Raw genomic sequence first — 55001 nt, forward strand, 5'->3', positions numbered from 1 at the left:
TACCGCGCCTTCCATCGCGCGGACGCGGCCGGCGACCAGTCCGTCCGCCGGGTCTACCGGCGCGCCCTGGCCGCGCAGGAGCAGCAGATCCTGGCCGCCCTCGGTGCCGACCCGGAGTTCGGCCCCCTCTTCGAGGAGCGCCCCGACGTACGGCTTGCGGTGCGCGGCTGGCTGGCGTTCACCACGGCCGTCTGCCTGGAGTGGCTGCGCGGCTCGGACCTGACGCGGGAGCAGGTGCGGGATCTGTGCGCACGGGCGTTGCTCGGGGTCATCGCACACTGACAGATGTCACAAAAGATCACCTGCCCCGGTTGGCGTGCGCCCCGAACTCCGCTAGGTTAGGCAAGGCTTACCTAAGGAGGTCTGGGATGGGTGACAGTGACAGCCACAGCTGGACGGCGGAGCCCGGTGCGGCCGAGCGGGCCCGGTCGGTGCTGGCCGCCGCGTGGTCCTGCGCGGTCACCGCGGACGGCGGACGCGAGGAGTTCGTCGGCGCGCACACCGTCGACGAGGACGGCCGGGTGCATGTACACGTGCCCGAGGACAGCTCCCTGCTCACGGCGGCGATCTGCGCTCCCCGCGGCGAGCCGTCCGCCGTGCTGGAGTTCGCCGACGTGGCGCCCGTCCCCGTCCGCAACCGCATCCGCGCCCGGCTCTGGCTCGCCGGCTGGTTCGCCCCCGAGGACGACCACCTCGTCTTCCACGCCACCCGGGTCGTCCTGAAACAGCCCTCCGGCGCGGTCGTCGTCGCCCTCGACGAGTTCGCCGAGGCCGCGCCCGACCCCCTCGCCATCGCCGAGGCCCACCTGCTGACGCACCTCGCCGACGCCCACCCCGACGCCGTCGAGCGGCTCACCCGGCTGGTCCGGCGCGACAGCCTGCACGGCGCCGTACGGGTCCAGCCGCTCGCCGTCGACCGGCACGGACTGACCCTGCGCATCGAACGCGCCCGCGCCCACGGCGACGTACGCCTGCCCTTCCACGCGCCCGCCGACGACGTCGGACAGCTCACCGAGCGCATGCACGTCCTGCTCACCCAGGCGAGCGCCGCGTCCTGCCCGCGCGCCCTACAGCGGCAGCGCACAGACGGCGACGGGTGACGCGAACGGCTCGCCCGCGAGCCGCAGTTCGCCGCTCCCGCCGTCTACCTCGAAAACGCTGACCGTGCCGGAGCGCTGGTTCGCCGCGAACAGCAGACCGCCGTCCGGCGAAAGGGCGATCTGCCGGGGGAAGTCCCCTTCCACCGCGACCGTGCCGAGCAGCCGCAGCCGGGCCCCGTCCGCCTCCACCGCGTACCGCGCGAGGGTGTTGTCGCCGCGGTTGGCCAGGAACGCGTACGCGCCGTCCGGCGTGACCGCGAACTGCGCCGGATAGTTGGGGTCCGCCTTCGCGCCCGTGGACTGCGGCGCGCCGATCGTCAGACGGCCGGTGCCGGCCTCGTAGGCGCAGACCGCGACCGTGTCGTCGGCCTCGTTGGCGAGGTAGGCGTACCGGCCCCCGGGGTGGAACGTCAGCTGGCGCGGCCCCGCGCCCGGCCGGGTGTGCGCCTGCGCGACCTCCGTGAGCGTGCCCTTCCGCTCGTCCAGGCGGTAGCTGTACACCGTGTCCGTACCGAGGTCGACGGCCAGGACGTGCCCGCCGTCCGGCGCGGTGACGAACTGGTGGGCGTGCGGTCCCTGTTGCCCCGGGCCCGGCGAGGGACGGGTGTGCCGGACCGTGGCGGTGCGCTCGCCCAGCGCCCCCGAGGCAGCGATCGGGTGCACGGCCACCGTGCCCGAGCCGTAGTCGGCGCTCAGCAGCCAGCGCCCGCCCGGATGCACGGACAGATGACAGGGATGGGCCCCGCCCGTCGCCCGGCTCCCGAGGACCTTCCGGTCCGACAGCCGTACGGCGGTCACCGTCCCCTTAGCGCGCTCGTTCACCGCGTACAGCGTTGCGCCGTCCGGGTGCACCGCGAGGTACGAGGGGTCCGGGACGCCGGTGATCGTGCCCCGGCCGGTGATCCGCCCCGACGCGGGGTCGTACGACGCGACGCCGACGCCCTTCCCGCCGCCCTCGGCGGAGGTGTAGGTGCCCAGGTAGAGGGGCCGGGGGCCGGAGGGGCTCGGTGAGGGGCTCGACGAGACGGACGACGAGGCCTGCCCGGACGGCGAGCCCTGCCCGGGCGACGCGGCCTCCTGCGGCTCCTGAGCCTCCGGTGCCGCGCCGGAGTCGCCGTCGCCGCCGCACCCGGCGACGGCCGGTGCCACCGCCGCCCCGCCGAGCACCGCGACGAAACGGCGCCTGCTCCAGCCCTCCGCGGCCGCTCCCGTCCGCCTACCCATGTACGCACCTCATGACGGCCACCCTTTCCCGGAACGGCCGTCGAACGCAAAAGCGGGAGCCCGCGGCGCCCGGGAGCGGCTACCAGTCGCCGTCCTCCACCGGCTTCCCCGGCGCGTCCTTGAGCTGGTGCACCTGACCGGGCGCGGGCTCCTGCCACGGGTCCAGGTCGTCGCCCAGCCACTCGCCCACCGGCTTCACCTCGGCCAGGGCGTCGCTCGGGGCGACGTCCTGGGCGTCCTGGTCGTAGTAGTCGAACCAGGGCAGCCCGGCCTTCGTGTACGCGGCGCGGTCCACGGGGGACGGCGGGGGCTCCTCGCCGGTGATGCGACGCCACTCCGGGGGCGTCACCAGGTGTACGAAGACGCGGGCGGCGGGCCGCCGCGTGTAGTCCGTGACCGGGCGGACGTCCCGGTAGACCTCCTGCCGCATCGAACCGCCCACGCCCAGGCCCATCGCGGCGGCGGCCCGGGCCCGGGGCGCGCCTCCCGGAGCGGGGGCCGCGGCGGGCATCATCGGGGCCGCGCCCGGCGACCGGCCCACCGACTTCACGCTCCGCGTCTCCAGGGACAGGCGGCGCTCCGCCTCCCGCCACGCCGCGCGCTTCTCCTCGGTCAGCGGGAAGGACTGCAGCTGGACCCCGCCCCACACCTCCTCGCCGGTGACCTGGCCCTCCACGGTCGCGCCCAGGCCGAGCGGCACCGCCACGAACTGGCGCACGGTGCCCTTCCCGCTGTTGATGCCGTCCAGCCAGGGCTGACGCGGCAGCGCGACGTAGTTCTGCGGATCGGGGGAGAGCCGGTCGCTCCAGGGCTTTCCGGAGACCGCGCACACCTTGCCCGCCCCGATCTGCAGCGCGGCCGGCTCCGCCGAGCCCCCGAAGCTCAGCCACATCGCCTCACGCAGATACATCGGCAGCATCACGCCACCGCGCGCCAGCCAGTCGGCGGGCACGGTGTCCGGGTGGTCGGCGACCCGGCGGACGGGGAACGCGCCCAGCCCGGGCGGCAGGTCGTGCGTGCCGCTCTCCGGCAGCCGCAGCGTCCGCATGAAGCGCACCGCCACCCCGCCCGGCAGCCTCAGCGTGTCCCCGTCGATCCGTACGGCGGTGTCGGTCATCGGCCCGCTCCCTCGCCTCTCACGCCGGCCCCGTCCCGGCGCTCCCTCAGAAGGAACGCCGGCCGAACCCCGTACGGTTCCGCCACAACTGGTCCTGAACGCCCAGCCGCTCGCGCAGCCGGGTCAGCCGCGGCATCCGTTCGCGCTGCTGCGCCGACGCGCGGTCCAGTTCCTCCAGGAGCCGGTGGGAGCGGTGCTCGGTGTCGAGCTCGTCGATGATGCGGTTGACCTCGGTCAGCACCGCGCCGTGCAGCTGCCACTGCCGGGCGTCGTGCTGGAGCTGCTCCAGCAGCAGCTGGGCCAGCTTGTCGCGGGTGGCGGCGGCCTGCCGCAGCTCCGCGGTGAGCCGGGACTCGGCGGCGTCCGCGTTGAGGCTGACGTGCGTGGTGACCAGCACCGCGAAGCTGACCACGGCGTCGGCGATCTCCGACAGCAGCCGCTCCACGACCTCGCCGGTCTCGGCCGTGAACAGCGGCTGCGGCTCGCGCTCCTTGGCGAGATCGGTCAGGGTACGCGCCAGCACCCGCAGGACGACCGTGCAGATCTCCAGGGTGTCCAGACCGGTGCGCAGCACCACCCGGTGCAGCAGGCCCTCCCGTACGCGCGGATTGAGCCGCAGACTGTCCTCGGCCTGCCGCAGCGCCGCGTCCACGTCCACGATGTCGTGGTCGAGCCGGCGCGCCTCGTGCAGCCGGGCGGCCGCCACCTCGACGGGAGTGCGGCCGGCGGCCTCCTCCCCGATGCGCAGCATCAGCTGCCGCAGCCGGCGGGCCAGCCCCTCGATCGACTCGCCCGCCTCCTCGATCCACACCGGAGGCGGCAGCAGCAGATTGATGCCGAGCCCGACGACCGCGCCGATCAGGGTCTCCACGATCCGCGCCCACGCCGTGTCCCCGACGGTGGTCACGCCGAGCACCAGCATGGCGCTGATCGCCACTTCGGGCACGTACTCGTCGACCCGCACCAGATGCCCGACGGCCAGCGCGGCCAGGATCAGCAGCGCGAGGCTCCACCAGGTCAGGCCCACCAGCTGGCTGAAGGCGATGGCGACCAGCACGCCGGCCACCACCGAGTTCACCCGGCGGATGCCGTTGGTGAGGGTGGCGAACAGGGTGACCTGGACGACCAGCAGCGCGGTCAGCGGCGCGGTGAGGGGGGCGGCCTCGGGACTGAGCCGCAGCGCGACGACGTACGCGATCGTCGCCGCCGCGGTGGAGCGGAAGGCCTGGACGACAACGGGTTCCTTGTGGCGCCGCACGAACCGTGCGAGCGGCGCCGCTCGCTCATGTACCTCTCCCATCCCCATTCCCGTTCCCGTTTCCCACCCTGCTCGAACGTTTCTTCCGTCCTCAGGGTGCCTGTGCCGCGCCGTGGAGGAAATCCCCTCTCACCGGTTGGACGCGGCCCTGCCGCGGGACCGGTAGCCGGCCACCTTCGCATGGTTGCCGCACCGGTCCATGGAGCACCAACGGCGGCGGCGGGCCTGCGAGTCGTCGAGGAACAGCAGGGAACAGTCGGGGCTCTCGCACTTCTTCACCCGTTCGACGAGTGGGCCGCGCACCAGCAGGACGGCGTCCCGCGCGACCGTGGCCAGCGCGGCCCGGGCCGGCTGCCGCGCCGTCCAGGGGCGCGGGCCGAGCTGGGGCGCGAGGTCGGGGCGGGCGGCCGCCTCGTTGACCCGAGTGACGTCGGCCGGGTCCGGCTCCCGTCCGTCCATCGCGGCGCGGACGAGCCGGTGAACGGCCTCGCGCAGGCCGCGGGCATCCGTGAGGTCCCTCGCCGTGACCTGTGGCGGCCCGGTCTCCGCCGCCAGCCCGGCCTCCTCGATCCAGCGGCCCAGCGCGGCGGGGTCGGGCAGCCGCTCCACGGGGTCGGCGTGCCGTCGGCCGAGCGTGGCGACGAAGTCCAGGCAGGGGCGCCCGCCGAGGAAGGGGAAGGCGAGCACGGGGTCGCGGTCGGTCATGCGGCCGAGCTTATCGCTCACGACACCGGTTCATGAGGTGTCCCGCCGGATCCGCTTCCGCGGCTTGACACCGGTTGAGGGGGTGTCGCAAGGTGACACCGGTTCAACCGGTGTCGGTCATCTCCTCGGACGGGGTGACCGCTGTGCGAGAGCGGGTGGGGTATGCGTGCGGTGCGGATCGAGGAGTTCGGCGGGCCCGAGGTGCTGGTGCCGGTCGAGGTGCCCGACGCGGTGGCGGGACCCGGTGAGGTGCTGGTGCGGATCGAGGCCGCGGGGGTGAACCGTGCGGACGCCCTGCTCAGGTCGGGCCGCTACCACCGGGCCGGACGCCCGCCCCTCGTCCCCGGCGCGGAGGCGGCCGGCACGGTGGCCGCCGTGGGGGAGGGGGTGACGGGGTTCGCGGTCGGGCAGCGGGTGGTCGCCCTCGACGGCGGCCGGGCACCCGGCTTCTATGCCGAGCTGGCCGCCGTACCGGCCACTCAGGTCGTCGCCCTGCCCGACGGAGTGGATCCGGTCGCGGCGGCCGCGCTCCCCGTGGCCTGGCTCTCCGCCTGGTACTGCCTGCGCCGGCTCGCCCGGGTCACCGCGGACGAGACGGTGGTGGTGAAGGCGGCGGCCAGTGGGGTGGGCAGCGCGGCCGTCCAGATCGCCGCGGAGGCCGGTGCCCGGGTGATCGCCCTCGCCGGCTCCCCCGAGAAGGCGGCCTGGGCGGCCGAGTTCGGTGCCCACGCCGCCGTCGACACTTCCGCGCACCCGGACGACGCCGAGGTCGAGGAGGTGCTGCGGCTGACCGGCGGACGCGGCGCCGACGTCGTCCTCGACACCGTCGGAGGCCGTGCCTTCGGACGGAGCCTGCGCGCGGTGGCGCCGGGCGGCCGGGTCGTCGCCCTCGCCAACGTCGCTCTCGAGCCGAGCATCGTCGACACCCGCGACTTCTATCCCAAGAACGCGTCGATCCTCGGCTTCCAGCTCACCAACCTCCAGCTGAGCGGCTGGGACCCGCGTCCGGACCTGCGTGAACTGGCCGAACGGGTGGCCGCGGGCACCTACCGCGTGCCCGTCGAGACGGTCCTGCCCCTGAGCGAGGCGCGCACCGCGCACGAGCGGCTGGAGCGACGGGAGAACCGGGGGAAGATCGTGCTCACCCCCGCGTGAGGTCAGACGTACAGCTTGTCCAGGAAGGCGGACAGATGGCCCGCGGTGCGGGCGATCTGCTCGTCGAGCGTGAGGCTCTCCTCGAACCGGCCGCCCGCCTCGGGCACCTTCCGGCCGCGCACGTAGAGGGAGCAGGCGAGGTCGGTGCACATGTACAGGCCGACCGAGTTGCCCTCCCGTCCCGCCGGGCCCGCCTTGCGGGCCGTCATCAGCGAGACCCCGCCGCCGGGGTGGGTGGTCAGACACAGCGAGCACATGCTGCGGTGCTGGAAGCCGCGCTGCGAGGACGGGAAGCGCAGGGTCACGCCGACGAGCCGGCCCTCCCGCTCGGCGACCAGGTAACTGCGGTCCGGCGCACCCGGATCGCGCCAGCCCAGGAAGTCCAGATCCGCCCAAGGCAGTCGGTCGAGTTCCCGGGGCACCGAGAGCCGCTTGGCCTCCCCCTTCGAACAGTTGATGAACGAGTCGCGGATGTCGCTCTCGGTGAGTGGCTTCATGGGGGAGTCTCCTGATCGGTACTGCCTTGGGAAAACCTAGGACCACTAGGTTGGTTCCTAGACTAGATAGCAGGAGTGAGGGGAGCCAGTGAATTTCCCGGAGGACGCCCCGCCGTCGTCACGCGTACGGGCGGCCCTGCGTCACGTCGCCGCCCGTGCCACCGGCCCGGCCCTCGGCCCCGACCTGCACATCACGCTCAACTTCCACCCGGACCGGGAAGCCGGGGGCCTGCCGATCCTCAGAGCGCTCGGCCGGGACGGCGCCTACCACTCGCAGTTCGTCACCGGCACCGGCAACGGCGGCCTCACCGCGCATCCCGGCGGCGACCGGTGGCGCTGGGAGAGCCGGATCTTCGGCGGGGCGTACGACGACGCCGACCCGCGCGAGCGGCCGGTGTACGGCGCACTGGACTTCCGCCGCCAAGTCGTGGGCGCCGCGCCACGGTTCGGCTCCTCCCACTTCCGGCTGGCCCGGGGCACGCTCGCCCGCGCCACCTTCTGCTACCCCGACAGCGCGGCCGAGCCCGCCGACTTCGGCGTCGCCCGTGCCATGTCCCTGCTCGCCCTGGCCGAGGCGGACGAGCGCGACGCCCTCAACGACTACGTCGAGGCCCACGTCCACGGCGGCGTCGACCTCGCCCGGGACGTGGAGGCCCTGGTCCTCGATCCGAGCTACCGCGGCACCCCCGTGGAGGAAGCGGCCCGCGCGCTGCCCTGCCGCCTCGAGTGGCACCCCGGGTACCGCATCACCGTCGCGCGACTGCACCGGTACGCCGGCTACCGGGGCCGGGAGTACGCCGAGCTGGGCGCCCGGATCGCCGAGGCCGGGGTCGTCGACCCGCGCGTGATCGGCGACGCGGCCCGCAGCGGACGGCACGCGCTCCAGGACCTGAAGATGGTGTGGCACACCCTCGCCCGCTTCGGGGCACCGGAGGGCGCCGGTACGGCGGAGTCGACCGAGGACGCGCTCGCCCGCTCCCTGGCCGACACCACCCGCCTCTACTCGCCTCCCGGGACGGGGGCCGGCGCCGGGGGCCACACCCCGGCCGCCGGCACCCCCTCCGCATAGGCCCGGGCGACCGGTTCCGTACGGTTCGCCGCGCCCCAGCGGGCCGCAAGGCGCCGCAGGCGGTAGGTCACCCCGTCCCGGCCGAGTCCGGTCCCGCGGGCGGCGTGGCCCGTCGTCGCGCCGCCCGCGAGCAGGGCGAGGACGCGGGACTCGACCGGGGAGACCCGGACCGGGGGCGGCTGGGCGACGGGGCTCGCGTGCGCGTTCACCGAGGAGGCGCGGCATCACCAGCAGCGCCGAAGTCTCTCCACGGTGTCGCTCAACGGGTCCGCGGTGAGCTCCCCGTACCGCTCCGCCCCGCCGGGCGTCCGCAGGCTCACCGACACCTGGTAGCGCGAGCGGTGCCGCAGCCGCAGCGCCTGGGCGATCCGCTCCACCCGCGTGGCCTCCCGCGGCCGGAACGACTCCAGCACGTCCCGCCCGCGCAGGCGCCCCGGCGCGGTCCCGCACTCCGCGGCCATCGCCGGATCGGCCAGCAGACGGCGCCGTGCAGGTCGCACACCGCGACCGGCCCGCCTACCGGTCGAAGAGGGTCAGCGCGCGGTTGCGCCACATCACGGCGGCCCGCCCGGTGTCCTCACGCATGGACGGGATGCGCAGCCTGCCAGGCCAGGCGCAGGTCCGCGCCCTCCCCGACGGCGGTCAGGAACTCGTCCAGCGCCAGGAACTCCTCCCAGACCGGTCGGCCGCCCGCGCGTGACAGCTCGGCCACGACCAGGTCCTCGAGATCGGCCACCCGCTTGTTCTTCCACACCTTGTCGGCCAGGCTCACCAGCAGATCCTCGACACCGGCGCCCGGCGCGTGCCAGGACGCGTGACTCCCCGCGAAGCGGGCCAGCTCCGGAGCCGTCCCCCGCGCCAGCAGCAGCTCCCGCCCGGCCTCCTCGTGCCGGGAGCCCGGACCGGAGAGCTCCTCGCGGTGCAGGACCTTGCCCACGTCGTGCGTGGCCGCACCGAACAGCACCGCCTCCCGGTCCACGGCCAGTTCGGGACGGTGCCGCGCGAGCCAGTCCACGAGCTGCGCGGCGACCTCGTGCACCGCCCGCAGATGGGCGACCAGCCGGGGCGGCGCCCCCAGCTCGGCGAGCAGTCCGGCCACGCTCACGGGCAGCGGCCGCAGCGGGGGATCCGACGTCTCGTCCAGGGCGATCGACAGCGCGTCCGGGGTGGAGGTCATCGGGCCAGCGTAATAACCCGCGTCCCGGCAAGCCCCCGCGCCCGTTTTCCCCTGCACGATCGTGCAGTGCCACGGCAGGGCCCGCACACCCGAGTGGATCACGCTGGAATCCGGGACGTCCCCCACCGCGTCCCTACGTCCGTACAGCGAAAGGCAGTTGTCGCGCCATGCCCCGCACCGCGCTGCACCCGCACCCCACCGAAGCCCTCGCCGGAGTCCCCCTCGTCGACCTCACCGCCACCGGCCCCGGCCCGACCCGCGGCCGGGCGCCGTGTGCTTAGCTCACATCGTGAACTAAGGGTTGGAGGAATGTCGCGCCGGGCCCGTCCCTGAGGGTATGTTGCAGGTCGGGCTCGGTGCGAGGGGAGCGTCATGGCGGAGCGGAACGGGCGTACGGTACGCGATCTCAGGCGGGCCAACCGCACGGCCGTCCTGCAACGGCTCTACTTCGACGGCCCCCTCAGCCGCTTCGAGCTGGGCCCGGCCACCGGCCTGAGCTCCGGCTCGATCAGCAATGTCGTCGGCGACCTGGTCGCCGACGGACTGGTCGAGGAGGCCGGCAGCGTCGACTCCGACGGCGGCCGCCCCCGCATCCTGCTGCGCGTTGCTCCCACCAGCGGCCACATGATCGGCGTGGACGTCGGCGAGACCCGGGTGCGGATCGAGCTGTTCGACCTCACCCTCACCGAACTCGCCCGCACGGAACGCCCCTTGGAGCAGCAGCGGTACGAGGTCGAGGGGATCGTCGGGCACATCCGCGACGGCGTCGCCGAGGTGCTCGCGGCGGCGGACCTCGCCCCCGAGCAACTCCTCGGCGTCGGCATCGGCGTCCCCGGCATCGTCGAGCACACCCCCGAGAGCGGTGCCGTCGTGCACGGCCAGACGATCGGCTGGGACGCCGTCCCGCTGGAGGCGTTGCTCCGCGAGGGCTCCCCGCTGCCCGCGACCGTCCCGTACTTCATCGACAACGGCGCCAGGACCCTCGGCCAGGCCGAGATGTGGTTCGGGGCCGGACGCGGCGCCCGCAACGCCGTCGTGGTCCTCTTCGGCTCCGGTGTCGGCGCCAGCCTCGTCACCCCCGAGGCGGAACAGGGCCGGGCCCTCGAATGGGGGCATCTGACGGTACGGGTCCGGGGCCGCCGCTGCCGGTGCGGCGCCCTCGGTTGTCTGGAGGCGTACGCGGGAGCCGAGGCGCTCCTCGACCGCTGGCGCGAGGAGGGGGGACGGCCGCCCGCGGACGCCGACGAGGAGAGCGCGCTCACCGCGATGCTCGCCGCCGCCCACCCGGAGGACGGCACGGAGGCCGACCCCGCCGCCCGCGCGGTCCTGGAGGAGACCGCCGAGTACCTGGGCGCCGGGCTCGCCGACCTGATCAACCTCTTCCAGCCCGAGCGCATCCTCTTCGGCGGCTGGGCGGGCCTCCAGCTCGGCGCCCGCTTCCTGCCCGCCGTACGCCGCCACGCCACCGCCTACGCGCTGCGCCACCCCGCCCGGAAGGTCACCGTCGAACTCGGCCGGCTCGGCCCCGACGCGGTCACCGTCGGAGCGGCGATCCTCCCGCTCGCCGACTTCTTCGCCCGCGGCGGCAGGCGCCCCGAGCCCCTGCCCAGCGGCCCGCAGCCCGCCTGGCGCACGGCACTGGAGGAGCGCGCCCCGCACTGAGGTTTCGCCGGTCGCGGCGGAGGTACTCGCGCCTCCCACGCACGACACCTCGAAGGGAGCACGCCGTGGCCGACCACCGCGACGAGGGCTCCGGCGAGAGCGGCACGCCGATCCCCCGGGACCTGCCGGACCAGCAGGCCGACACAGGCGAGGACCCCTGGGACGTCGAGCAGCCCCAGGAGCCCGAGGACACCGACGTCCCCGACACCGACGAGGCGGGCACCGGCCGCCGGGGCGCCCCCCACACGGCCGGCGTCCACCCCGACCAGCCGGTACCGGACGAGCCCTCCGACTGAGCCACCGCAACAGGCCGCCCGAGGGAGCCGGCGGGCGGCCGGTCAAGCGGCCCTCCGACGCCGCGGGCCGGAGCGGGCGGCCGGTGAACCGGTGCCTCAGCCCACCTTCCGCCCCCGCATCGGGGCCGTGGCCTCGCCGTCTCCGGTGCGCAGGCCCCGCAGGAACTCCTGGAGCACCTCCGTCGCCGTGCGCTCCGGGCGCCAGCCCAGTTCGGTACGGGCGCGGGTGCAGTCCATCAGGGGCAGGCGCAGGACCGCGTCGAAGAGGTGCGGCGAGGCCGGGAGGAGACGCAGACCCCAGGCCGCGGCGATCGCCGAGCGGGCCGCCGTACGCGGCAGCCGCACCGGGCGGGCGTCGAACATCTCACCCAGCAGCTCCGCGTCCACGGCGGGCTCGGCCGCGAGGTTGAACGCGCCGCGCGCCTCACCGCGCAGGGCGAGCCGGTACGCCTCGGCGGCGTCGTCGGTGTGCAGTGCCTGGACGCGCAGCCCCGGGATGTCGGGGAGGAACGGCAGCAGGTCGGGACGGGCGGCGGGGCCGGGCAGGAACCTGCCGCCGAAGATGCGCCGCTGCTCGCTCGCCGACTCCCGCTTGAACAGGAACGCCGGCCGCATCCGCACCACCCGCACCGCCGGATGGTCCCGCTCGAAGGTGTCCAGGGCCCGCTCCAGGTAGGCCTTCTCCCGGCAGTACGCGGCGTCCGGCCAGCCGTGGGTCGGCCACGACTCGTCCACCGCGCGTTCCTTCGGACCCGGCGAGTACGCGCCCACCGACGACGCGTGCACCAGGACGGGCACCTTCGCCGCGGCCACCGCCTCGAACACCCGGATGCTCCCCAGCACATTGGTGCGCCAGGTCACCGCCGGATCGTGGGTCGGCTGGAACGCCCAGGCCAGGTGCACCACCGCGTCGACGCCCTCGAACAGTCCGGTCAGACTGACGTCCTCGGACGCCAGGTCCAGCCCGGTCCACTCGGTCTTCGGCGGCGCCCAGTCCGGGACCCGCCGGGCCAGGCCCCGCACCGAGGCGATGCCCGGATCCTCCGACAGCAGACGCACCAGACTCGTTCCGACGTTGCCGGTGGCCCCCGTGACGACGATGTCGCTGCCCGTTGAGCTGGTCACCTTCGGCTCCTCTCGACGGTCCCGACCGCGGACCCACCGAGTACCCGCGTCACGGGCATCCGGCACGTGCCGGGAGGCCCTACGCGGCGAACGCGTTCACTCCCGTGAGCTCCGCCGACAGCTCCCACAGCCGCGCCGCCTGCGCGCGGTCCGTCGCCCAGGCCTTCACCCCGACCCGCTCGCCGTCCTCGGGGGCGGGCCCGGCGATGTCGCAGTCCTCCAGGTAGACCCCGCCCATGCCGTCCAGCTGCGGCGAGGTCGCCGCCCACACCTGGGTGGCCGCGCCCTGCTCCGGGGTCTTGAAGCCCGGCTGCGGGATCGGGTTGCCGTCCTCGTCGATCCAGCCGTTCGCGATCATCTCCTCCTTGGGCAGATGCCGCTGGAGGGGCGTGAGGATGCCGCCGGGGTGGAGCGAGAAGGCCCGCACGCCGCGGTCCCGGGCGAGCGCGTCGAGATGCACGGCGAACAGCACGTTCGCCGTCTTCGCCTGCCCGTACGCCTGCCACTTGTCGTAGCCGTGCCGCCAGTGGACGTCGTCCCAGCGCATCCCGGAGAAGTGGTGGCCGCGCGAGGACACCGACACGACCCGGGCCCCGCCGGGCTCGATCGCCGGCCACAGCCGGTTGACGAGCGCGAAGTGACCGAGGTGGTTCGTGGCGAACTGGGCCTCCCAGCCCGGCCCGACCCGGGTCTCCGGGCAGGCCATGATCCCGGCGTTGTCGATGACGAGGTCGACCGTGCGGTCCGTGGCGAGGAAACGGTCGGCGAAGGCGCGGACGCTGTCCAGGTCGCCGAGGTCGAGCGCGTCCACCTCGACGTTCCCGACGCCGACGAGGTTCTCGCGGGCCGTCTCGGGGCGCCGCGCGGGGACGACGACCCGGGCGCCCGCCCTGACGAGCGCACGGGTCGTCTCCAGGCCCAGGCCGGAGTAGCCGCCCGTGACGATCGCCAGCTTCCCGGTCAGATCGATGCCCCGCAGGACGTCGTCGGCGGTGCTCGTGGCGCCGAAACCCGAGCCGATCTTGTGCTGTGCGGTGTCGCTGTAGCTCATGCTCGGAACGCTACGAATTGGAGTGCGCTCGAAGTCAAGCGCCGATCCGCGGACTCACCCTCGCACCGGCGGACTCATCACTCTCGCGCCACGGGACCCGCCCTCCGCCGGCGGACTCACCCTCCCGCCAGCGGACTCTCCTTCAGTGACGCCAGAAGGCCGGCCGGATCGTCGTAGACCGCCTCCGCGCCCGCCGCCACCAGGTCGGCGCGCGGGATGCCCCCGCACAGCACACCCACGCAGCGCACCCCGGCCCGGCGGCCGGCCCGCATGTCCCACACCGTGTCGCCCACGAACACCGCCCGCTCGGCGGGCACCCCGGCCAGCTCCAGGGCGTGCTCCACGGGCTCCGGCGCGGGCTTGCCCTCCGTCACGTCGTCCGCGCTCGCGGTCGCTGTGATGGCCTCGTCGGCGTCGATGGCGCGGCGCAGCGCCGACAGCTCGGCCCCGCTCGCCGAAGTGGCGAGGACGACCGTCCAGCCGTCGTCGTGCAGGCGCCTCAGCAGGGCCGCGGCGTCCGCCATCGGGGGCAGCCGGCCGAAGTACTGCCCGTACAGCGCCTTGTGGGCGGCGCTCAGGCCGGCGTCCTCGTCCTTGTCGCGGTCCTCGCCCAGCAGATGGGCGATCAGGTCGTCGGAGCCGAGGCCCACGGCCCGGTGCACGGCGTGCATCGGGACCCGGTGGCCCGCCTGCCGGAAGGCCTCCCACCACGTGGTCACATGCAGATGGTTGGTGTCGACGAGGGTGCCGTCGACATCGAAGACGGCGGCGCGTTCCATGACAGGTCTCTTTTCTCTCGCGGCCCCTCGCGGGCGGACGAGTACCACGTCAGGCGCCTCCCACGCCCGCCGGGACCCGCCCCTCCCGGGTCCACGCCAGCAGCCGGTCCCTCGGCCAGGTGGTCACCACCCGCTCCGGAGGCACCCCGCACTCCTCGGCCCGCGCGCAGCCGAGGATCTGCCAGTCCAGCTGGCCGGGTGCGTGCGCGTCGGTGTCGACCGAGAACAGCACGCCCGCCTCGACGGCCCGGCGCAGCAGCCGCCGGGGCGGGTCCAGCCGCTCGGGTCTGCTGTTGATCTCCACGGCCGTACCGGACTCGGCGCACGCCGCGAACACCTCGTCCGCGTCGAACCGCGACTCCGGGCGCCCCCGTCCCTGCACCAGGCGTCCGGTGCAGTGCCCGAGGATGTCGGCGTGCGGATCGCGCACCGCGTTCACCATGCGCCGGGTCATCGCACGTTCCTCCATGCGCAGTTTGGAGTGCACGGACACCACGACCACGTCGAGCCGTTCGAGCAGCTCGGGGTCCTGGTCGAGGGAGCCGTCGTCGAGGATGTCGCACTCGATGCCGGTCAGCAGCCGGAACGGCGCCCAGAGCGCGTTCAGCTCCTCGACCACCTCCAGCTGCCGGCGCAGCCGCTCCGGCGACAGCCCCCGGGCCACGGTCAGGCGCGGCGAGTGGTCGGTCAGTACGGCCCACTCGTGGCCGAGGGCGGCCGCCGCCCGGCCCATCTCCTCGATCGGGCTGCCGCCGTCCGACCAGTCGGAGTGCAGATGACAGTCGCCGCGCACCAGCGCCCGCAGCCGCCCGCCGGCCCCGTCGGTGAGCGGCCGCCCCACCTCGTCCTCCAGTTTCCGCAGGTAGGAGGGCGTCTCCCCGGCGAGCGCCTCGCGCACCACCTGGGCCGTCTTCGGGCCCACCCCCTTCAGCGACTCCAGTGTCCCGGCCTCCGCCCGCTCGGCCACCTCGCCCTCGGGCAGCCGCGTCAGCACCCGGGCCGCCGTACGGAACGCCTTCACCCGGTACGTCGGCGCCAGGGACCGCTCCAGCAGGAACGCGATCCGGTCCAGGGCCTCGACGGGATCCATCGCCACCTCCTGGCTCCAGAGTTCCCCAGGGCGGTGCCTTCCGCACGACGGGCGGCACGGTTTCGTCCACGCCGCCGCGTATCCGGTGGGATTCCGGCGATTCGTACCGGCCGGTTGCGATTTACGCTCTATTACATGACCGAAGTCGCTAGCCCCTACATCTCCCATCCGCGGATCATGGTGCTCGGCGTACAGCCGGGCACGCCCCCGTTCCGGATCGTGGAAATCGACGGCGAAGTGGTCGGTGAGGCGCATGCCGTCACCGACGTCCTGGAGACGGCCGCCGCGTTCGGCATCACCGTCCACGACCTCGACGATCCCGACGTCGTGCGCTGGGTGGGCGGCGACCGGTACACCTGGAAGCCGCGCGCCGGCGGGCGCTAGCGGCGCCGGGGAGCGTGCACCGCGCGGCTCACGCGCCGTCCCAGCAGCAGGTAACCGATCAGCGCGCCCGCCGTGTTGAGGATGACGTCGTCGATGTCGAAGGCACGCCCGGTCACCAGCGCGCCCTGCGCGAACTCCACCAGCAGCATCACGGACGCGGTCAGCAGCAGCACCCGCAGCACCCCGCGCGCCTGCGGCGCGAGCACCGGCACCAGGATGCCGAACGGCACCCCGAGCAGCAGGTTCCCGCCGATCTGCTTGACCGCGTCGCGCAGCGCCGGCTGGTCCAGATAGGCCCGCAGCGAGCGCCCCGGGCGCAGGTTCGAGTGCACGAGCGCCTCGGAGGCGGGCGACGGCTCCAGCGTGAGCCGTGCCAGTACGACGGCGAACCCCACCATGAAGGCGAACGCGAACAGCATCGCCAGCAGGCGGAGGGGGAAGGGCAGCGGCCGGGGGCCGGACGGCGCCGGTCGTTCCTTCTCGTTCTTCGGTTGTTCGGGCTTCTTGGTGGCGCGCAGGCGGAATCCGGTGAGCGGGCGTAAGGCTGCTCGGGCCATGCGGTCCTCCAGTCTTCAACTTACCTGCGTCGTAAGGCGGTTACCCGAATCCGGCCGGAGGATGCGGCCGAGGGCGGCGGGCGACGGAGCGTTTCGGGCTCCTCACCGCCCTCGACCGGGCGCGGCCGCTGGTCAGCTTCCGTAGGTGACCTTGACCTCCTCGAAGCCCAGGGAGTGCAGCAGTCCCTCCAGCATGTCGGTGGTGTTGGTCTCGGCGCGCGCGGTCAGCTCGCTGTCCTTCGCCGCCTCCGAGATGTGCTTCACGGCGAGCTTCTGCACGGCCTGCTCGCCGTTGGGGTTGTCCGAGAAGATGTCGCCGAGGCGGTCGAGGAGACCGCGCTGCTTGGAGACCGCGTAGGAGCGGTCGGGGTCGAGCGCCGGCTTGCCGAGCCGCGCGTGCGGCAGCCGGAGCGTGGCGGACGTACGGTCCTCGTCGACCGTCACGTCCTCGTCGCCGACCTGGCCGAGGTCGACGTAGGCGTCCACGGTGCCCGCTCCCACGTACAGGGTGCGGGTGCCGCGGATCGCGTCCGGGAGGTACTTGGCGTCCTTCTCCAGGTCCACGACGACCTGGAAGTTGCCGGAGGCGGCGTCGTAACGGCTCATGTCCTGGATGGACTTGAGCAGGGCGGGGCCCGAGCGGTCCTTGGTCTCGGTGCCGAAGAAGTCACGCAGTCCCGGCAGCAGACTGAGCCGGATCCCGGCGAACATCACGACGAGCACGACCACGACCGCGGTGAGCACCTTGGCCCAGCCGGGCATGCGCCTCGGGAGGCGCTTGACGGGAGTCGTCATGGCGACGGCCCTCCTTCCTACCTGACCGGATTCCCGCCAATCCCCGTGACAGACCGCGTTGTTGACGACCTGTGACAGACCGTCCGCCCCTCTGTCACTCGCCACCAGGCCGCACCAGCCCGTGGTCGAAGGCGAAGACGACGGCGTGCACGCGGTCGCGCAGCCCCAGTTTCTCCAGGACGCGTCCCACATGGGTCCTCACCGTGGCCTCGCCGATGTGCAGCCGCCCGGCGATCTCCGCGTTCGACAGGCCCCGGCCCAGCAGGAGCAGCACGGCCTGCTCGCGCCCGGTCAGCCGGGCCAGCCGGAGAGCGGTCTCGGGCGTGGGCGGCGGGGCCGTGGAGCGGGCGAACTCGGCGAGCAGCCGCCGGGTGACGGACGGCCCGAGCAGCGCGTCGCCCGCCGCGAGGGTGCGCACCCCCTCGATCAGCACCTCCGGGGGACTGCGCTTGAGCAGGAACCCCGCCGCCCCCGCCCGCACCGCCGCGAAGACGTACTCGTCCAGTTCGAACATGGTCAGGACCAGCACCTTGGGCGTGCCGGCCCCGGCGGCCGTGATCTCCCGGGTGGCCGCCACACCGTCCAGGACGGGCATCCGTACGTCCATCAGGACCACGTCGGGCTTGAGGGCGCCGGCCAGCCGCACCGCCTCCCGGCCGTCCGCCGCCTCCCCGACGACCGTCAGGTCCGGCTGGGTCCCGAGCGTCATCCGCAGCCCGGCCCGCATCAGCTCCTCGTCGTCGGCGAGCAGAACCCGGATCACGCGGTCCCCCGCCAGGGAATCGTGGCCGTGACGAGCCAACCCCCGTCGGCCGCGGGCTCCTTCATGGTGGCCAACCCCCTTCCGCCGCCGGGCCGTTGACGACCTTGTTGCCCGTCGTCGGCCACTTTCAACCGGATCTCCCCGTCCACCTCCACCTCGATCACCGCGAGCGCCGGCCGGGCGTGCCGCACGACATTGGTCAGCGCCTCCTGCACCACCCGCCCCACCGCCCGCGTGACCGGCGCCGGCAGCCGGGTGACGAGCGCGCGCGGGGCGGCCTCGACGTCGTAGGAGTCGGTGAGCAGACCGAGGACCGGTCGAGGTCGGACATGGCGGTGCGGGTTGCGCCGCACACCCGCGTGCAAGGCCCGCCGACCGCGCCATCGCCCCGGCCCACCGGCTACTGGAACCTGTCGACCGGCTCCCGCCTCGCCTACACGCATCTGCCGGCCGAGGGGGCCGGGCGGCGGACCCCGGTGATCGTGCTGCACGGCGGCCCCGGCACGCCCGGCGACGGCCCCGACGCCCTCGACGCGCACCCTGGCCGCCGAGTACCTCGCCGCCCACCCCGACCGCGTCGAGCGCATGGTCCTGATCTCGCCCGGGGTCCTGTGGGCCCCGGCCTGGCAGGGACGCGACGACGGGGCTGGGACCGGCTCACCCGCGCGCAGCAGCGCCGCATCGACGCGCTGGAGGCCAGTCCCCGGCCGCCTGGTCCCTGCTGATGGAGGCCCACCCGCGCGCCGCCCACGCCCTGGTTCCGGACGCCGAGATCGACCCCGTCTTCGCCCGGCTCCTCCTCACGATCGCGGCCCCGGCGGCCACCTGCCACCCGGACCGCCCGCTGCCCGGCCTGTCCACCTCCCTGCCCGGCTTCTACGCCAACCAGCTCACCACCGCCGACCAGCCCACCGATTCCTGAAAACCGGATTCCTGGATTCCTGAAATCTGCGTTCCCCCGATACTCGAGGGACTCCTGAGGGTGGGCAAAACGGACGAGGTCCGTAGCATGAGAGATCCCGTCTCCAGCCGGACATGGTCAGCGAGGAGCCGATCGTGCGAGACATCTCCGTGTTCAGCGGCAGTGCCCACCCCGAGCTGGCCGCCGAGGTCTGTGCCCACCTCGGGGTCCCCCTCAGCCCCACCCGCGTCAGCCGGTTCGCCAACGACTGCCTGGAGGTCCAGCTCCAGGCCAACTGCCGGGAAAGGGACGTCTTCCTGGTCCAGCCCCTGGTCCGGCCCGTGCAGGAGCATCTCGTCGAGCTGCTGATGATGTGCGACGCGGCCCGCGGGGCGTCCGCCGGCCGGATCACCGTCGTCATGCCGCACTATTCCTACGCCCGCTCCGACAAGAAGGACGCGCCCCGCATCTCCCTGGGCGGGCGGCTGGTCGCCGACCTGATGGAGGCGGCGGGCGTGCACCGGGTCCTCGCCATGACCCTGCACTCACCGCAGGTGCACGGCTTCTTCTCGATGCCCGTCGACCATCTGCACGCCCGCCGTGAGCTGGCCGCCCACTTCCGCCGCTACGACCTCACCTCCACCACCGTCGTCTCGCCCGACCTCGGCAACGCCAAGGAGGCCGCCGCCTTCGCCCGGATGATCGGCGCCCAGGTGGCGGCCGGCGCCAAGCAGCGCTACGCCGACGACCGGGTGAGCATCAGCTCCGTCATCGGCGAGGTCACCGGGCGGGACGTCATCGTCCTGGACGACGAGATCGCCAAGGGTAGTACCGTCCTCGAACTCCTCGATCGGCTGCGGGAGTTGGGGCCGCGCTCGATACGGGTGGCGTGCACCCACGGCCTGTTCGCGGCCGGTGCCCTGAAGCGGCTCAGCGAGCAGCCCGACGTCCTGGAGATCGTCTGCACCAACACCGTCCCGGTGCCCGTCGAGGACCACACCGACAAGTTGCGGATCCTGTCCATCGCCCCCGCCCTGGCCGAGGCCGTGCGCCGCATTCACAACGGTGAGTCCGTCAGCGCCCTGTTCGACGCGGCCCGCAGCGAATAGACAGGAAGGAGTGGAAACGCGCACGTCGTCACCCATGTGACCAGGGAGGGCTCGCAGTGGCGAAGGCGAAGTTCGAGCGGACCAAACCACACGTCAACATCGGCACCATCGGGCACATCGACCACGGCAAGACGACCCTCACGGCAGCCATCACGAGGGTGCTGCACGACAAGTTCCCCCAGCTGAACCCCTTCACCCCGTTCGACCAGATCGACAAGGCGCCCGAGGAACGGCAGCGCGGCATCACCATCTCCATCGCCCATGTGGAGTACCAGACCGAACGCCGGCACTACGCGCACGTGGACTGCCCCGGCCACGCCGACTACATCAAGAACATGATCACCGGCGCGGCCCAGATGGACGGCGCGATCCTGGTCGTCGCCGGCACGGACGGGCCGATGCCGCAGACCAAGGAGCATGTGCTGCTCGCCCGGCAGGTGGGTGTGCCGTACATCGTCGTCGCCCTGAACAAGACGGACATGGTCGACGACGAGGAGATCCTGGAGCTGGTCGAGCTGGAGGTGCGGGAACTGCTCAGCGAGTACGAGTTCCCCGGCGACGAGGTCCCGGTGGTGCGGGTCTCCGCGCTGAGGGCGCTGGAGGGCGACCCGCAGTGGACGCAGTCGGTGCTGGACCTGCTGGACGCGGTCGACGAGGCGGTGCCGGAGCCGCAGCGGGACGTGGACAGGCCGTTCCTGATGCCCATCGAGGACGTGTTCACCATCACCGGGCGCGGAACCGTCGTCACCGGCCGCATCGAGCGCGGCACGCTGCGGGTCAACAGCGAGGTGGAGATCATCGGCATCCACCGGCAGAAGACGAGGACGACGGTCACGGGCGTCGAGATGTTCCGCAAGCTCCTCGACGAGGGCCGGGCCGGGGAGAACGTCGGTCTGCTGCTGCGCGGGATCAAGCGGGAGGAGGTGGAGCGCGGCCAGGTGGTGATCAAGCCGGGCTCGGTGACCCCGCACACGCGGTTCGAGGCGCGGGCGTACATCCTGTCCAAGGACGAGGGCGGCCGGCACACGCCGTTCTTCCAGAACTACCGCCCGCAGTTCTACTTCCGTACGACGGACGTCACGGGCGTGGTGACCCTGCCGGAGGGCACCGAGATGGTCATGCCGGGCGACAACACCACCATGCTCGTGGAGCTGATCCAGCCGATCGCGATGGAGGAGGGGCTGAAGTTCGCCATCCGTGAGGGAGGGCGGACGGTGGGGGCCGGGCAGGTCACGAAGATCGTCGCGTAGCGCCGCTGTGGGTGTGGCGGCGCGGTCATAACGAGCCGGACGTGGCCTCGGGCTGTCCCAGGGCCGCGTCCAGGCTCGCCGCGGGCGGCAGCAGCTTGTGCAGTCCGGTGGCCCGCAGGACGCGCAGGGTCAGCGGGTGGGTGCAGACGACGTGGAGATCGCCGCCCTGGCCGAGGACACGGGCCCGGGCCCGGTACAGCAGGCGCAGCCCGGAGCAGTCGAAGAACTCGATCCGCGACAGGTCGATGACCACGCGCGGCGCGGGCCCGGTGGTCGCCTCGTCGAGGTGCGGGCCGATCTCCGTCGCCGCGACGATGTCGATCTCGCCGTGGAACTCCAGCACCGTGTACCCCCGCTCCTGCCGGACGCGCAGATGCGGCATGTCCGCGGCGGGTTCCTGCTGCACGACGACATCGCCTCCAACCCGCTCCACCGGTCGGGAGCCTCCAACGGCGGGGGAGTGCGCACCAGTTCCCCGCCCCAGCAAGGTACCCCCGATGGAGTGAATTTCAGCATGTTCGATTGACATATGTCTTCGAAACGCGGGCGTGTCTCGACCGAGTTTCTTCGCGTCGTGAGCGAAGGGGGAGCGAAGGGTCCGCGACGGATGGGTGAAGGGCGCTCGAAGGGGTTCCAGGGGCGTTACGACAGCGCCTGCCACGCCGTGGAGAGGGCCGCGCGGAACTGCTCCGTCTGGTGTGCCGTGAGCTCCCGCACCATCCGCTCCTCCAGCTCCCGCACCGGCCCCGCGCACTGCTCCAGCAGCGCGCGCGCCTCGTCGGTGAGCAGGATCAGCAGCTCGCGCCGGTTGCGCGGATTGCGTTCGCGGCGGATCAGGCCGCGGCCCTCCAGGGAGCGCACCAGATCGGCGATGGACTGGGCGGTCACGAAGGAGTCCCGGGCCAGCTGGGCGGCGGACAGCCCGTCGTGCCGCTCCAGGACGGTCAGCGCCGTGTACTGCAGGGCGGTGATTCCGGACGGCTTGACGAGTTCGTCCAGGCGGGATCGCACGACGAGCTCCACCTGCTTCACCATGTAGAGCAGGGACGGGGGTGCCTTGTGGGGCGGACGCGCGGGTGTCGCCGCCTGTGTCGTCTGGGTGCCGGCCATGAGTCCGAGCGTAGACCATTGACAGGAAACCTGTCTGTAAAGAGACTGCGCATCAACAGGAATCCTGTTGGTTGAAATCTTGGCGACGATGCTGAGGAGTGGCGATGACCACCTTCGAGATCGACCCCGGTCGACTCTTCATCGGGGGACAGTGGCGCGAGGCCGCGGACGGAGCGCGGACCGAGGTGGTCGACCCGTCCCGGGGCGCGGTCGTCACCACCGTCGCGGAGGCGGGCGCCGCCGACGTGGACGCGGCGGTACGGGCCGCCCGTGAGGCCTTCGACTCCGGCAAGTGGTCCGGGCTCAGCGGCCGGGAGCGCGGCCGCGTCCTGCTGCGCGTGGCACAGCTGATCCGTGAGGAGGCCGACGAGATCGCCCGGCTCGAGAGCCTGGACGTCGGCAAGCCGATCACCCTGGCCCACGCGGTGGACGTCACCAACGCGGCCAACGACTACGAGTACTACGCCACCCTCGCCTTCTCCCTGGAGGGCGGCAACCGCGACACCCCGATGAACGCCCTCGCCTACACCAAGCGCGGTCCGATCGGCGTCGTCGCCGCGATCACCCCGTTCAACTTCCCGCTGATCCTGGCCGGTTCGAAGATCGCCCCGGCCCTCGCCGCCGGCAACACGGTCGTGCACAAGCCGGCCGACGAGACCCCGCTGAGCGCCCTGTACATGGCGGGCCTGCTCCAGCGCGCCGGAGTCCCCGACGGCGTCGTCAACGTCGTCACCGGCTCCGGCCCGGTCGCCGGCGAGGCACTCCTGCGCCACCCCGGCGTCGACAAGATCGCCTTCACCGGCTCCACCGCGATCGGCCGGCACGCCGCGAGCATCGCCGGTGAGAACCTCAAGCAGGTCACCATGGAGCTCGGCGGCAACGCCGCGCACATCGTCTTCGAGGACGCCGACCTGGAGAAGGCCGTCGGCGCGGTCATCAAGGGCTTCGTCTTCAACACCGGCCAGTTCTGCATGGGCGGACCGCGCCTCCTGGTGGCCCGCCCGGTCTACAGCACCCTCCTCAACATCCTCGCCGAGGCCGTCCCCGGCGTCCCCGTGGGCGACCCGCGCGCCGTGGAGACCGTCGTCGGCCCGATGGCGGGGGAGAAGCACCTGCGCAAGGTCGAGGAGTACGTCGACCTCGCCCGCAAGGAGGGCGCCCGTATCGTCTGCGGCGGTGAGCGCCTCGACCTCGACGGCGGCTACTACTACAAGCCCACCGTCATCGCCGACCTCCCCAACGACTCCCGTGTCATCCAGGAGGAGATCTTCGGCCCGGTCCTCACCGTCCAGCCCTTCGACACCGAGGACGAGGCGATCGCCCTCGCCAACTCCACCCCGTACGGCCTGGCCTCGGGCGTGCAGACCGGCAACCTCGCGCGTGCCCACCGCGTCGCCGACCGCCTCCAGGCCGGCATCGTCTGGGTCAACGACTGGGCGATGCTCGACCCGGCCGTCCCCTTCGGCGGGGTGAAGGACTCCGGATTCGGCCGCGAGTACGGCCCCGAGGCGCTCGCCTCGTACACCAAGGTCAAGTCCGTCGTCGTCTCGCTCGACTGAACGCGCCGTACAGCAAAGGGAGTTCAACCGATGTCCATCACCACCCGCGCCGCCGTCGTCGAGTCCGCCGGAGCGCCCTTCACCCTCTCCGAGGTCGTCCTGGACGAGCCCGGACCGCACGAGGCGGTCGTCCGGCTGGCGGCGGCCGGCCTGTGCCACACCGACCTCGGCGTGGCGAGCGGCGGACTGCCCTTCCCGCTGCCCGGCGTCCTCGGCCACGAGGGCGCGGGCGTCGTGGAGGCGGTCGGCCCGGCCGTCACCGGTGTGGCCCCCGGCGACCACGTCGTGCTGTCCTTCACCTCCTGCGGCGAGTGCCGCAACTGCCACGGCGGCCACCCCGCCTACTGCGCCGGCTGGCTGCCGCTGAACCTCCTCGGCGGCCGCCGCGCCGACGGCACCGCCACGATCAGCCGGGACGGCGAGGCCCTCGGCGGTCACTTCTTCGGCCAGTCCTCCTTCGCCGAGCGGGCCCTGGTCGACGAGCGCAGCCTCGTCAAGGTCGACCCCGACGTGCCGCTGGCGTCGATCGCCCCGCTGGGCTGCGGTGTGCAGACGGGCGTCGGCGCGGTGTGGAACGTACTGAAGCCCACGACGGGCAGCACGATCGTCGTCCTCGGCGCCGGAGCCGTCGGCCTGTCGGCGGTCATGGCCGCCGCCCTCTCCCCGGCCACCACGATCATCGCCGTCGACCGGGTCGCCGAACGCCTCCAACTGGCCAAGGAGCTGGGCGCCACCCACACCGTCGACGCCGGGCAGACCGCGCTCGGCGAGGCCATCGCCGAGATCACCGGCGGCCGGGGCGCCGACGGCATCGTGGAGACCACCGGCAGCACCGCCGTCCTGCGCCAGGGCGTCGACGCGCTCGCCGCCCGCGGCACCCTGGTCGTCGTCGGGGCACCGCCGTTCGGCAGTGAAGTCGCGCTGGACGTCAACGGGCTGCTCGGCGGCAAGCAGGTCGTCGGTCTCACCCTCGGCGACAGCGAGACCCAGACCTTCATCCCGGCCCTGGTCGAGCTGGTCAAGGAGGGCCGGCTCCCGCTGGACCGGCTGATCGGCACCTACGCCTTCGAGGACATCGGCCAGGCGGTCCAGGACATGACCTCGGGCAAGACCATCAAGCCGGTTCTCACCTTCTGACGGCTCGGGCCCCGCGAAGGTCCGTCAGTCCACCGTCAGGACCAGCTTCCCGGTGGTCCGGCCGGTGTCGCCGAGCCTGTGTGCCTCGGCGGCATCGGCCAGCGGGAAGGTCCCGGCGATCGTCGCGCGCAGCTTCCCCGCCTCCACCAGCGCGGCGATCGCCCGCATCCCGGCCCGGTCGGCGTCCACCAGCATCCGCACGGTCCGCACACCGAGCCGTTCGGCCTCCTCGTAGAGCTCCCGCGAACCCACCGGCAGGATCGACACCACGATCCCGCCCGGCCGCAGCACGCGCAGCGAGCGCACCGAGGTGTCGCCGCCGAGGGTGTCGAGGACGACGTCGACGTCCTTCACCGCCTCGGTGAAGTCGGTCTCCCGGTAGTCGATCACCTCGTCGGCGCCCAGCCCGCGCAGGAAGTCGTGCTTGCCGGCGCTGGCCGTCCCGATCACGTACGCGCCGCGCGCCTTGGCGATCTGTACGGCGACATGCCCGACCCCGCCGGCCGCGGCATGGATCAACACCCGCTGTCCCTCGCCGAGTTCGGCGGTCTCCACCAGCGCCTGCCAGGCGGTCAGGGAGACCAGCGGCAGCGCGCCCGCCTGCACGTGGTCGACGCCGGCGGGCTTGTGCCACAGGGCGCGGACCGGGGCGACGACGTACTCGGCGTGCGTGCCGTGGCCCCACGGGTACGGCACCATCCCGAAGACCTCGTCGCCCGGCGCGAAGGTCGCGACGCCGATGCCGACGGCCTCGACGGTACCGGAGACGTCCCAGCCCAGGACGAAGGGCGGCTCGCCCAGGAAGACGCCCAGGGCGCGGTGCTTCCAGTCGGTCGGGTTGAGGCCGGCGGCGCGCACCCGGACCAGCACCTGGTTCGGACGCGGCGCGGGCCGCTCCACTTCCTTCTCCTTCAGGACCTCGGGGCCGCCGAGGACGTCCTGGCTGATGACACGCATGGTGTGCACAGTGCTCATGGTGAACCAGCGTGCCGGGCCCCATCCCACCGGGAAATGGCATGATTGCCAACCTTCGATAGAATCGTGCCATGGCTGTCCCGGAGAAGAAGCACCGTGTCGTCGTCCTCGCCCTCGACGGCGTCTACCCTTTCGAGCTCGGCATCCCGAGCCGCATCTTCTGCGCCGTCGACGGCCACTACGAGGTGCTGACCTGCACGGTCGACGGCGGCCCGGTGCGGACGAACGCCGACTTCACCGTCGGCGTCGAACACGGCCCCGAGGTGCTGGAGACGGCCGACACGGTCGTGATCGCGCCCGTCGCGACCGACCGGATCACGGAGGACCTCCCGGAGGCGGTCGCCGCCGCCCTCGCCCGGATCCGCCCCGACGCGCGCACCGTCTCCATCTGCACGGGCGCCTTCGTCCTCGCCGCGGCCGGACTGCTCGACGGCCGCCGGGCCACCACCCACTGGGGTCTGGCCGACCGCTTCCGCCGCATGTACCCGTCGGTCGACCTCGATCCGGACGTCCTCTTCGTCGATGACGACCGGGTGCTCACCTCGGCCGGCGCCGCCTCCGGCGTCGACGTCTGCCTGCACCTCGTACGCAAGGACCACGGCAGCGAGTTCGCCAACAACGTGGCCCGCCGCTGTGTGGTCCCGCCGTTCCGTGACGGCGGCCAGGCGCAGTACATCGAGCAGCCGGTGCCCGAGACCGGCGCGGCGAGCACGGCGGCGACCCGCGCCTGGGCGCTGGAGCGCCTGGCCGAGCCCCTCACCCTCGCCGACCTCGCCGCGCACGCCCGGATGAGCCTGCGCACCTTCGCCCGCCGCTTCCACGACGAGGTCGGCGTCAGCCCCGGCCGCTGGCTGATCCAGCAGCGCGTCGCGCACGCCCGACAGTTGCTGGAGGCCAGCGACCTCCCCGTGGACCAGATCGCCGGCCGCGTCGGCTTCGCCACCGGCGCCTCTTTGCGCCAGCATCTGCACGCGGCGATCGGGGTCTCGCCGCAGGCGTACCGCAGGACCTTCCAGACGGCCCGGTGAACGTTCCGGACGGTCGCGGCGTCGAAGACGCGTAGGGACAGTCGGTGGAACGGGGGGCGGTACATGCGCAGAGGGCTCGTGGCGACGGCAGCGGTACTGATGGCCGTCGTGGGATGCGGCGCCGAGGACGACGAGGACCTGATCATCGACTACGGCCCCGCGGTGTCCCCGTACAGCGGCCCGCTCCACATCCCCGTCCAGGAGGTGGACGAGAGCACCCCTGAGGCGATGCTCCTCTCCTCGGGTGCCGCGGGCCGTGCCCTGGAGTGCGACGGCGAGATCGCCTGGGGTGGTGGGCCCGATGGCTGGAGCGAGTCCGACGGCGGTGACTCTCCGGAGGACGGACTGCGGCTCTACTTCGACATGTTCGAGCCGACGGGGCCGCGCTCCGGCTTCCGGGTGGAGCGTGAGGAGGCCGACCGCGTCCTGTACTCCTACGACGTCGACGGCCGGACGAAGGTGGCCGTCGTCGTCGCCAAGGACCAGAAGGACAGGCCGGGTTGGGGTCCGGAGACCAACGCCTCCTGCGATCCGGCCGAACTCCCCGCGAGCGTCACCGACTCCGGCGACCAGGAGATCTGGACCGACGGGAACGGCAGGCGGGTGCCGACCACGACGCTCAGCAGCTACGCCGGCGCGGAGCACTGCGACTGGCAGAAAGTGCACTTCCTGGGGATGGGCCGGGCCGAGGACCACCGGCAGTACGTCCGCGACCCCGGCGGCGCGCTCCCGGCCGAGCTGCTCACCGCCCCGTACGACGGTGACGTCCCGATGCCCGCAAACGCCCACGACACCGGATACCGCTACCAGGACTGGCGGTTGTGGCTGACGGAGGACCGTAGGACGGCGTACGTCCGCACATCCGACGGCGTGGAGGCATGGCCGCTGGCGAAGGAGATGGTGGCCTGCAAGTGACCGTCGTCAGCGGCTGGCGTGCAGCGCGACCAGCAACTGCCAGACCTGATCGGCGATCTCGGCGGGCGTGCCGCCGAGATCGCCGTGCAGCCAGTCGGCCAGCACGCCCGCGAAGGTCGCGGCGACGGCGGAGGCGACGAGGGGGGCGTCCGCCGCGCCCGCCCGCTCGCGCTCGCGCAGGCTGTAGGCCCGCAGGTCCCGGTGCAGCACCCGGCCGAGCGGGCCGCCGCCGCCCGGGGCCAGCAGGGTGCGGTAGAGCTGGGTGTGCGGGGTGAGCGAGGCGAAGAACCCGGCGAGCGCCGCCGGCGCCCGCACCGGGTCCGGCCGCCCCTGCCAGGCGTGCAGCGCCTCCACGGCCTCGCGTACGACATCGGCGCAGGCGTCGACGGCGAGGGCCTCCAGGTCGGGATAGTGCACGTAGAAGGTGGCCCGCCCGACCCCGGCCCGCCGTACCAGCGCGGCCACGCCGACCTCCTCCAGCGGCCGCTCGGCACACTCCTCGAGCAGCGCGGCCCGCAGCCTCGCCCGGGTGCGGGCCGCCCGCGGGTCCTCCGGCTCGGCGCGGCTCACTGTGCGATCAGGACGGCGGCCAGTGCGAGCGCGCCGGGCAGCGCCTGCGCGACCAGGATCCGGCGGTTCGCGGTGACGGCGCCGTACACCCCCGCGACGATCACACACGACAGGAAGAACACCTGCGCCCGGAAGCCGGTCGGATCCCCGGCCACGAGCCCCCACACCAGGCCCGCCGCCAGGAACCCGTTGTAGAGCCCCTGGTTGGCGGCCATCGCCGCGGTCCGCCGCGCCAGCTCCGCGTCGAACCCGTGGAAGCGCATCCCCGGCTTCTTCTGCCACAGGAACATCTCCATCACCAGGATGTAGACGTGCAAGGCGGCCACGAGCACGACGAGCACATTCGCCAGGACTTCCATGATCTCCCTCAACTTCTTGGACAGGTGTCCACTGTAATGGACACCTGTCCAAGAAGTCCAGCGGGCGAGGACGCCGCCGGGGTGCGGCCGGGCAGACGGTGGCGACACTGGAGGCATGACCCGAGCACCGGCACGCACCCCGAAGCAGCGCAAGCACGACACGCTTCACCGGCTGGAACACGACGTCGACGTATGGGTCGCCACGGCCGCCGAGGACGGCTCGGCCCCTCATCTGGTCCCGCTCTCCTTCGTCTGGGACGGCGCCGTCCTGCTGATCGCCACCCGGGCCACCACTCCCACCGGCCGCCACCTCCGTGCGGGCGGCGTCGCACGCCTCGCCCTCGGCCCGCCCGACGACGTCGTCGTGATCGAGGGCACCGCCGTGCCCGTACCGCCCGCCGAGCTGCCGGAGGAGGACGCCGAGATCTTCGCGGGCAAGACCGGCTTCGACCCCCGCGAACTGGCCGCGCCCTGCCTCTACTTCCGCATCCTCCCGCAGCGGGTCCAGGCCTGGCGGGCGCGCGAGGAGGACGAGGGGGTCGAGGTGATGCGGGACGGGACGTGGCTGGTGCCCGACTGAAACGGGGGTATCCGCAAGGTTCGGGACGGGAGCGGCCCGTACCCGGACCTCGCGGAGGAGATGACATGGCACTGGTGAAAGCGGGCGTCGTGGTGCTCGACTGCGCCGAGCCCGAGAAGCTCGCCGAGTTCTACAAGGGGCTCCTGGACGCCGAGGAGACCGACGCGACCGCCAACCGCGTCGAGATCAGGGGCGCCGACGGCACCCGTCTGGCCTTCCGGCGCGACGCCAACGCGACCCCGCCGAGCTGGCCCCGCCCCGAGAACTCCCTCCAGGCCCACCTCGACTTCCTCGTCGACGACCTCGACGAGGCCGAACGCGGGGTCGTCGGTCTGGGCGGCCGTCCCCTGGACACGAAGGGCGCCGCCGGCCCGTACGAGGAACGCGGCTACGCCGACCCGTCGGGCCACTCCTTCACCCTGCGCCGCACCCCGTCCACAGCGCCGAAACAGGGGTGAACCGGCGGCCCGCACCGGCGCCCGTGCCGAAGCAGGGGTGATACGGCGGCATGCACCGGCGCCCGTGCCGAAACAGGGGTGAACCGGCGGCCCGCACCGGCGCCCGTGCCGAAACAGGGGTGAACCGGCGGCCCGCACCGGCGCCCGTGCCGAAGCAGGGGTGATACGGCGGCATGCACCGGCGCCCGTGCCGAAGCAGGGGTGATACGGCGGCATGCACCGTCGCCCGTGCGGAAGCAGCGGTCACCCTGCCGGAGCTGGGGCGATGCGGCGGCGCACACCGTCCACCGCGCTGAAGTAGGGCCGAACCGGCACCGCACACCGGTCTCCCCTGCCGGAGCAGGTCGCAGCAGGGGTGACCGGCCGGGGGAGGGGCCGCCGAGGCGGCCGGCGCTCAGTCCCTGCCCCCCTTCTCCTTCGCCGGCCACACCCCCGTCGACCGTTCGATGGCCTTCGCGCCCGTGCGGTCGGCGGCGCTGCGGACCGCGGCGAAGATGGCCCCCTGGAGGGCCGCTGCCAGCAGGATCTCCGCCCAGCCGCGATCACGGTCGAGGGCGTCCGGGGCGTCGTCCTCGTGGCGAATCGCCTGCCACGCCTTGCGGAAGGCGAGTCCCGCCAGCGCGCCGCCCGCCCAGCCGAAGACGAAACCGACGGGCTGGTACACCAGCGGGAGTTTCCTCTTCTTGCTCCTGGCCACCACGTTCTCCTTCACTCGACGTGTCCTGCCGGACCGGGCGGTCACGGCCGTCCCCGCGGCGGGACCTCCTCGCCGGCGTGGACCGGCCCCGGCGGCGAACCGTCCCCGAACGGCCGGCCGCCGAGCCGCTCGCGCTCGTGCGGGGTGAGCCAGCCGGCCAGGTCCGGGCCCAGTGGGACGATCCTCGTCGGATTGATCCCGTTGTGCACCTGGTAGTAGTGCCGTTTGATGTGGTCGAAGTCGACGGTGTCACCGAAACCCGGCGTCTGGTAGAGGTCCCGGGCGTACGCCCACAGCACCTGGTTCTCCGTCAGCTTCCAGCGATTGCACTTGAAGTGCCCGTGATACACGGCGTCGAAGCGGACCAGCGTGGTGAACAGCCGGACGTCGGCCTCGGTGATCGTGTCGCCGACCAGGTACCGCTGCCCGGCCAGCCGGGGCGTCAGCAGCTCCAGCCGCCGGAAGACGGCCGCGCAGGCCTCCTCGTACTCCTCCTGCTCAGTGGCGAAGCCGGCCCGGTACACCCCGTTGTTCACGTCCGTGTACACCTCGCCCATCACCGTGTCGATCTCGTCCCGCAGCTCCTTCGGATAGAGGTCGGGCGCCCCGGCGCGGTGCAGGGACCGCCACTCGGTGGCCAGGTCGAGGGTGATCCGCTGGTAGTCGTTGGTCACCAGCCTGCCGCTGGGCACGTCCACGACCGCCGGCACGCTGACCCCGCCCGGATAGCCGGTCTCCCGCTTGTCGTAGGCCTCGCTGAGGTAACGGATGCCGAGGACCGGGTCACGGTCGCCCGGGTCGAGGGTGAAGCGCCAGCTGCGGTCGTCCTGGACCGGGTCCGCGATCGCCATGGACAGCGCGTCCTCCAGACCGAGCAGCCGCCGGGAGATCACCGCCCGGCTCGCCCACGGGCAGGCACGGCTGACCACCAGACGGTAGAGGCCCGCCTCCACCGGCCAGCCGTCCCTGCCGTCCGCGGTGATCCGGTCCGCGAAGTGGCTCTTGGACCTCCGGAATCGCTGGTGCCCGTACGCGCTGTTGCCGCCGCCGCCCCCGCCGTTCATGGATCCTCCCGGTACTCGCCGTTCACGGATGCTCCCGGTACCCCGCCGGTCCTCGTCGCCCGCATGGCCGCGCTCTCGTGCCGGCCCTGCTCACCGCGTTCCCCGATTTCCGCCGACGGCACGGTGTGGGTCCGACCGCCCTGGGCAGTCGGCTCGGGTGAGCGGGACATCATCGAAGACGCACGCCGACCACAGGACGCGCCTCACCGTTCTGGTGGCGCTCGCCGCCAACCTCGTCATCGCCGTCGCCAAGGCGGTCGGCGGGCTGTTCGCGGGCTCGCCCGCGCTGCTGTCGGAGGCCGCGCACTCCGTGGCCGACAGCCTCAACGAGGTGTTCCTGCTGGCCGCGCTGCGCCGCAGCCGCCGCCCCGCCGACCGGCGCCACCCCTTCGGCTACGGCAAGGAACGCTTCTTCTGGTCGCTCCTCGCCGCCGTGGGGATCTTCGTCATGGGCGGCTGCTTCTCCTTCTTCCAGGGCGTCGAGGCCTTCAGAACCGGTGCCGACGAAAAGCTGAGCGGCTATGTGGCGGGCCTGATCGTCCTCGGCGTCGCCTTCCTCGCCGAGGGTGCCTCCCTCGTCCGCGCCCTGCACCAGGTGCACCAGCAGGGCGGCACCGCACAGCTGCGCGATCCGGCGCTGCGTACCGTCGTCGCCGAGGACGGCACGGCCGTGCTGGGCGTCACCCTGGCCGCGATCGGCATGGCCCTGCACATGGTCACCGGGAACGTGGCGTGGGAGGCGGCCGCCTCGCTCGCGATCGGCGTGCTGCTCGTCTTCGTCGCCTACCGCCTCGGCAGGGAGGCCCGCGACCAGCTCATCGGCGAGGCCGCCGACCCCGAGACCGCCGCCCGGATCCGGGAACTGCTGGCGGAGCAGGCGGAGATCGACAGCGTGGAGGCGGTCTTCACGATGAAGATGGGCCTCGACACGGTGCTCGTCGCGGCCCGCGTGGACCTGGTCCCGGGCATGGACAGCGAACAGGTCGAGGAGGCCGCCGTCCGGATCAAGCGCGCCATGGCCCGCGCGATCCCGGAGGCGGGCGAGATCTTCCTCGATGTGACCGACCGCCCCGCGCGCGAGGCACGGCAGAGCCCCGCCGCGACGGGGGAGCGCGGCGGGGCCTGACTGTCGGTTGCCCGGTGCGGGCCCGTTCATGCGTTCCCGCGGCAGATTTTTCTACGGAGTCCTGCCGCGAGCCGGCTCAGCCGGCACAGGCGACTCGGACGACTCAGCCGGCGGCCGGCTCCGCGACGAACACGGGAATCTCCCGGTCCGTGTTCTTCTGATAATCGGCGTACGGCGGATACGCGGCGACGGCACGCTCCCACCACCCGTCCTTCTCCGCACCGGTGATCTCACGGACCGTCATGTCCTGCTTCGCCGGCCCGTCCTGGAGCTCCACCCTGGGGTCGGCCTTGAGGTTGTGGTACCAGACCGGGTGCGTGGGCGCCCCGCCCTGGGAGGCGACCAGGGCGTACCGCCCGTCGTGCTCGACCCGCATCAGGGGTGTCTTGCGGATCTTCCCGCTCTTCGCGCCGACGGTCGTCAGCAGGATCACGGGCAGTCCCGTCTCCCTCAGCGTGGTGCCCTCGGTGCCCCCGGAGCTCTCGTACAACTCCACCTGCTCGCGTACCCATGCGGTCGGACTGGGCTCGTACTCGCCTTCGAGAGGCATGGCATCCGTCCCCTTCGTCACATCGTCGTTCCGACTGGCTGCGTCCTACAACACAAGTGCCCCCGGGTTTCATCCGCACCCGTGGTCCACCCCCGCGGGCCCGCCCCCTTACCCCGCGCGTAATCGCGCCGCGCGCACCCCTTCGCGAGACTCGGGGCATGACGAGGACGAGCGACACCCCCACCGACACCCGCACCAGCGCCGGCACCCGGGCCGTCGTCGAGGAGCTGCTGCGCCGTATCGCCGAGGGCGACCCCGAGCGGATCGCCGCGCTGTACGCCGACGGCGCCGACTGGCGGCTGTCCTGGCCCGAGGACGAGCACGGCCGCGCCGAGACGCCCTGGATCCGGCACCGCGCCTCCCGGGCCGACGCGGCCGATCACTACCGGGCGCTGGCCGCCCACCACACGCCCGGCGAGGCGGACACACACGTCGAGCGTGTCCTCGTCGACGGCGCCGACGCCGTGGTGCTGGGCGAGATCCGCCAGACCGCCGCCCCCACCGGACGCCCCTACCGGGCCTGGTTCGCCCTGCACCTCACCGTCGCGGACGGACTCGTCGTCCGCCACCACGTGTACGAGGACAGCCTGACCGTGGCCCGCGCTTTCACGGCATGACCACGGCATGACTACGGCATGACCCACGGCGTGACACAGGTGGCCCACGACCGGCGGGGCAGGACTCACCACCCCTTCCCACGGCTACACCACCATCCCCACGGCCAGCACGGTCATCACCCCGCTCGACACGAGCGCCGTCGCCAGCCGCCCCCGGTGACCGGTCAGCGCCCGGCCCAGCAGGGCGCCGCCCCCGGCCAGCAGCAGCTGCCAGCTCGCGGACGCGGCGAAGGCCGCCAGCACGAACACACCCTGTTCCAGGGGCCGTACGGAGTCCGTGGTGCCCGTGCCGAGCACCAGGGCGGCGAAGTAGACGACGGTGGTCGGGTTGAGCAGGGTGATGCCCAGCAGGCTCAGATACGCCCGGGCCGGGTTCGGCGGCTCGGGCGCGGTGCGGGTGGCGAGCCGGTGGGCCCGGTACTGGCGTACGGCTGTCAGGGCCCCGCGGGCCGCGAGGGCGAGCAGCACCAGGGCCGAGGCCCAGCGCAGCGGCCCCAGCACGGGCCGCAGCACCGCGGCGACGGCGGAGCCGCCGACGGTGGCCACGAGGGCGTAGAGCCCGTCGGCGGTGGCGACGCCGAGCGCGGCGCACGCGCCGGTGCGCAGGGAGGTACGGGCGGTGAGGGAGACGAGGTAGGTCGCGACGGCCCCGACGGGCACGGCGATGCCGTAGCCCGCGATCAGGCCCGCGACGAGCGCGGCCGTCACGGACGCGCGGGATCGGGCCTCCGGGGACGGCCGGGCTGCTGCTGGACCCGCGCCGGAAGGACGGCGTCGGTCAACAGCGGCAGGAAGGCGGTGAAGGTGAACATGGCCGGATCCTGCGGGTCAGGTCCCGCCGAGGGCAAGCGAATTTCCCGGCCGATCCCGGGGCGACGGGACGCCGGAGCGGTCGGTTCCGGCCATATCGCCCCATTCGTCGATCTGGCCGAACTCCGCGTGGCCGCATAGGTGCCCGGGGCATCTAATGATGATCGGCACGACAGCTCGGCACGACGCACCCTTCGTCTGCGAGGTCTCCCATGACGGAACTCACGGAACCCGTCGCCTTCCCCCAGGACCGCACCTGCCCCTTCCATCCGCCCACGGCCTACGACCCCCTGCGCGCCGCCCGCCCACTGGCCCGCGTCACCCTCTACGACGGCCGTACCGCCTGGCTGGTCACCGGCCACGACACGGCCCGCGCCCTGCTCGCGGACCCCCGTCTGTCCACCGACCGCACCCGCCCCGGCTACCCGGCGACGTCACCGCGCTTCAAGGCCCTCCTCGACCGCCGGGCCGCCCTGCTGAACGTCGACGACCCCGAACACCACGCCCAGCGCCGCATGCTGGTATCGAACTTCACGCTGAAACGCGCCACCGCGCTGCGGCCCGCCATCCAGCGGATCGTCGACGAGCGGATCGACGCGATGCTCGCCCAGGGCCCGCCCGCCGAGCTGGTCTCCGCCTTCGCGCTGCCGGTGCCGTCGACGGTGATCTGCGAGCTGCTCGGCGTCCCGTACGCCGACCACGAGTTCTTCGAGGAGCAGTCCCGGCGGCTGCTGCGCGGCCGGGTGCCCGAGGAGGTACGGGAGGCCCGCGACCGGCTCGACGCATACCTCGGCGCGCTGATCGACCGGAAACTGGAGGGCCCGCCCGGCGACGGCGTGCTCGACGCCCTGGTCCACGAGCAGTTGCGCGACGGCACCGTGGACCGCGAGGGCGCGATCGCCCTGGCCACGATTTTGCTGGTCGCCGGTCACGAGACGACCGCCAACATGATCTCCCTCGGCACGTACACCCTGCTCCAGCACCCCGAACGGCTCGCCGAACTGCGCGACCGCCCCGCGCTGCTGCCGGCCGCCGTCGAGGAACTCATGCGGATGCTGTCCATCGCCGACGGGCTGCTGCGGCTGGCCACCGAGGACATCGAGGTGGCCGGGACCACGATCCGGGCGGGGGACGGGGTGGTCTTCTCGACCTCGGTCATCAACCGCGACGAGACGGCCTACCCCGACCCCGACACCCTGGACTGGCACCGCCCCGCCCGTCACCACGTGGCGTTCGGCTTCGGCATCCACCAGTGCCTCGGCCAGAACCTGGCCCGCGCCGAGCTGGAGATCGCCCTGCACGCCCTGTTCGAACGACTCCCCGGTCTGAAGCTCGCGATCCCGGCCGACGAGGTCCGCTTCAAGCCCGGCGACACCATCCAGGGGATGCTGGAACTCCCCGTGACCTGGTGAGAGGCGGCCGCCATGCACAGCGACACCCACCGCCGCGGACCCGGCGGCGCGCGCATCGAGATCGACACGGACGTCTGCATCGGCGCCGGCCAGTGCGCCCTGGCCGCACCGGGTGTCTTCACCCAGGACGACGACGGCTTCAGCACCCTGCTGCCCGGCCGACAGGACGGCGGCGGCGACGCGATGGTCCGCGAGGCCGCACGGGCCTGCCCGGTCGGCGCGATCAGGGTGTCCGGGCCGACGGGGTGACGCAAGGGTCCCGAAAAGACCCGTGATTCAGCCCTTGCCCCGCAGCAGACCGCAGACGAAGTCCTCCTGGAGAGCGCGCATCCGTGCCGGCACGGCAGGCGTCAGGGCCTCGTTGAACTGACTCGTGACGGAGAACGTCAGCGAGCGGCGACCGTCCGGGGTCGCGGCCATCAGCTGGGTGTAGCCCGGGAAGTTGCCGGTGTGCCCGAGCACGACACCGCAACGCGTCTGGTACCGGAAGATGCCCAGCCCAGTGGTGTTGCGTCCCGGCCCGGCGGGTTCGGAGGCGCCGGACCGCCACCGCCGCTGCTCCCGCACGACCGCCTTGCCGTACAGAGCGCCCCCGGCGTACCCGCGGATGAACCGGGTCACGTCGGCGGGCGTGGAGACGATACCGCCGGACGCCCACGCCCCGGAGGCGCTCAGCAGCTCGCTGACGTCCTCCGGCGGCCCGGGCGGCGACACGTCGTACCCGTGGAGGTAGGGCACGGGCAACCGGTGGCCCCGCGGAAGGCTGGTGTCACGCAGGCCCAGGGGCCGGTACACCAGCGTGCGCAGCAGCTTCTCGTACGGCGTCCCGGTGACCGCCTACGCCATCAGCGCGACGGCGATGTTGTCGGAGTTGGAGTACCTGTACTGGCTTCCGGGCCCAAAACGCAGAGGCTGGCCCGCCACGTGGTCGAGCAGGTGGTGCGGGTCGAAGCGGTGGTGCGGGTCGGCCTGCACCACCCGGCGGAACCCGGGAGCCTCCGTGTAGTCCGGCAGCCCGCTGGTGTGGTCGAGCAGCTGCCGGAGCGTCACCTCGCCCCAGGCGGCGGGCAGCCGCGGGAGCCGCTTGCGCAGGGTGTCGTCCAGGCCCAGCCGGTGACGGTCCACCAGGCTCAGCGCCACCGCCCCGCTGAAGGCCTTGGCGGTGCTGGCGATCCGCATGTGGTCGGACGCACGGGGCGGGCGACCGGTGTCCAGGTCGGCGACTCCGGCCCGCAGGACCCGGGTCCGCCCGTCCCGGCGCAGCACGGCGATGGCCCCGGGCGGCCCTCCGGGAGAGTCGACGAACGCCTCGAGCCGACGCCGCAGCGTACGGTCGTCCGGCGTGCCCGCGGCGGCGTCGGCGGGCACGCCGGCCACGGCGGTCGGGGCCAGCGCGCCCAGGCACACCACGAGGACGGACAGGGCCCTGCGCCGCCGGAGCGGGACCCGGTGGGCAGGGGCGGAACACAGGGGCATGGGGGCTCCCGGGGTGCGAACGGCAGGGAAGCCAAGCCTCCGTGCGCCCCGCGCGGACCGCCGCCCGGGTTGCTGCACACGGCCCAGTGGGCCAGGGTCGACGGGGGACCGGATCATTGTGCGGAGGCACCGACATGCCCGTGCTCTTCTTCGACATCGGAGCGACCCTCGCGGACGTCGCCGTCGAGGCCGACGGCTCGCTGACGCTGCGGCCCCGGCCGCGCGTCCCGGCCGTGCTCGACGCCTTCCGCGAGCTGCGGACGGGGATCGTGTCCAACCCCGGCCCGGGCGAGGACGCCGCCGCACGCGCCGCGGCGGCGCTGCACGAGGCGTTCCCGGGCCGTTTCCCGGACGGCCGGCTCGTGCTCTGGGGCGCGAAGAACAGCCCGGACATCTTCGAGCGGGCGGTGGCCGCCACCGCGCGCGAGGACTCCCCGGCCGTGGCGGCCGACGCGTGCGTCTTCGTGGGCGAGGACGACCGGGAACGCGCCTTCGCCGGGCAGGCGGGGCTGCGCACCGCACCCCACCCCGTGTTCACCCTTGCCGCCGTGCAGGGGCGCCCCGTCTTCCGGGCCCGGATCCCCCTGCCGGACGGACGCGGGCTGCCCGACCTGGAGGCGGTCGCCGCAACGACCGAGGCCGTTCCGCTCCCCGGCGCCGACGCACGAGCCGTGCCGGCGCTGGTGACCGAGCTCGGCGCCGACGTGCTCCTGCGCGCCGGCTTCACCGCGGACCTGCGGGAACCGGTGCACCTCGCGGGCCCGTGACCCTCACCCCAGCAGCAGCCGGGCCGCCTCCCGCGCCTCCGCGGCCGGAGCGGTCTCCCCGGTGATCCCGGCGGTCACCATCGCGCCCTCGGCCAACAGGAACAGCGGCCCGGTCAGGGCGCCGGGCAGCCCGGCGTCGGAGACCAGTGCGCCGAGGTACTCCCGGAACGCCCGCTTGTGCGCCCGTACCTGACGCGCCACCCGCTCCGAGGTCGCGCCCAGCTCGCCGTACGCGTTGATCCACGCACAGCCCCGGAAGTCCGGCTCGCCGAACCACCCCTCCAGCCAGTCGAAGACGGCCGGGATCCGCTCCCGGGGATCCTCCCGCCGCGCGACGTGCTCCGCGAGCCGCCCGCGCCAGCGCACGTCCCGCCGCTCCAGGTACGCCTCCACCAGCAGCTCCTTGGCCGGGAACAACTGGTACAGCCGTTTGAGCGAGACACCCGAGGCCCCCCGGACGTCGTCCATGCCGACGGACTGTACGCCCCGCCCGTAGAACAGCCTCTCCGCGGCGTCGAGCGCCTGCTCGCGCGCCGTCGCGCTGTCCATGGCCGCCATAAGTCACTCCTCGATCAGCCTTGGTGCCGCCTTGACGGTGAGAACGTTCGTTCTCTACGGTGACAGCGTATCGGAGAACGCACGTTCTCCTCGCTCACTCCAGCCGGGAGCCCCCATGTCCGACAGTCCCCGTCCGCCCCTGCCGCCCTTCACCCGGGAGACCGCCGCGCGCAAGGTCCAGGCCGCCGAGGACGCCTGGAACACCCGCGATCCGCACAAGGTCGCCCTCGCCTACTCCGAGGACTCCGTCTGGCGCAACCGCGACACCTTCCTCACCGGCCGCGCGGCGATCGTCGACTTCCTCACCGCCAAGTGGGCCCGCGAGCGCGAGTACGCCCTGCGCAAGGACCTGTGGGCCTTCGACGGCAACCGCATCGCCGTCCGCTTCCAGTACGAGTCCCGGGACACCGACGGCCGGTGGTGGCGCTCGTACGGCAACGAACTGTGGGAGTTCGACGAGCGCGGGCTGATGACCCGGCGCGAGGCGAGCATCAACGACGTACCGATCGAGGAGGCCGACCGCAGGATCCACGGCCCGCGCCCCGAGAGCGAACACGGGCTGTCCTTCCCGCTTGAGTAGGGTTCCCGCGTGAGCGAACAGGACGAGCAGCCGCCCTTTCTCTACGTCGTCGTCTGCGCCGCGGGCATCGCCGCGGGCGTCGGCAAGCTGATCGCCGCGGCGCAGGAGCGGGGGTGGCACGTCGGTGTCATCGCCACCCCCCTCGCCATGGAGGGCTTCTTCGACACCGCCGACGCCGAGGCCCGCACCGGCCGCCCGATCCGCTCCGCCTGGCGCCGCCCCGGCGACCCGCGCCCCTTCCCGGACCCCGACGCGGTCGTGGTCGCCCCGGCCACCTTCAACACGATCAACAAATGGGCCGCCGGCATCGCCGACACGCTCGCCCTCGGCACCCTGTGCGAGGTCTCCACCCGGGGTGTCCCCGTCGCCGTCCTGCCCTGCGTGAACGCCGACCTGGCCGCCCACCCCGCCTACCAGGACAGCCTGATACGGCTGCGCGGCATGGGTGTCCGGTTCGGGTGTCCGTACGACCGTGCCGACGGTGAGGATTTCGGCTGGGAACGGGCGCTGGACCTGCTGGAGTGAGTCACCCCGCTCCGTGGTGCAGGGCGACGTACGCTCCCCTGTGGGTACTCCACACCGACGTCAGGAGCAGCGACGATGCAGTACGTGAAGCTCGGTTCGACGGGCCTGGACGTGTCGCGGATCTGTCTGGGCTGCATGACCTACGGCCTGCCCGACCGCGGCACCCACGAGTGGACCCTCGACGAGGAGGCCTCCCGGCCGCTGATCCGGCAGGCTCTGGACGCCGGCATCAACTTCTTCGACACCGCGAACGTCTACTCCGACGGCACCAGCGAGGAGATCGTCGGAAAGGCGCTGCGCGACTTCGCCCGCCGCGACGAGATCGTCCTCGCCACGAAGGTGCACGGCCGGATGCGCCCCGGACCCAACGGCGGCGGCCTCTCCCGCAAGGCCGTCCTGTCCGAACTCGACCACAGTCTGACCCGCCTCGGCACCGACTACGTCGACCTCTACCAGATCCACCGCTTCGACCCGCACACCCCGGTCGAGGAGACCATGGAGGCGCTGCACGACGTGGTCAAGGCGGGCAAGGTCCGCTACATCGGGGCGAGTTCGATGTACGCCTGGCAGTTCGCCAAGATGCAGTGCACCGCCGAGCGGCACGGCTGGACGAAGTTCGTCTCCATGCAGAACCACTACAACCTCCTCTACCGCGAGGAGGAGCGCGAGATGCTTCCGCTCTGCGCCGACCAGGGCGTGGGCGTCCTGCCCTGGAGCCCGCTGGCCCGCGGCCGCCTCACCCGGGACTGGGGCACCCGCACCGAACGCAGCGCCACCGACAACTTCGGCAACACCCTCTACCTGGAGGGCGACCACAGCATCGTCGAAGCCGTCTCCCGCATCGCCGGCGACCGAGGCGTCCCCCGCGCCCAGGTGGCCCTGTCCTGGCTCCTCCACCAGGACACGGTGACATCCCCGATCGTCGGCGCGCCCAAGCCCCAGCACCTCGAGGACGCGGTGGCGGCGGTGGAACTGGAGCTGAGCGACAAGGAGATCGAGGAGTTGGAGCGTCCTTACGCTCCCCATCCCGTCGCAGGCCACTGAGACGCGCCCCTCAGGGGCGCGGGGCTGTATCGATATGCGGCTCCGCCGCGTGGGCGCGACCAGCCCCCACGAACCCGCAGCCGCCGAACTAATGCGGCCCCGCCGTCGACGCGAACTCGGTCCCACAAGGCCCCGCCCCCTCGCTCTCCGCCAAGGAGACCCGCGCCCCACTCATCGACAGAGTCCGGTAGTACGTCCCGATCCGCTCCGCCGACCGCCCCACATAGTGCCCGATGAACGACCGCCGGAACCGGTCGCTCGTACGGTTCGGCCGCGACCCGTGCACCAGACTCCCGTTGAAGAAGAGAACGTCCCCCGGCGCCATGTCCACCGGCACGGGCGTCAGCCCGGCCGGCGGCGGCACGTACTCCCGCGCGAAGGACACCTCCGCGTCCGCCTCCTCCGGACAGAACAACTCCATCCGGTGCGTCCCGGGGACGACCTCCAGCCCCCCGTTCGCCCGGTCGATCACATCGCACGCCAGCCAGGCCGCCACACACGTCCCCGGCTCGACCCGCAGATAGAAGTTGTCCTGGTGCAGCGCCTGCCCCCGCGCCCCCGGCGGCTTGAAGTAGAACATGCTCTGCGCGGCCAGCACCTCCTCGCCCAGCAACTCCTCCAGCACCTCCCGCAGTCGGGCGTCCAGCAGCACCCGCCGGGCGAGCGCGCTGATCTCGTGCGGATGCATCACCCGCGGATACCTGTCCAGCGGATCGTCACCGGGCCGCGGCGCGAAATGCCCCGGCACCGGCCGCCCCGCCGCCTGCAGCTCCGCGAACTCCTCACGCAGGCGGTCCACTTCGTCGTACCCGAACAGCCCCCGGACGACGGTGAAGCCGTCCCTCTCGTACTGCCGCAGCATCTGTGCCCTCCTTGGTCGGCCCCCTTATGTTGAGGCGGACCCGGCCCACCGGAGGATGCCCATGCGTGCTGACGACCTGCCCGCCCCTGCCGGGCCCGGCGACCCGTCCCCGCCACCGGGGCTGGTGGTGGTCGGTCACTTCGACGAGGGCGCCGGATACGGCGTCAACCGGCCCCAGGGATCGGACAGTTGGCTGTTCACCTGGACGACGGGCGGACGGGGGCGGCTGAGCCAGGGCGGCAGCGAGGCCCGGGTCGGCGCCGGGGACCTGGTCGTCCTCGCGCCGGGCGTCCCGCACACCTACACCGTCGAACCCGGCGCCGCGCACTGGCGGTTCTGGTGGGCCCACTGCCAGGCCCGCCCGTCCTGGACCCCCTGGCTGCGCCCGTACGGCGGCGAGGACGACGGCCTGTACGCCGTCACCCCCGTCCCCGCGGCCCTGCACGAGCGGGTCGAGGGAGCCTTCCGGCGCATGTACGCCGACGCCCGGTGGACCGGGGAAGGGGAGCTGCCGGGCCGCTCCGCCATCGTCGTGGCGCACGGCACCGCCGCCCGTGAACTCGCCCTGTGCGCACTGGAGGAGGCGGTCCTGCTCACCACGGCCGGCGCCCGCCCGCCCGTGCCGCCGCCCGTGCCGCCGCCCGGTCTCGACGACCGCGTCCGGCGTGCGCAGGCGATCGTCGCCGCCGACCCCGGCGCCCCGCACACCGTCGACTCGCTCGCCGCGCAGGTCGCGCTGTCCCCTTCGCGCTTCGCCCACCTCTTCGCGGAGCAGGTCGGCCAGTCCCCGATGCGGGCCCTGCGTGAGGCGCGGCTGCGGCATGCCGCCCGGCTGCTGGAGGGCACCGATCTGTCCGTGGCGCGCGTCGCGGCGGCCTCGGGTTTCGCGAGCCCCTTCCACTTCACCCGCGTGTTCCGCGCCCGCTACGGGAGACCGCCGGGCGCGTACCGGGACGGAATGCGCGCGGCAATTACCCTCCCGAAAGGGACACCAATACAGTGACCGTCCCTAAAGGCGGTCCGCATTGACGTTTCGTCAAATCCTTGATTCCCACACACCGTGCACGAAACCGCGAGATCTCTTGTTCCTCCTGGTCCGGCTGTGCAAAGGTGTGCCTTGTCGGCGCACGGACAACGTTTTCTCCTCTGTGCGCGCGAGGCCCCTGTGTTCCGTCGCACCCCCCACGCTTCAAAAGAGCCACCCCCTGCTGACCTCACACAGGTGCCGAACCCTGCCTATTGCCGCATGTCCATCTCCCCCGGGACGTGCCTCCAGGAGGAATGCAGCCTTGAATGACGCAGGCCTGTCGAATTCCCCTTCGGCTCGCCGCCTCGACGCGACGGACGAACAACTGAGCGCCGAACTGACGCAGTGGACGGGGGAGGCGCCCGCGCTCCACCCCGTCGGCGAACTGCTGGACCGGCACTGGGAGGCGGCATTCGCCTATGCACGACTGTGCACCGACGGCGAACGCGCGGCCGGCATGCTCACCACGGCCGCCTTCACCCGGCTGTTCGGCGCGACCCAGCACCAGGACGGGCCGACCGCCGCATGGCGCCCCCATCTGCTGGCCACCGTCCGCCGGATCGCCGCCGAGTGGGACTCCGACGGCCGCCGTGACCTGCTCCACCCCGATCTGCGCGTCCAGGACGCCGACGGCGCGCCCGTGGCCGCCCGGCTGCTCCCGCCACCCAACCGCCGCATGCTGGCCCGCGCCTTCCAGCGGCTGCCCCAGTCGGCCCGCTGCCTGCTGTGGCACACCGAGGCCGAGGCCGAACCCCTCGCGATCCCGGCCGGGCTGCTCGGCCTCGACGAGGAGGGCGCCCGCGTCGAGCTGCGCCGCTCCCGCGAGCGGCTGCGCGAGGAGGTCCTCCAGGTCCACCGCGAACAGGCCACCGACGACGAGTGCCACCGCTACCACCGGCTGATGGACGTCACCTGCCGGCGCGGCGGCCTCGACGTCGACGCCGACCTGCGCGCCCACACGGAACGGTGCCGGCACTGCGCGTACACCGCCGACCAGCTGCTGCAGTTCGAGGGCCTGCTGGGCGTCGCCCTGGCCGAGGGCATCCTGGGCTGGGCGGCCGGCGCCTACCTGGAGGGCAGGGCGACCGCCGACGGCCGTGAGCGCACCCCGGCCCCGGACCGGCGGCGCACCCCGGACGCCGCAGGCGAGGCCTTCGCCGACGAGTCGTTCGGCGCCCCCGGTGCGTCCGGTGCGTCCGGCGGGCCCGGTGCGGCCCCCGCGGCGAGTGGGCCCGCCCTACCCGAGACCTCGTCCCCCACCCCTACCGCCACCGGTACGGGAAGCCTCGTACCCGTTCGCCGCGACACCCGTCCCGCCTCCCGCCGTTCGGACCGCAAGGCCGCCCGCCGCGCCCGCCGCCGCAATCTCACCGCCGCCGTCCTCACGGTCAGCGGAATGGTCGTCCTGCCGCTCGTGGTGTGGGCCGCCCTCGGCTCCGACGGCGGGGCCGGCTCGACCGTGGACGAGTCGGCGAAGATCCCCTCCGCGGGCACCGACACGGCCACCGACAGCCCGTCCTGGATCGCCGACGAGGCGACCCAGGGCACCCTGCGCGGCCGGCTGCACAACGTCGCCTCCGGGCTGTGCATCGGCGTCGCCGACGACAAGGCCGTCAAGGGCGCCGAGACCGAGCTCGCCACCTGCTCGTCCGACGCCGGCCAGCAGTGGACGTACGAGACCGACGGGCTGCTGCGCAGCACCGCCAACCCCGACCTGTGCCTCGACTCCCACCTCGGCTACTCGGTGCGGCTGGGCCTGTGCACGGGGTCCTCCGCGGCGGCCGCGAAGAACATCCGGTACGACTTCACCCTCCAGGGCACGCTCGTCCCGCGCTCGGACCAGAACCTGGCCCTCGCCCCCGCCGCCACCGACGGCTCGGGAGCCCTGGTCCTGAAGAACCGGGCGAACGGCACCACCCAGCGCTGGGTGATCGACACCTCGCAGCCCGACCCGCAGATGGAGTTCGTCAACTGGGGCGCCGACAGCACCCCGTCCGGCACCCCGGCGCCGACGCCCACCACCAAGTCGGCGAAGACCGAGACGCCCGACCCCGCACCGTCCGCCACCTCCTCGACGAGCCCGAAGCCGCAGAGCAGCTCCTCCTCCGGCACCTCGGGCCGTACCTCCTGCTCGTACTACTCCTGGTACTACTGCACCTGGGACGGCGACTCGGACTCGTCCAACGGCTCCGGATGGGGCTACGGCGGTTCCGGCTACGGCGGCGGCGGAAACGGCGGCTACGGCTCCGACGGCGGACGCCGCTGACCGACCAGGCCGCCGGCCCCCGGGTCACACCACCTGGAGCGACGCCCACAGCGCCACGACCGCCGCACCCAGCGTGGCCGGCACCGTGAGCAGGCCCAGGCGGGTGAACTCCCCGACGCCGACGTGCTCCTCGCGCTCCCGCACCACCCGCCGCCACAGCAGTGTCGCCAGCGAGCCGGCGTACGTCAGGTTCGGCCCGATGTTCACCCCGAGGAGCACCGCGAGGACGGCCCCGGTCCCGGCCGGGGCGGCCAGCGGGACCAGGACCAGCACCGCGGGCAGGTTGTTGATCAGGTTGGCGAGGACGGCGGCCAGCGCGGCGATCCCGAGCAGGGCGAGCAGTCCGGAGCCGTCGGGCAGGACGTGCCGCAGCGCGTCGGAGAGCCCATTGTCGACGACCGCCCGGACGACGATCCCGAGGGCGAGCACGAACGCCAGGAACCCGGGCGCCGCGGCCCGCACCACCGCCACCGGCCTCACCCGCCGCCGCGTCAGCGCCCGCACCGCCATCACCAGCGCGCCCGCGAGCGCCGCCCACGCCGGTTCGACCCCGAGCGCCGAGGCCACCACGAACCCGGCGAGCGTGCACGCCACCGTGACCAGCGCGAACAGCGGCAGCTCCGGCGCGGGGCCGTCATCGGGTGCGGGCTCGGCGGGAAGCCCGGCGGACGGGGCGGTGGGAAGCCCGGCGGGCAGTTCGGTGGCGAAGAAGCGCCGGAAGACCGCGTACTCGAGCCCCACGGCGACCAGCCACGGCAGCGCCATCAGCGCCGCGAAGCGCGTGAAGCTCAGCCCGCTCGCGGTGAACGCCAGCAGGTTGGTGAGGTTGGACACCGGAAGCAGCAGCGAGGCCGTGTTCGACAGGTGCGCACAGGCGTAGACGTGCGGTTTCGCGCGCACCCCCATCCGGGCGGCGGTGGCGAACACCACCGGCGTCAGCAGCACCACCGTCGCGTCCAGACTGAGCACGGCCGTGATGACCGAGGCCAGCACGAACACCCCGGTGAGCAGCCGCCGTGGCCGGCCCGCCGCGCGGCGGGCCAGCCACGCCCCGCACGCCGTGAACAGCCCCTCGACGTCGCACAGGTGCGCCAGGACCAGGACCGCCGCGAGGAAACCGACGACCGGTCCGAGACGCTCGGCCTCGGCGAGCGCGTGCTCCGGTGAGATCGCCCCCAGCGCGATCGCCGCGGCCGCGGCGGGGACGGCGACGACGGCCTCCGACCGCCCCGCCGGGCGTAGCACCGCCCAGGCCAGCGAGGCGACGAGCAGCGTGACGGACAGGGTTTCGGCGAGCGGGGCGTTCAGGGTGGTACTCCGGTGCGGGTGGATCGGTGGACCGTACATGAAAGCACGGCCGGGTAATGCGCACTCAAAGACCCCGATGCCCCGGAGGGCGTCTCACTCCTCCTCGAGGAGCCCCAGCTCCGCCCAGATCGTCTTGCCTTCGGCGGTGTGCCGGCTGCCCCAGCGCTGGGTGAGCTGGGCCACCAGCAGCAGCCCGCGGCCGCCCTCGTCCCAGGTCTTCGCCCGGCGCAGATGCGGCGCGGTGTGGCTGGTGTCGGACACCTCGCAGATCAGTGTCGCCGCGTCGTGGATCAGCCGGAGCCGGATGGGGTGGGAGCCGTACCGGATGGCGTTGGTGACCAGCTCGCTCACCACCAGCTCGGTCGTGAACGACGCCTCGCTCAGCTCCCACCGGCCGAGCTGGTCGACGACCTGCTTGCGGATCGGCGCGACCAGCGCCGGATCGGCGGGGATGTCCCAGGTCGCGACCTGTGCGGCGGGCAGACCCCGGGTGCGCGCCAGCAGCAGCGCCACGTCGTCGGCGACGCCACCGGCCGGCAGTAGCGCGTTCAGCACCCGGTCGCAGGTCTCGTCCAGGGAGTCCGCGTACCCGGCGAGGGCCTCGCTCAGCAGCCGGAGGCCCGTGTCCGGGTCCCGCTCGCGGGACTCGACCAGGCCGTCCGTGTAGAAGGCGAGCACACTGCCCTCGGCGAGCTCCAGCTCGGCCGACTCGAACGGCAGCCCGCCGACGCCCAGTGCGGGCCCGGCGGGCAGGTCCACGCGGCTCGGCACCGCGCCCGGCCGCATCAGCAGCGGTGGCGGATGCCCGGCCCGGGCGAGGGTGCAGCGCCGGGACACCGGGTCGTACACCGCGTAGAGGCAGGTCGCGCCGACCTCTCCGGGGCTGCCCTCGCTCCCGGCCTCCTCCGACAGGCGTACGACGAGGTCGTCGAGGTGGGTGAGCAGTTCGTCGGGGGCCAGGTCGATGTCGGCGAGGGTGCGGACGGCGGTGCGCAGCCGGCCCATGGTGGCCGAGGCCTGGATGCCCTGTCCGACCACGTCCCCGACGACCATGGCGACCCGCATCCCGGACAGCGGGATCACGTCGAACCAGTCGCCGCCCACCCCGGCGCGGGCGGCCGGCAGATAGCGGGACGCGGCGTCCACGGCGGCGGTGTCGGGCAGGGTGCGCGGGAGCAGGCTGCGCTGCAGGGCGAGGGCCGTGTCGCGCTCGCGGGAGTACCGGCGGGCGTTGTCGATGCAGACGGCGGCCCGGGCGGTGATCTCCTCGGCGAGCAGCACGTCGTCCGGGGTGAAGGGGTCCGGCCGCCGGTACCGGGTGAGGACCGCGACCCCGAGGGTCGCGCCCCGGGCCCGGATCGGCACGGACATCGTGGAGTGGATGCCGAACTCGCGCACCCGCTCAGCGCGCAGGGTGTCCCAGGCCAGCCAGGCGTTGACGTCGGCCACGGACGCGACGATGGTGCGGCCCGCCACCAGCGAGTCGGCCTGCGGCGAGCCCTTCGGATAGTGCTGTACCTCGCCCGGTTTGGCCACGGCCATCGGGTTGCCGGGGTTGATCGAGTGGTGGGCGGCGCGGCGCAGGCCCAGCGGGGCGGCGAACCGGGTCGGCGGGTCCCCGCCGTCCTGCGGGTCCAGCAGGTCGACGCTGACGAAGTCGGCGAGCGCGGGCACACAGACCTCGGCCAGCTCCTGGGCGGTCCGGGTGACGTCGAGGGTGCTGCCGATCCGCACGCTCGCCTCGTTGACCAGCTGCAGCCGCTCGCGGGCGAGGTAGTTCTCGGTGAAGTCGTGCGCGGCCAGGCACACGCCCCGCACCCGGCCCTCGGCGTCGGTGACCGGCGCGAACCGCGCCAGCCACGCGTGCGCGTGGTCCTCGCCGCCGGTGCGCGTGTAGGTCTGGATGTCCTCCGCCCGCCCGCTGGCGAACACCCGGAGCATGTGCCCCTCCAGCTCCGCGCTCTGCGGCCGGCCGCCGATCTCCGAGAGCCTGAGCCCCTGGATGCGCTCCTCGGGCAGCCCGATGACCTCGGCCATCGCGTCGTTGATCCGGGCCAGTCGCAGCCGCTCGTCGTAGACCGCGACCGCGCACGGCGACTGGATCAGCGCCGCCGTGGCCAGCGGGTCGTCGGGGGAGCGGGGCCCTTCGCCGGCGAGCGGGGTCACGACGAGCCAGGTGGCCGGTGCGTCGTCCCGGGGCGGGCGGCGGTGGGCGAGCAGCCAGATCCGTACGGGCCGGCCGTCCCGGTGGCGCAAAGTGAGCGTTCCGTCCCAGCGGGGGCCGGAGGGCACCGGAAGAGCCCCCTCGGCCAGCAGCGCACCGGCGGACCGCCCCACGACCTCGGCCGGATCCCAGCCGAGGAGGAACCGCGCCCCCTCGTTCCATCCGACGACCGTGCCGGTGTCGTCGACGACCACCCGGGCCGTCGCGGCCTCGTCGAACGGATACTCCGGGCTCATCGTCGCCACTCCATCGCGGACACTCACAGTGAACAGGCGCGCCATATCCGTTCCAGCCTAGTCCGTCCCGCTCGCGCGCGGACGGGAACCCCCTCAGGGCGGCGCGCGGACGCCTTCCGGCCGAGGTCAAGGGGCGAATCCGGCCGAACTGGCCCGATGATGCCCCTGGTCATCCGTGAGGTGGAAGGACGCCTCCGGCCCCTTGACGGGCAGGAGTGGCACGTCGTCAGATTCTGTTTGGTAACGATCAGTTGTGAGATGAGTTGTGAGTACTTCTGGGTCCTGAGAGGGAGAGCCGCCAGTGACAGTCACTCGCAGATCCGTCTTGATCGCCTCCGCGGCCGGCCCGGCCGCCGGAGCGCTCCTCGGCAGCCCGACCGAGGCCGCGGAAGCCGTCGCGGGCGCCGCGGGCCGCCACACGGTCCCGCTGCGCGACGGCTGGCGCTTCGCGCTGGTCAACCCGGGCGGCATCACCGACCCGACGGGCCAGTACGCGGACGCCGCCGCTCCCGGCTACGACGACTCCGCCTGGCGCGAGGTGGCGGTCCCGCACGACTGGAGCATCGAACAGACCCCCACCACGCAGAACGGCACCACCAGCGGCACCGGCTTCTTCCCCGGCGGCCTCGGCTGGTACCGCCTCGCCTTCACGCTGTCGCCCGCCCACGCCGGCAAACGGATCTCGGTCGAGTTCGACGGCGTCTACATGGACTCCTCCGTCTACTGCAACGGCACCGAGCTCGGCCGCCACCCCTACGGCTACACCGGCTTCGCCCTCGACCTGACCGGTCTGCTGCACACCGACGGCACCACCGAGAACGTGCTCGCGGTCAAGGTCCAGAACCGCCTGCCCAGCAGCCGCTGGTACTCCGGCAGCGGCATCTACCGCGAGGCCCGCCTGGTCGTCACGGAACCGGTGCGCGTGGCCCGCTGGGGCACCTGCGTCACCACTCCGGAGGTCACCGCCGACCACGCCCTCGTCCGGGTGGCGACCACCGTCGAGAACGCCTCCGGCGCGGGCGCGGACGTGGAGGTCGTCTCCCGGATCGTCGCCCCGAACGGCCGCACGGTCGCCCGTACGACCTCCACGGTCGCGGTCCAGGACCAGATCACGGAGACCCATGAACTCGCCGTCAGCGAACCGCAGTTGTGGGACTTCGCCGCACCCCGCCGCTACACCCTGGAGACCGAGCTCCGGATCGGCGGCAGACGCACCGACACCTACCGCACCCCCTTCGGCATCCGCACCTTCCGCTTCGACCCCGACGAGGGTTTCTTCCTCAACGGCAGGTACGCCAAGATCAAGGGCGTCGACCTCCACCACGACCTGGGAGCCCTCGGCGCGGCGGTGAGCACCGACGCGATCCGCCGGCAGATGACGATCATGAAGTCGATGGGCGTCAACGCCTTCCGCACCTCCCACAACCCGCCCTCGCCGGAGATGATCCGGGTCTGCGAGGAGCTGGGCATCGTGATGATGGTGGAGGCCTTCGACTGCTGGAAGACCGGCAAGACCCGCTACGACTACGGCCGGTTCTTCGACGAGTGGTGCGAGAAGGACGCCACCGAGATGGTCCTCGCCGCCCGCAACTCGCCCGCCGTCGTCCTGTGGTCCATCGGCAACGAGATCACCGACTCCACCCAGACCGCCGGTCTCGCCATGGCCGACCGGATCATCGCCGCGATCAAGGCGGCCGACGACACCCGTCCGCTCGTCATCGGCTCCAACAAGTACCACTCCGTGCCCGCCACCGGGTCCCCGGCCGATCTGATGCTCGCCAAGCTCGACGGCCTCGGCCTCAACTACAACACCGCGAAGTCGGTGGACGGCCTGCACGCCAAGTACCCGCACCTGTTCCTCTTCGAGTCGGAGTCCTCCTCGGAGACCTCCACCCGCGGGACCTACCAGGAGCCCGAACGACTGAACACCGGGGAGAACCACACCCCGGGCAGGCGCGAGGTCTCGTCCTACGACAACAACCTCGCCTCCTGGACCATGAGCGGCGAGTACGGCCACAAGAAGGACCGGGACCGCAAGTGGTTCGCCGGGCAGTTCCTGTGGTCCGGCATCGACTACATCGGCGAGCCGACGCCCTACAACGTCTTCCCGGTGAAGGCGTCCTTCTTCGGCGCGGTCGATACGGCCGGCTTCCCGAAGGACATGTACCACCTCTTCCGGAGCCAGTGGACCGACGAGCCCATGGTCCATCTGCTGCCGATGACCTGGAACCACGAGGACGGCGACACGGTCGAGGTGTGGGCGTACTCCAACGTCGACACCGTCGAGCTGTACCTCAACGGAAAGTCCCTGGGCACCCGGAAGTTCGACACCAAGACGACCGTCGACGGACGCGCCTACCTGGAGACCACCGAGGCCACCGGCGACGACAAGACCTTCACCTCCGGCCCCTACCCGGGCAGTTACACCAGCCCCAACGGCAGCTCGGGCAAGCTGCACCTGACCTGGAAAGTGGCCTACGAACCAGGGGTGTTGAAGGCGGTGGCGCGCCGGCACGGCAGGACGGTCGCCACCGACGTCCTGCGCACCGCCGGCGCCCCGCACACCGTGCGCCTCACCCCCGACCGTACGTCCCTTCGGGCGGACGGCCGTTCCCTGGTCTTCGTCACCGCCGACGTCGTCGACGCGCACGGGGTCGTCGTCCCGGACGCCGAACACCTCATCTCCTTCGAGGTGAGCGGCGGTTCCCTCGCCGGGCTCGACAACGGGCGGGAGGAGAGCGCCGAGCGCTATCAGGCGAGCACCAGAACCGCCTTCCACGGCAAGGCACTCGCCATCGTCCGCTCGGGGACCGAACCGGGGACCCTGAAGGTGACCGCGCGGGTGGAGGGCCTGCGCAAGGGCACCACGACCGTACGCACCACCCGCGCCCGCTCGGCGGCCACCACGCCCGCCGCCGACTTCGCCCCCGACCATCCGGCGCCGCCCACCTATCCCTACGCGGACGCCGGTTACTCCGGGCGGACGGACACACTGCCCGCCGCGATGCTGGACGGCGATCCGGCCACCGGCTGGTCCAACGCCTTCGTCAAGGCGGCCACCGCCCTGCTGCCCGCCGTCAGCGGGGCCCGCTCCGAGGACTGGGTCTCGGTCGACTGGGGGCGGACCCGGGACTTCGACCGGGTGGAGGTCTCCTTCACCGTCGACGCCACCCACAGCCTGCCCGCGTCGGTCGAGGTCGCGGTGGGGGACGGTGAGCGGTACACGCCGGTCACCGGGACGGCCGTCGACTGGGCCGCCGACTCGGACACGCCGACCGTCATCACGTTCGACGCCGTACGCGGCTCACGGGTACGGCTGACGCTGACCAGCCGCGCGCCCGGGGAGGTCCAAGGGGCGGTGCGGATCAGCAGGTTGGAGGCGTAGCCGGGCCGGGTCCGGACGGGAGGCCGTCCCGTCCGGACCGCGGCCGGGGTGTTGACGGGGCGTCATGACTGCCACAAGCATGTCCTGCGACCCCTCCCTGGGAGCGCTCCCATGTGCGCCGACGGTGAGCGTCCCGCAACTCCCCGAGGAGCCTGGACGTGAAACGACGCAGAACCGCCCTGCTGTCCCTCACGGCCCTGCTGGGCGCGGCGCTCACCGCGCTGCCCGCCCAGCAGGCCGGGGCCGACGAGGTCGAGCAGGTCAGGAACGGCAGCTTCGACACCACCGCCGACCCGTGGTGGACCAGCAACGTCACCGCCGGCCTCAGCGACGGACGGCTGTGCGCGGACGTGCCGGGCGGCACCGTGAACCGCTGGGACTCCGCCGTCGGCCAGGACGCGATCACCCTCGTCGAGGGATCGTCGTACCGGTTCTCCTTCTCCGCCTCCGGGGTGCCCGACGGACATGTGGTGCGGGCGATCGTGGGGCTCGGGGTCGCGCCGTACGACACCTGGTACGAGGCGACCCCGGTCCTGGACGAGTCGGGCGACTCGTACTCCTACACCTTCACCTCACCCGTCGACTCCACCCAGGGGCAGGTCGCCTTCCAGGTCGGCGGCAGCGCGGATCCCTGGCGGTTCTGCCTGGACGACGTGTCGCTGCTGGGCGGGGTGCCCCCGGAGCCGTACGAGCCGGACACCGGGCCGCGCGTACGCGTCAACCAGGTCGCCTACCTGCCGGCCGGGCCGAAGAACGCCACCCTCGTCACCGACGCGACCTCGAAGCTGCCGTGGCAGCTGAAGAACGCCTCCGGGGCGACGGTCGCGCACGGCTGGACCGTGCCGCGCGGCCTCGACGTCTCCTCCGGGCAGAACGTCCACTCCATCGACTTCGGCGCCTATCGCTCACGCGGTACGGGCCTGACGCTGGTCGCCGACGGCGAGACCAGCCGCCCGTTCGACATCGGCACGGCCGCCTACGAGCAACTGCGCCTGGACGCGGTGAAGTACTACTACACCCAGCGCAGCGGCATCGCGATCCGGGACGACCTGCGGCCCGGCTACGGCAGGGCGGCCGGCCATGTGGGCGTGGCGCCCAACCGGGGTGACGCGGACGTCCCCTGCCAACCGGGTGTCTGCGACTACCGCCTCGACGTCACCGGCGGCTGGTACGACGCCGGGGACCATGGCAAGTACGTCGTCAACGGCGGGATAGCCACCTGGGAGCTGCTCAGCACCTACGAACGCTCCCTCCTCGCCCGCACCGGCGACCCGTCGAAGCTCGGCGACGGCACCCTCGCGCTGCCCGAGAGCGGGAACAAGGTGCCGGACATCCTCGACGAGGCCCGCTGGGAGCTGGACTTCCTGCTGAAGATGCAGGTCCCGGACGGGCAGCCGCTCGCCGGCATGGCCCACCACAAGATCCACGACGAACAGTGGACCGGCCTGCCGCTGCTCCCGAGCGACGACCCGCAGAAGCGCGAACTGCACCCGCCGACCACCACCGCCACCCTCAACCTGGCCGCCACGGCCGCCCAGGCGGCCCGCCTCTACCGGCCCTACGACAAGGCCTTCGCGACGAAGGCCCTCACGGCCGCCCGCAAGGCCTGGGCGGCGGCGGTCGCGCACCCGGACGTCTACGCCGACCCCAATGACGGCAACGGCGGCGGCGCCTACAACGACGACAACGCGACCGACGAGTTCTACTGGGCGGCCGCCGAGCTGTATCTCACCACGGGCGAGAAGGAGTTCAGGGACCACGTGCTCGGCTCCCCGGTCCACACGGCCGACATCTTCGTCCCCAACGGCTTCGACTGGTCCCGTACCGCCGCCGCGGGCCGCCTCGACCTCGCGCTCGTGCCCAGCAAGCTGCCCGGCCGCGACAAGGTGCGCGCGTCGGTCGTCAAGGGCGCGGACACCTACCTCGCCACCCTCGCGACCCAGCCGTACGGCATGCCCTACGCCCCCGACGGCAACCGCTACGACTGGGGCTCCACCCACCAGGTCCTCAACAACGCGGTCGTCATCGCCACCGCCTACGACCTCACCGGTGCCTCGAAGTACCGCGACGGGGCCGTCCAGAGCATGGACTACGCCCTCGGCCGCAACGCGCTGAACATCTCGTACGTCACCGGCTACGGCGAGAACAACGCACACCACCAGCACAGCCGTTGGTACGCCCACCAGCTCGACCCGAACCTCCCGGACCCGCCGCGGGGCACCCTCGCGGGCGGGGCGAACTCGAGCATCCAGGACCCCTACGCACAGAGCAAGCTCCAGGGGTGCGTCGGACAGTTCTGCTACATCGACGACATCCAGTCCTGGTCGACCAACGAGACCGCGGTCAACTGGAACGCCGCGCTGGCCCGGCTGGCGTCCTTCGTGGCGGACCAGGGGTAGCGCGTCCCCGAGGTACCGCCCGGACACAGCTCGACACTCCCTTGACCTGGGGATATTTACGAGTTAGTACCCGGGCGGTACCGTGAGGTCATGCCAGCCCTCAATGTGGAGTTCAGCGATCGCGAGCTGGAGGACCTGCGGCAGATCGCCAAGGAACGCGGTACGTCGATGAAGGCACTCGTGCGGGAGGCGGCCGCCGCCGACATCGCGCGGCACCGGGCCCTGCAGGAGGGCGCGGAGGCCTTCCGGACCTTCTTCGCGTCGCATGCCGACGAGTTCGCCGCCGCCTTCCCCGACGACGAACCCTCCGCCA

56 protein-coding genes and 2 pseudogenes (2 of these 58 running past the window's edge) are annotated in these 55001 nt (G+C 72.8%); 29 read left to right on the top strand and 29 right to left on the bottom strand.

Annotated features, from left to right (window positions below):
- Together ACIRF9_RS10040 and ACIRF9_RS10045 are read left to right on the top strand one after the other, a co-directional pair.
- On the top strand, positions 1-282 hold the end of the coding sequence (locus ACIRF9_RS10040) for a TetR/AcrR family transcriptional regulator (protein WP_403818784.1). The gene continues 327 nt to the left of window position 1, outside the view; 282 of the gene's 609 nt are visible here — the last part of the coding sequence; the start codon falls outside the window, past its left edge; its stop codon occupies positions 280-282.
- Positions 283-368: 86 nt separating this feature from the next.
- Complete coding sequence (locus ACIRF9_RS10045) at positions 369-1100, top strand: DUF2470 domain-containing protein (RefSeq protein WP_403818786.1); 732 nt, start codon at positions 369-371, stop codon at positions 1098-1100.
- Here ACIRF9_RS10045 and ACIRF9_RS10050 read toward each other — a convergent pair.
- The 4 genes from ACIRF9_RS10050 to ACIRF9_RS10065 all read right to left on the bottom strand — a co-directional run bounded on the left by ACIRF9_RS10050 (position 1068) and on the right by ACIRF9_RS10065 (position 5404).
- Positions 1068-2324: a lactonase family protein gene (locus tag ACIRF9_RS10050; RefSeq protein ID WP_403818788.1), complete on the bottom strand. Its 1257-nt coding sequence runs from the start codon at positions 2322-2324 to the stop codon at positions 1068-1070. The genes ACIRF9_RS10045 and ACIRF9_RS10050 overlap by 33 nt on opposite strands.
- A 79-nt stretch (positions 2325-2403) precedes the next feature.
- Positions 2404-3441 (bottom strand): hypothetical protein, encoded by a 1038-nt coding sequence (locus ACIRF9_RS10055; protein ID WP_403818790.1) that lies wholly within the window; start codon positions 3439-3441, stop codon positions 2404-2406.
- 46 nt (positions 3442-3487) lie between these two features.
- Entirely contained in the window at positions 3488-4741 is a 1254-nt protein-coding gene (locus tag ACIRF9_RS10060) for an aromatic acid exporter family protein (protein ID WP_403818792.1), read from the bottom strand.
- Between the two features lie 87 nt (positions 4742-4828).
- The gene (locus ACIRF9_RS10065) at positions 4829-5404 is read right to left on the bottom strand and encodes a CGNR zinc finger domain-containing protein (RefSeq protein WP_403818794.1); all 576 of its coding nucleotides are present in this window, start codon (positions 5402-5404) and stop codon (positions 4829-4831) included.
- A gap of 162 nt (positions 5405-5566) precedes the next feature.
- Between ACIRF9_RS10065 and ACIRF9_RS10070 the strand changes: the two genes are divergently transcribed.
- Positions 5567-6559, top strand: a complete 993-nt coding sequence (locus ACIRF9_RS10070) for a zinc-binding alcohol dehydrogenase family protein (RefSeq protein ID WP_403818796.1) — start codon at positions 5567-5569, stop codon at positions 6557-6559.
- Between the two features lie 2 nt (positions 6560-6561).
- Here the strand turns inward: ACIRF9_RS10070 and ACIRF9_RS10075 are convergent, their stop codons facing one another.
- On the bottom strand, positions 6562-7056 hold the full coding sequence (locus ACIRF9_RS10075) for an FBP domain-containing protein (RefSeq protein WP_403818798.1): 495 nt from the start codon (positions 7054-7056) through the stop codon (positions 6562-6564).
- Between the two features lie 88 nt (positions 7057-7144).
- Between ACIRF9_RS10075 and ACIRF9_RS10080 the strand changes: the two genes are divergently transcribed.
- A complete protein-coding gene (locus ACIRF9_RS10080; protein WP_403818800.1) occupies positions 7145-8125 on the top strand; it encodes a DUF3626 domain-containing protein in 981 nt (326 codons plus the stop codon).
- Here ACIRF9_RS10080 and ACIRF9_RS10085 read toward each other — a convergent pair.
- A pseudogene (locus ACIRF9_RS10085) lies at positions 8056-8710 on the bottom strand (PAS domain-containing protein). The gene ACIRF9_RS10080 and the pseudogene ACIRF9_RS10085 sit on opposite strands and share 70 nt — an antisense overlap.
- The gene (locus ACIRF9_RS10090) at positions 8703-9302 is read right to left on the bottom strand and encodes an HD domain-containing protein (protein ID WP_403818802.1); all 600 of its coding nucleotides are present in this window, start codon (positions 9300-9302) and stop codon (positions 8703-8705) included. Before ACIRF9_RS10090 ends, ACIRF9_RS10085 begins: the two are co-directional and overlap by 8 nt.
- 372 nt (positions 9303-9674) lie before the next feature.
- Between ACIRF9_RS10090 and ACIRF9_RS10095 the strand changes: the two genes are divergently transcribed.
- Positions 9675-10964: an ROK family protein gene (locus ACIRF9_RS10095; protein WP_403818804.1), complete on the top strand. Its 1290-nt coding sequence runs from the start codon at positions 9675-9677 to the stop codon at positions 10962-10964.
- A gap of 65 nt (positions 10965-11029) precedes the next feature.
- Entirely contained in the window at positions 11030-11260 is a 231-nt protein-coding gene (locus ACIRF9_RS10100; RefSeq protein WP_403818806.1) for a hypothetical protein, read from the top strand.
- Between the two features lie 96 nt (positions 11261-11356).
- Here ACIRF9_RS10100 and ACIRF9_RS10105 read toward each other — a convergent pair whose 3' ends face one another.
- The 4 genes from ACIRF9_RS10105 to ACIRF9_RS10120 form a co-directional block, all read right to left on the bottom strand.
- Complete coding sequence (locus tag ACIRF9_RS10105) at positions 11357-12385, bottom strand: SDR family oxidoreductase (RefSeq protein ID WP_403818808.1); 1029 nt, start codon at positions 12383-12385, stop codon at positions 11357-11359.
- A gap of 79 nt (positions 12386-12464) precedes the next feature.
- The gene (locus ACIRF9_RS10110; protein WP_403818810.1) at positions 12465-13436 is read right to left on the bottom strand and encodes an SDR family NAD(P)-dependent oxidoreductase; all 972 of its coding nucleotides are present in this window, start codon (positions 13434-13436) and stop codon (positions 12465-12467) included.
- Between the two features lie 116 nt (positions 13437-13552).
- Positions 13553-14215 (bottom strand): HAD family hydrolase, encoded by a 663-nt coding sequence (locus ACIRF9_RS10115; protein ID WP_403818812.1) that lies wholly within the window; start codon positions 14213-14215, stop codon positions 13553-13555.
- Between the two features lie 49 nt (positions 14216-14264).
- Positions 14265-15305 (bottom strand): PHP domain-containing protein, encoded by a 1041-nt coding sequence (locus ACIRF9_RS10120; RefSeq protein WP_403818814.1) that lies wholly within the window; start codon positions 15303-15305, stop codon positions 14265-14267.
- A gap of 135 nt (positions 15306-15440) precedes the next feature.
- On the opposite strand from ACIRF9_RS10120, the gene ACIRF9_RS10125 reads away from it, so the two are divergent.
- Positions 15441-15689 (top strand): hypothetical protein, encoded by a 249-nt coding sequence (locus ACIRF9_RS10125; protein WP_403818815.1) that lies wholly within the window; start codon positions 15441-15443, stop codon positions 15687-15689.
- Here ACIRF9_RS10125 and ACIRF9_RS10130 read toward each other — a convergent pair.
- From ACIRF9_RS10130 to ACIRF9_RS10145, 4 genes are all read right to left on the bottom strand, one after another.
- Positions 15686-16246: a VanZ family protein gene (locus tag ACIRF9_RS10130; RefSeq protein WP_403818817.1), complete on the bottom strand. Its 561-nt coding sequence runs from the start codon at positions 16244-16246 to the stop codon at positions 15686-15688. The genes ACIRF9_RS10125 and ACIRF9_RS10130 overlap by 4 nt on opposite strands.
- A 132-nt stretch (positions 16247-16378) precedes the next feature.
- The gene (locus tag ACIRF9_RS10135; RefSeq protein ID WP_403818819.1) at positions 16379-17041 is read right to left on the bottom strand and encodes a DUF4230 domain-containing protein; all 663 of its coding nucleotides are present in this window, start codon (positions 17039-17041) and stop codon (positions 16379-16381) included.
- 94 nt (positions 17042-17135) lie between these two features.
- A complete protein-coding gene (locus ACIRF9_RS10140) occupies positions 17136-17804 on the bottom strand; it encodes a response regulator (protein WP_403818821.1) in 669 nt (222 codons plus the stop codon).
- Positions 17801-18157: an ATP-binding protein gene (locus ACIRF9_RS10145; RefSeq protein WP_403818823.1), complete on the bottom strand. Its 357-nt coding sequence runs from the start codon at positions 18155-18157 to the stop codon at positions 17801-17803. Before ACIRF9_RS10145 ends, ACIRF9_RS10140 begins: the two co-directional genes overlap by 4 nt.
- A 371-nt stretch (positions 18158-18528) precedes the next feature.
- Here ACIRF9_RS10145 and ACIRF9_RS10150 point away from each other — a divergent pair, with 371 nt between their 5' ends.
- The 3 genes from ACIRF9_RS10150 (at position 18529) to tuf (ending at position 21064) form a co-directional block, all read left to right on the top strand.
- Entirely contained in the window at positions 18529-18726 is a 198-nt protein-coding gene (locus ACIRF9_RS10150; RefSeq protein ID WP_403818825.1) for a hypothetical protein, read from the top strand.
- A 134-nt stretch (positions 18727-18860) separates the two neighbouring features.
- Positions 18861-19814, top strand: a complete 954-nt coding sequence (locus ACIRF9_RS10155) for a ribose-phosphate diphosphokinase (protein WP_403818827.1) — start codon at positions 18861-18863, stop codon at positions 19812-19814.
- Positions 19815-19870: 56 nt separating this feature from the next.
- Positions 19871-21064, top strand: a complete 1194-nt coding sequence (tuf, locus tag ACIRF9_RS10160; RefSeq protein ID WP_403818829.1) for an elongation factor Tu — start codon at positions 19871-19873, stop codon at positions 21062-21064.
- A 25-nt stretch (positions 21065-21089) separates the two neighbouring features.
- Here the strand turns inward: tuf and ACIRF9_RS10165 are convergent, their stop codons facing one another.
- Complete coding sequence (locus tag ACIRF9_RS10165) at positions 21090-21470, bottom strand: anti-sigma factor antagonist (protein ID WP_403818831.1); 381 nt, start codon at positions 21468-21470, stop codon at positions 21090-21092.
- Between the two features lie 236 nt (positions 21471-21706).
- Positions 21707-22174, bottom strand: coding sequence for a MarR family winged helix-turn-helix transcriptional regulator (locus ACIRF9_RS10170; protein ID WP_403818833.1), 468 nt, complete (start codon positions 22172-22174; stop codon positions 21707-21709).
- Positions 22175-22278: 104 nt separating this feature from the next.
- Here ACIRF9_RS10170 and ACIRF9_RS10175 point away from each other — a divergent pair, with 104 nt between their 5' ends.
- Both ACIRF9_RS10175 and ACIRF9_RS10180 read left to right on the top strand, forming a co-directional pair.
- A complete protein-coding gene (locus ACIRF9_RS10175; protein ID WP_403818835.1) occupies positions 22279-23733 on the top strand; it encodes an aldehyde dehydrogenase family protein in 1455 nt (484 codons plus the stop codon).
- Positions 23734-23763: 30 nt separating this feature from the next.
- Entirely contained in the window at positions 23764-24870 is a 1107-nt protein-coding gene (locus ACIRF9_RS10180; protein WP_403818837.1) for an NAD(P)-dependent alcohol dehydrogenase, read from the top strand.
- A gap of 24 nt (positions 24871-24894) precedes the next feature.
- Here the strand turns inward: ACIRF9_RS10180 and ACIRF9_RS10185 are convergent, their stop codons facing one another.
- Positions 24895-25845 carry an NADP-dependent oxidoreductase gene (locus ACIRF9_RS10185; protein ID WP_403818839.1) on the bottom strand — a complete coding sequence of 317 codons (951 nt, stop codon included), beginning with the start codon at positions 25843-25845 and terminating at the stop codon, positions 24895-24897.
- Between the two features lie 71 nt (positions 25846-25916).
- On the opposite strand from ACIRF9_RS10185, the gene ACIRF9_RS10190 reads away from it, so the two are divergent.
- Together ACIRF9_RS10190 and ACIRF9_RS10195 are read left to right on the top strand one after the other, a co-directional pair.
- Positions 25917-26873 carry a GlxA family transcriptional regulator gene (locus tag ACIRF9_RS10190; protein ID WP_403818841.1) on the top strand — a complete coding sequence of 319 codons (957 nt, stop codon included), beginning with the start codon at positions 25917-25919 and terminating at the stop codon, positions 26871-26873.
- Positions 26874-26936: 63 nt separating this feature from the next.
- The gene (locus tag ACIRF9_RS10195) at positions 26937-27788 is read left to right on the top strand and encodes a hypothetical protein (protein WP_403818843.1); all 852 of its coding nucleotides are present in this window, start codon (positions 26937-26939) and stop codon (positions 27786-27788) included.
- Between the two features lie 6 nt (positions 27789-27794).
- Here ACIRF9_RS10195 and ACIRF9_RS10200 read toward each other — a convergent pair whose 3' ends face one another.
- A complete protein-coding gene (locus tag ACIRF9_RS10200) occupies positions 27795-28358 on the bottom strand; it encodes a TetR/AcrR family transcriptional regulator (protein WP_403818844.1) in 564 nt (187 codons plus the stop codon).
- Positions 28355-28717 carry a DUF1304 domain-containing protein gene (locus tag ACIRF9_RS10205; RefSeq protein ID WP_403818846.1) on the bottom strand — a complete coding sequence of 121 codons (363 nt, stop codon included), beginning with the start codon at positions 28715-28717 and terminating at the stop codon, positions 28355-28357. The genes ACIRF9_RS10200 and ACIRF9_RS10205 overlap by 4 nt, the downstream gene beginning before the upstream one ends.
- Positions 28718-28832: 115 nt before the next feature.
- Here ACIRF9_RS10205 and ACIRF9_RS10210 point away from each other — a divergent pair, with 115 nt between their 5' ends.
- Entirely contained in the window at positions 28833-29297 is a 465-nt protein-coding gene (locus ACIRF9_RS10210; RefSeq protein WP_403818848.1) for a pyridoxamine 5'-phosphate oxidase family protein, read from the top strand.
- 65 nt (positions 29298-29362) lie between these two features.
- On the top strand, positions 29363-29755 hold the full coding sequence (locus ACIRF9_RS10215; protein ID WP_403818850.1) for a VOC family protein: 393 nt from the start codon (positions 29363-29365) through the stop codon (positions 29753-29755).
- 394 nt (positions 29756-30149) lie between these two features.
- Here the strand turns inward: ACIRF9_RS10215 and ACIRF9_RS10220 are convergent, their stop codons facing one another.
- Entirely contained in the window at positions 30150-30452 is a 303-nt protein-coding gene (locus ACIRF9_RS10220) for a DUF4235 domain-containing protein (protein WP_403818852.1), read from the bottom strand.
- A 41-nt stretch (positions 30453-30493) separates the two neighbouring features.
- The gene (locus ACIRF9_RS10225; protein ID WP_403818854.1) at positions 30494-31516 is read right to left on the bottom strand and encodes a glutathione S-transferase family protein; all 1023 of its coding nucleotides are present in this window, start codon (positions 31514-31516) and stop codon (positions 30494-30496) included.
- A 157-nt stretch (positions 31517-31673) separates the two neighbouring features.
- On the opposite strand from ACIRF9_RS10225, the gene ACIRF9_RS10230 reads away from it, so the two are divergent.
- Positions 31674-32642: a cation diffusion facilitator family transporter gene (locus ACIRF9_RS10230; RefSeq protein ID WP_403818856.1), complete on the top strand. Its 969-nt coding sequence runs from the start codon at positions 31674-31676 to the stop codon at positions 32640-32642.
- A gap of 103 nt (positions 32643-32745) precedes the next feature.
- Here ACIRF9_RS10230 and ACIRF9_RS10235 read toward each other — a convergent pair whose 3' ends face one another.
- Positions 32746-33192, bottom strand: a complete 447-nt coding sequence (locus tag ACIRF9_RS10235) for a nitroreductase family deazaflavin-dependent oxidoreductase (protein ID WP_403818858.1) — start codon at positions 33190-33192, stop codon at positions 32746-32748.
- A gap of 158 nt (positions 33193-33350) precedes the next feature.
- On the opposite strand from ACIRF9_RS10235, the gene ACIRF9_RS10240 reads away from it, so the two are divergent.
- Positions 33351-33809 carry a nuclear transport factor 2 family protein gene (locus ACIRF9_RS10240; protein WP_403818859.1) on the top strand — a complete coding sequence of 153 codons (459 nt, stop codon included), beginning with the start codon at positions 33351-33353 and terminating at the stop codon, positions 33807-33809.
- 84 nt (positions 33810-33893) lie between these two features.
- Here ACIRF9_RS10240 and ACIRF9_RS10245 read toward each other — a convergent pair whose 3' ends face one another.
- Positions 33894-34517 (bottom strand): LysE family transporter, encoded by a 624-nt coding sequence (locus ACIRF9_RS10245; RefSeq protein ID WP_403818861.1) that lies wholly within the window; start codon positions 34515-34517, stop codon positions 33894-33896.
- A gap of 314 nt (positions 34518-34831) precedes the next feature.
- Between ACIRF9_RS10245 and ACIRF9_RS10250 the strand changes: the two genes are divergently transcribed.
- Both ACIRF9_RS10250 and ACIRF9_RS10255 read left to right on the top strand, forming a co-directional pair.
- Positions 34832-36031, top strand: a complete 1200-nt coding sequence (locus tag ACIRF9_RS10250; protein WP_403818863.1) for a cytochrome P450 — start codon at positions 34832-34834, stop codon at positions 36029-36031.
- Positions 36032-36043: 12 nt separating this feature from the next.
- The gene (locus ACIRF9_RS10255; RefSeq protein ID WP_403818865.1) at positions 36044-36280 is read left to right on the top strand and encodes a ferredoxin; all 237 of its coding nucleotides are present in this window, start codon (positions 36044-36046) and stop codon (positions 36278-36280) included.
- 27 nt (positions 36281-36307) lie between these two features.
- Here ACIRF9_RS10255 and ACIRF9_RS10260 read toward each other — a convergent pair.
- Positions 36308-37507, bottom strand: a pseudogene (locus tag ACIRF9_RS10260) (serine hydrolase domain-containing protein).
- Positions 37508-37641: 134 nt separating this feature from the next.
- On the opposite strand from ACIRF9_RS10260, the gene ACIRF9_RS10265 reads away from it, so the two are divergent.
- The gene (locus tag ACIRF9_RS10265; RefSeq protein ID WP_403818867.1) at positions 37642-38274 is read left to right on the top strand and encodes an HAD family hydrolase; all 633 of its coding nucleotides are present in this window, start codon (positions 37642-37644) and stop codon (positions 38272-38274) included.
- A 3-nt stretch (positions 38275-38277) separates the two neighbouring features.
- Here the strand turns inward: ACIRF9_RS10265 and ACIRF9_RS10270 are convergent, their stop codons facing one another.
- A complete protein-coding gene (locus tag ACIRF9_RS10270; protein WP_403819037.1) occupies positions 38278-38823 on the bottom strand; it encodes a TetR/AcrR family transcriptional regulator in 546 nt (181 codons plus the stop codon).
- Positions 38824-38947: 124 nt separating this feature from the next.
- On the opposite strand from ACIRF9_RS10270, the gene ACIRF9_RS10275 reads away from it, so the two are divergent.
- The 3 genes from ACIRF9_RS10275 to ACIRF9_RS10285 all read left to right on the top strand — a co-directional run bounded on the left by ACIRF9_RS10275 (position 38948) and on the right by ACIRF9_RS10285 (position 40981).
- On the top strand, positions 38948-39412 hold the full coding sequence (locus ACIRF9_RS10275; RefSeq protein ID WP_403818869.1) for a nuclear transport factor 2 family protein: 465 nt from the start codon (positions 38948-38950) through the stop codon (positions 39410-39412).
- A gap of 9 nt (positions 39413-39421) precedes the next feature.
- Entirely contained in the window at positions 39422-39937 is a 516-nt protein-coding gene (locus ACIRF9_RS10280; protein WP_403818871.1) for a flavoprotein, read from the top strand.
- A 75-nt stretch (positions 39938-40012) separates the two neighbouring features.
- Positions 40013-40981, top strand: a complete 969-nt coding sequence (locus ACIRF9_RS10285; protein WP_403818873.1) for an aldo/keto reductase — start codon at positions 40013-40015, stop codon at positions 40979-40981.
- A gap of 88 nt (positions 40982-41069) precedes the next feature.
- Here the strand turns inward: ACIRF9_RS10285 and ACIRF9_RS10290 are convergent, their stop codons facing one another.
- Positions 41070-41843: a phytanoyl-CoA dioxygenase family protein gene (locus ACIRF9_RS10290; RefSeq protein ID WP_403818875.1), complete on the bottom strand. Its 774-nt coding sequence runs from the start codon at positions 41841-41843 to the stop codon at positions 41070-41072.
- Between the two features lie 61 nt (positions 41844-41904).
- Between ACIRF9_RS10290 and ACIRF9_RS10295 the strand changes: the two genes are divergently transcribed.
- Together ACIRF9_RS10295 and ACIRF9_RS10300 are read left to right on the top strand one after the other, a co-directional pair.
- Entirely contained in the window at positions 41905-42846 is a 942-nt protein-coding gene (locus ACIRF9_RS10295; protein WP_403818877.1) for a helix-turn-helix domain-containing protein, read from the top strand.
- 286 nt (positions 42847-43132) lie between these two features.
- The gene (locus tag ACIRF9_RS10300) at positions 43133-45136 is read left to right on the top strand and encodes a ricin-type beta-trefoil lectin domain protein (protein WP_403818879.1); all 2004 of its coding nucleotides are present in this window, start codon (positions 43133-43135) and stop codon (positions 45134-45136) included.
- Positions 45137-45160: 24 nt separating this feature from the next.
- Here ACIRF9_RS10300 and ACIRF9_RS10305 read toward each other — a convergent pair whose 3' ends face one another.
- Positions 45161-46483 carry an SLC13 family permease gene (locus tag ACIRF9_RS10305; protein WP_403818881.1) on the bottom strand — a complete coding sequence of 441 codons (1323 nt, stop codon included), beginning with the start codon at positions 46481-46483 and terminating at the stop codon, positions 45161-45163.
- 54 nt (positions 46484-46537) lie between these two features.
- Entirely contained in the window at positions 46538-48904 is a 2367-nt protein-coding gene (locus tag ACIRF9_RS10310) for a SpoIIE family protein phosphatase (protein WP_403818883.1), read from the bottom strand.
- Between the two features lie 301 nt (positions 48905-49205).
- On the opposite strand from ACIRF9_RS10310, the gene ACIRF9_RS10315 reads away from it, so the two are divergent.
- From ACIRF9_RS10315 to ACIRF9_RS10325, 3 genes are all read left to right on the top strand, one after another.
- On the top strand, positions 49206-52289 hold the full coding sequence (locus tag ACIRF9_RS10315) for a glycoside hydrolase family 2 TIM barrel-domain containing protein (protein WP_403818885.1): 3084 nt from the start codon (positions 49206-49208) through the stop codon (positions 52287-52289).
- Between the two features lie 158 nt (positions 52290-52447).
- Positions 52448-54688 carry a glycoside hydrolase family 9 protein gene (locus ACIRF9_RS10320; protein WP_403818887.1) on the top strand — a complete coding sequence of 747 codons (2241 nt, stop codon included), beginning with the start codon at positions 52448-52450 and terminating at the stop codon, positions 54686-54688.
- A gap of 90 nt (positions 54689-54778) precedes the next feature.
- Positions 54779-55001, top strand: partial view of a hypothetical protein gene (locus ACIRF9_RS10325; RefSeq protein ID WP_390656572.1) — the 5' portion only. It continues 23 nt past the right edge of the window; only the first 223 of its 246 coding nucleotides appear in the window; its start codon is at positions 54779-54781; the stop codon falls past the right edge of the window.

The sequence above is a fragment of the Streptomyces sp. NPDC096132 genome, from assembly GCF_044763345.1.
In the GTDB taxonomy this organism is placed as follows: domain Bacteria; phylum Actinomycetota; class Actinomycetes; order Streptomycetales; family Streptomycetaceae; genus Streptomyces.

What these genes read in the sequence shown, in the direction of transcription:
- ACIRF9_RS10265 (WP_403818867.1), top strand. Translation starts at nt 37,642, where the DNA reads ATGCCCGTGCTCTTCTTCGACATCGGAGCGACCCTCGCGGACGTCGCC.
- ACIRF9_RS10065 (WP_403818794.1), bottom strand. Translation starts at nt 5,404, where the DNA reads ATGACCGACCGCGACCCCGTGCTCGCCTTCCCCTTCCTCGGCGGGCGC.
- ACIRF9_RS10055 (WP_403818790.1), bottom strand. Translation starts at nt 3,441, where the DNA reads ATGACCGACACCGCCGTACGGATCGACGGGGACACGCTGAGGCTGCCG.
- ACIRF9_RS10185 (WP_403818839.1), bottom strand. Translation starts at nt 25,845, where the DNA reads ATGAGCACTGTGCACACCATGCGTGTCATCAGCCAGGACGTCCTCGGC.
- ACIRF9_RS10120 (WP_403818814.1), bottom strand. Translation starts at nt 15,305, where the DNA reads ATGGATCCCGTCGAGGCCCTGGACCGGATCGCGTTCCTGCTGGAGCGG.
- ACIRF9_RS10125 (WP_403818815.1), top strand. Translation starts at nt 15,441, where the DNA reads ATGACCGAAGTCGCTAGCCCCTACATCTCCCATCCGCGGATCATGGTG.
- ACIRF9_RS10175 (WP_403818835.1), top strand. Translation starts at nt 22,279, where the DNA reads ATGACCACCTTCGAGATCGACCCCGGTCGACTCTTCATCGGGGGACAG.
- ACIRF9_RS10310 (WP_403818883.1), bottom strand. Translation starts at nt 48,904, where the DNA reads ATGAGCCCGGAGTATCCGTTCGACGAGGCCGCGACGGCCCGGGTGGTC.
- ACIRF9_RS10250 (WP_403818863.1), top strand. Translation starts at nt 34,832, where the DNA reads ATGACGGAACTCACGGAACCCGTCGCCTTCCCCCAGGACCGCACCTGC.
- ACIRF9_RS10235 (WP_403818858.1), bottom strand. Translation starts at nt 33,192, where the DNA reads ATGCCTCTCGAAGGCGAGTACGAGCCCAGTCCGACCGCATGGGTACGC.
- ACIRF9_RS10210 (WP_403818848.1), top strand. Translation starts at nt 28,833, where the DNA reads ATGACCCGAGCACCGGCACGCACCCCGAAGCAGCGCAAGCACGACACG.
- ACIRF9_RS10215 (WP_403818850.1), top strand. Translation starts at nt 29,363, where the DNA reads ATGGCACTGGTGAAAGCGGGCGTCGTGGTGCTCGACTGCGCCGAGCCC.
- ACIRF9_RS10285 (WP_403818873.1), top strand. Translation starts at nt 40,013, where the DNA reads ATGCAGTACGTGAAGCTCGGTTCGACGGGCCTGGACGTGTCGCGGATC.
- ACIRF9_RS10110 (WP_403818810.1), bottom strand. Translation starts at nt 13,436, where the DNA reads ATGAGCTACAGCGACACCGCACAGCACAAGATCGGCTCGGGTTTCGGC.
- ACIRF9_RS10305 (WP_403818881.1), bottom strand. Translation starts at nt 46,483, where the DNA reads ATGTACGGTCCACCGATCCACCCGCACCGGAGTACCACCCTGAACGCC.
- ACIRF9_RS10095 (WP_403818804.1), top strand. Translation starts at nt 9,675, where the DNA reads ATGGCGGAGCGGAACGGGCGTACGGTACGCGATCTCAGGCGGGCCAAC.
- ACIRF9_RS10075 (WP_403818798.1), bottom strand. Translation starts at nt 7,056, where the DNA reads ATGAAGCCACTCACCGAGAGCGACATCCGCGACTCGTTCATCAACTGT.
- ACIRF9_RS10225 (WP_403818854.1), bottom strand. Translation starts at nt 31,516, where the DNA reads ATGAACGGCGGGGGCGGCGGCGGCAACAGCGCGTACGGGCACCAGCGA.
- ACIRF9_RS10270 (WP_403819037.1), bottom strand. Translation starts at nt 38,823, where the DNA reads ATGGACAGCGCGACGGCGCGCGAGCAGGCGCTCGACGCCGCGGAGAGG.
- ACIRF9_RS10135 (WP_403818819.1), bottom strand. Translation starts at nt 17,041, where the DNA reads ATGACGACTCCCGTCAAGCGCCTCCCGAGGCGCATGCCCGGCTGGGCC.
- ACIRF9_RS10290 (WP_403818875.1), bottom strand. Translation starts at nt 41,843, where the DNA reads ATGCTGCGGCAGTACGAGAGGGACGGCTTCACCGTCGTCCGGGGGCTG.
- ACIRF9_RS10130 (WP_403818817.1), bottom strand. Translation starts at nt 16,246, where the DNA reads ATGGCCCGAGCAGCCTTACGCCCGCTCACCGGATTCCGCCTGCGCGCC.
- ACIRF9_RS10060 (WP_403818792.1), bottom strand. Translation starts at nt 4,741, where the DNA reads ATGGGAGAGGTACATGAGCGAGCGGCGCCGCTCGCACGGTTCGTGCGG.
- ACIRF9_RS10190 (WP_403818841.1), top strand. Translation starts at nt 25,917, where the DNA reads ATGGCTGTCCCGGAGAAGAAGCACCGTGTCGTCGTCCTCGCCCTCGAC.
- ACIRF9_RS10115 (WP_403818812.1), bottom strand. Translation starts at nt 14,215, where the DNA reads ATGGAACGCGCCGCCGTCTTCGATGTCGACGGCACCCTCGTCGACACC.
- ACIRF9_RS10050 (WP_403818788.1), bottom strand. Translation starts at nt 2,324, where the DNA reads ATGGGTAGGCGGACGGGAGCGGCCGCGGAGGGCTGGAGCAGGCGCCGT.
- ACIRF9_RS10295 (WP_403818877.1), top strand. Translation starts at nt 41,905, where the DNA reads ATGCGTGCTGACGACCTGCCCGCCCCTGCCGGGCCCGGCGACCCGTCC.
- ACIRF9_RS10195 (WP_403818843.1), top strand. Translation starts at nt 26,937, where the DNA reads ATGCGCAGAGGGCTCGTGGCGACGGCAGCGGTACTGATGGCCGTCGTG.
- ACIRF9_RS10045 (WP_403818786.1), top strand. Translation starts at nt 369, where the DNA reads ATGGGTGACAGTGACAGCCACAGCTGGACGGCGGAGCCCGGTGCGGCC.
- ACIRF9_RS10070 (WP_403818796.1), top strand. Translation starts at nt 5,567, where the DNA reads ATGCGTGCGGTGCGGATCGAGGAGTTCGGCGGGCCCGAGGTGCTGGTG.
- ACIRF9_RS10275 (WP_403818869.1), top strand. Translation starts at nt 38,948, where the DNA reads ATGTCCGACAGTCCCCGTCCGCCCCTGCCGCCCTTCACCCGGGAGACC.
- ACIRF9_RS10150 (WP_403818825.1), top strand. Translation starts at nt 18,529, where the DNA reads ATGGAGGCCCACCCGCGCGCCGCCCACGCCCTGGTTCCGGACGCCGAG.
- ACIRF9_RS10090 (WP_403818802.1), bottom strand. Translation starts at nt 9,302, where the DNA reads ATGACCTCCACCCCGGACGCGCTGTCGATCGCCCTGGACGAGACGTCG.
- ACIRF9_RS10170 (WP_403818833.1), bottom strand. Translation starts at nt 22,174, where the DNA reads ATGGCCGGCACCCAGACGACACAGGCGGCGACACCCGCGCGTCCGCCC.
- ACIRF9_RS10240 (WP_403818859.1), top strand. Translation starts at nt 33,351, where the DNA reads ATGACGAGGACGAGCGACACCCCCACCGACACCCGCACCAGCGCCGGC.
- ACIRF9_RS10205 (WP_403818846.1), bottom strand. Translation starts at nt 28,717, where the DNA reads ATGGAAGTCCTGGCGAATGTGCTCGTCGTGCTCGTGGCCGCCTTGCAC.
- ACIRF9_RS10255 (WP_403818865.1), top strand. Translation starts at nt 36,044, where the DNA reads ATGCACAGCGACACCCACCGCCGCGGACCCGGCGGCGCGCGCATCGAG.
- ACIRF9_RS10180 (WP_403818837.1), top strand. Translation starts at nt 23,764, where the DNA reads ATGTCCATCACCACCCGCGCCGCCGTCGTCGAGTCCGCCGGAGCGCCC.